The organism is Sphingobacterium siyangense (genome assembly GCF_007830445.1).
In the GTDB taxonomy this organism is placed as follows: Bacteria; Bacteroidota; Bacteroidia; order Sphingobacteriales; family Sphingobacteriaceae; genus Sphingobacterium; species Sphingobacterium siyangense.
Window position 1 is genome coordinate 57,672 of sequence record NZ_VLKR01000014.1, and the last position, 57,671, is coordinate 115,342.

The window sequence follows — 57,671 nt, forward strand, 5'->3', positions numbered from 1 at the left end:
TGATGTGGTAGCAGTAACCATCGTAATGCGGAAAGGCGAAAATCCAAGAGAGGTTTTAACTGCTGTAAAAGCGAAAATAGACGAGCTCAACAACAAAATCCTTCCCAAAGACGTCAAAATGCAAACCTTCTATGACCGTGACAATCTCATGGATTTCACAACCCATACCGTTATGCATAACTTAATTGAGGGTATTGTACTCGTCACCTTAATGGTATTGCTCTTTATGGCAGATTGGCGCACTACGGTCATCGTTTCCATTATCATACCTCTCGCATTACTTTTTGCCTTTCTATGTCTTAAACTAGCGGGCATGAGTGCCAACTTGCTTTCTCTGGGCGCAGTAGACTTTGGTATTATCATCGACGGTGCCGTCGTCATGGTTGAAGGGATATTTGTCATGCTGGATCACCAAGCCCATAAGCTGGGCATGGAGAAATTCAACAAAATGGCCAAAGCCGGCTGGATCAAACAGACAGGAACAGGCTTGGGAAAAGCAATCTTTTTCTCCAAGCTAATTATCATCACCTCCTTGATGCCTATATTCTCCTTCCAAAAAGTAGAAGGAAAAATGTTCTCTCCACTGGCCTTTACCCTGGGTTTTGCTTTACTGGGTGCATTACTGTTTACCTTGACACTCGTTCCGGCTTTATCGCATATTCTGCTCAATAAAAATGTAAAAGAAAGACACAATCCATTTGTTGAATTCTGGAATAGAATTGTCGCCAAGGGTTTTGGATTTACATTCCGAAACAAGCGTCTGAGTATGATCGTTGCAATTACTTTACTAGCTGCAGTCTTGTTTTCTGCAAAATTTTTAGGAACTGAATTTTTACCGACATTAAATGAAGGGTCTCTTTGGGTTACTGCCGAAATGCCTATGAGTACTTCTTTACGTGAATCGGTTAAAACAACCAAACTGTTAAAGAGTACTTTGGAAACCTTTCCTGAGGTCACAGGTGTACTGTCGCAAACAGGACGGAGCAACGATGGTACCGACCCCAATGGCTTTGGCTTTGTTCAGTTTGCTGTGGCCCTAAAACCTAAAGAGGAATGGACCCGTAAAATCACCATGGATCAGCTGATCGAAGAAATGGACCATAAACTCAAACAATTTCAGGGTATTACCTATAACTATTCACAGCCTATCTCGGATAATGTTGCCGAAGCAGTTGCTGGTTTCAAAGCCGAAAACGGCATCAAGATCTTTGGCGATAACCTCGCAACCTTAGACCGCCTGGCGAAAGAAGTTTATGCACAGGTCAAAGGTATTCAAGGCATTAAAGAACCTGGTATTATTCTCAATATTGGTCAGCCCGAAGTGAGTGTGGTATTGGACCGGACCCGTATGGCAGCTTTCAACGTTCTACCGGCAGATGCACAGGCGGTACTCGAAATGGCCTTCGGCGGAAAGACCGCTTCCATTTTGTACGATGGTGAACGCAAATTTAACATTCGCCTACGCTATGCACCCGAATATCGGAAAACAGAAAAAGATATTGCACAGCTGATGGTTCCATGTGGTGATGGTACATTAATTCCTTTGAAAAGTATCGCGACCATTGAAAAAGATAATGGTGCTGCTTTTATCTATCGCGACAACATCAAACGCTATATCGGCATCAAATTTTCCATCCGCGACCGTGACTTAGGAAGCACCATTGCTGAAGCACAACAAAAAGTAAGTAAAATTAAGCTTCCGGAAGGATATTCCATTGGCTGGACTGGACAATTTGAAAATCAGCAGCGTGCTACACACCGTTTAGCACAGGTGGTACCAATCAGTTTGATCGTCATCTTCTTCCTATTGTTTATTCTATTCGGGAATATCAAGGATTCGCTGCTCGTATTGGCCAACGTTCCTTTTGCACTTATCGGTGGAATTATTGCCTTACACGTTACAGGTATGAATTTTGGAATTTCGGCTGGAGTAGGTATGATTGCATTATTCGGGATATGTATCCAGAACGGAGTTATCCTGATCTCGGAATTCCACCAGAACAAGAAGGAAGGTCTACCCAATGATCAATCAATTTATAAAGGTGTAAAATCGCGAACACGACCTGTGGTCATGACAGCTCTAATGGCTTCCATCGGATTATTGCCGGCTGCATTATCGACCGGTATAGGTTCGGAATCACAAAAACCTTTGGCGATCGTCATCATTGGCGGACTAATCTCAGCGACGATATTGACGTTGTTGGTATTTCCAATCATCTACGATATCTTCAACAGAAAAGAAAAGGTACAACAAACAATCGCTGAATAATGTTGTCCATATTTTATATACGATATACTTAGACCATTAAAAGGTCATCGATACTGCCCCACGCTGAGAAGCGGCAGGGCAGTATCATTTTTTTGATGATACTTTTGATGTAACATTTGTATCTATTCCGGCTTAAAAATTTCAAAAACAATAAAAAGCCCTTAAGTTTACAACAAATTACCTTCCATTAAGCGGAAGCTGCTTTTTGGATCACACAAACAAACTAATATTTATGACTATTCTCACCTTTACAATCATCCTTCTCCTGGGTGCTTTTGTAGCAGGACTCTTAGGATCTCTGACAGGCTTAGGCGGAGGGGTCGTTGTCATCCCTTTATTGACTCTGCTGTTTCATGTCGACATCCGTTATGCCATTGGAGCTGCCTTGCTGGCTTCCATAGCGACTTCATCCGGTGCAGCTACAGCCTACGTCAAGGAAGGCATCACCAACATCCGGCTCGGGATGTTTCTTGAAATTGCAACTACCATTGGAGCAGTGATCGGCGCTGTTATTGCCATTTACATGCCTACGAATACCATTGCCATCATCTTTGGTGTTGTACTTATCTTCTCTGCGGCTATGACGGTACGTAAGAAAAACGAACACGCACTTTCCGGCGGTTCGGTCCTGGCAGAAAAATTGAAGCTGAACAGTACCTATCCTGCTGATGGCAAATTAATTCCATACAAACTTACCAACATAGCCGGAGGCTTCTCTTTGATGGGGGTTGCAGGAATACTTTCTGGATTATTGGGCATTGGATCCGGATCCCTTAAAGTACTAGCAATGGACAGCATGATGAAAATTCCATTTAAAGTCAGTACCACAACGAGCAACTTTATGATCGGTGTCACCGCAGCTGCTTCTGCAGTGGTCTATTTACAAAGAGGTTATATGGATCCAGGTATTGCTTTTCCAGTTATCCTAGGCGTATTATGCGGCGCCATTACCGGATCCAAGCTCTTAAAACGCATGAATCCGAAGACTTTACGTATTATTTTCGCCGTCGCCATTACATTGGTGGCCTTGGAAATGATCTTCAACGGATTCCAGCATAAATTCTAAAAACGGTAGTTTACACGATTTAGAATTTTAGGTTTGTAACGTCCTTCCGCTAGACGATGAAGGACATAAATACTCAAAATGAAACAAGTATTTTCGAAACACTATTGGGGAGACAAGGACATCTCACTTTTGGTAGGGCAAATTTTACGTATTGGCGTTATACTCGCCTCCTCTATTCTTATCCTTGGCGGTATCTTCTACCTCATTGTTCATGGACAGGATACCGTACCGAATTACAGAGATTTTGTCGGTGAGGGGAATTCCAACACAACAATTACCGGAATTATTACCGGGGCCTTTAGCCGAAATATTCCACAGGTTATACAGTTAGGTGTACTTCTATTGATTTGCACCCCTATTGTACGCGTGATCGGCTCGTTATTTGGGTTTGTCATCGAGAAGGACAGGCTTTACATTATTATCACATTGATTGTATTAACAGTCATTATAGGCAGTATACTAAGCGGAATCAAGGGATAATAAGGCTTTATCTCTTGATTCGCCGCCAGGCCGATTTTTCCAGTGCGTATTCAAAATTTTTACGTTCAGGTTCGTTCACATAGCTGACCATCTTTTCAGCCACTTTAATTGCGCCCAAGCGCTCAACTGCTGTCTGAGAACGATAATTTTCAGCCCCCACATGCAGGTAAATTCGATCCACAAAATTGAAGGCAAAATCAAACATCATCTCTTTGACCAATGGATTGATGCCTGCACCCCAATATGCACGGGCATAAAACGTATACCCAACAAAAATCGATTTTTCCGCCTCATCAAGGCCATAATACCGCGTACTACCGATGCAGGCACCACTTTCCTTATCCAAGATCAGATAAGCAGACTTACTTGCTAAGGCGCCTTCAAAAAATTGGCGAAAAACGTCTTCCTTCCAACGGTTCCTATTAGGATGCTGTTCCCAGATCAGGGGGTCTCTGGCAACTTGATATAGCGTATCAAAATCCGCTGGTTCTATGATTCGTAATACAACCTTATCGTTTTCAAGAGTATTGGGTGCAACAAACTTCATGAGATATATTTATAGTTTTAGCAATCAAATTATTTTAAATCCTACAGAAGATACCAATTATTGATGAAACTATTTGAATTACGGCAATATCCAGTCAAATATTACACCAAAATGTTGATTTCATCACTGTTTTGATCAAATTGAATAAAAGCAATAGCCAGCAACTGAATTATTTTAACTTAGGATTGATAGGAATCAAACAGCTTGTTAAATTAGCATTGCAAAATTTCGTATTTTACAGCCAAATGGAACAATTCAAGGAATTTGTAAAACAACGCATTGATGTCACTGAGGAAGAACTGAATGACATCGTTTCACGTTATCAGGTAAGGAAAATAAAGAAAAAAGAATACTTTCTCCGGGCCGGAGAGGTGTGCCACCATGAAGCATACGTGATCAGCGGTTTATTTAAATCATTCTATGTCACCGCGGATGGGATCGAACACATTCTACAGTTTGCAATTGAAGATTGGTGGATCGGCGATATTGCCAGCTTTAATTATCAGGAGCCAGCGCTTCAAAATATCCAAGCTTTGGAAAACGCTGTGGTACTTACACTGTCAAAAAAAAATAAAGACAAACTTTACGAAGATCATCCAATCTTTGAGAAACTCTCCAGGATAATGGCCCAACGTGCCCAAATAGCATCGCAGCACCGTATTATCTCGAGCATAGGTTTTACAGCACAAGAGCGGTATCTGGATTTCATCAAAAGGTATCCTAAAATCTATCCGCGGATCTCCAATATGCAATTAGCATCCTATCTTGGCGTCACGCAAGAGTTTTTAAGCCGTCTAAAAAGACAAATATTAAAGCCGAATCGAAATTCTTGACCTACATCAATTTTTTCGTTGTTAGTTTATCCCACCTTTGCAGAAGCTTGTTCAAACAAACATTTTGAACTTTTGAAGGTTAGATAAATAAAAAGAAAACACATGAATAAATTTTTCCAAATTTTGGCTGTAGCAGTATTAATGGTTAATGTTGCTGTAGCACAAGTAAAATGGTCTGCAGACCCTGCGCATACAAATGCAAGATTCGATGTAAAACACCTTGGAATCAGCTTTGTTGATGGTGAATTCACAAAGGTAGAAGGTACAGTTGAAACTGCAACAGGAACAGGCTTTAACAATGCTAAAGTTAATTTTTCTATCGACGTCAACAGCATCGATACACGTATAGCTGCCCGTGACAATCATTTGAAGACCGATGATTTCTTTGCTGCGGAAAAATTCCCTAAAATGACATTAAAGTCTATCAGTTTTAAAAATGCGAAAGTAAAAGGAAAATATATTATGATAGCAGATTTGACTATTCGTGATGTAACGAAAAAAGTAACTTTCGATGTGACTCAAAATGGCGGAATCATTACCGACCCTTGGGGAAAAACACGTGCTGGCTTTACTGCTAAAACAAAAATTAACCGTCAGGATTTCGGCATGAAATACAATGATAAATTACCTTCTGGTGTAGAAGCGGTTGCTTCTGATGTTGACATCATTGTCAATACCGAATTGGTATTGAACTAATTGAAAATAATAAATCACACAAACTTAGTGGCTATCCTATTTGATATAGGATAGCCACTTTTTTATAAGCCTTTTAACATACCGCCATCCAGTGGAATATTGGTCCCAGTCAGATAACCTGCATATTCGGAGCAAAGGAAAGCGACGAGATAACCGTATTCTTCAGGCTTACCCAGGCGCTGTGCAGGAACCTGTTTTAACCGCATTTGCAACGCTTCCTCATAGGAAATTCCCAGACGTTGTGCATCTAGCTTGGTTAGCGACTGGATACGATCCGTATCAAACAGACCTGTTAAGATGCTGTTGACAGTCACACCGTCTTTAGCGACATCCACGGCCAACGATTTACTCCAGCTAATCAATGCTGTACGGATCGTATTGGACAACACTAAATTAGACACCGGTTCTTTCACTGTTGAAGAAGACACATTAATAATACGTCCGTATCGGTTTGCCAACATATACGGCAGCGCACATGAGGTTGTGTAACAGTGATTTTGAAATAAGAGTTCAAAAGCATGTTGGTAATCCGCCAGATTTTTTTGGTCTATGGTTCCTGCTTGTGGGCCATTCGAATTATTGATCAAAATATCAACCTTATTCGACTCAAAATAATGTGTTATTTGCTTTTTGTACGCTTCGTGATCATTGTAATCCACCAGGATATACTGATGCACCTGCCCTTTGGAAGTATCAAGACTTTCACAGGTACGCTGTAGCTTTTCCTCATGTCGGGAAGCTAAAGTTACAGATACGCCACAAGAGGCAAGCACCTGGGCAATACCTGCACCTATACCAGCAGAACTCGCTCCGATCAACGCCTTTTTCCCATTTAGATTGATTTCCATATCTTTTTGTTTTCTATTTTATAGTGTGTATGTATGCATAGCCAGTCATCTTCGCTGAAAATACGTTCTAGATCCGACTAATCGTTGTCCTTTGCCCGGATCATGGCGACAAATAAATATATAGCAAAGACCCATGCGGAGCCAAGGCATATCCAGGCAAAAATGGGAATTCCCCACCACTGCGGTTCTACCCTTGCAACGATAATCATTCCGCCCAGTAAATTGAGTGACATAAACATAATTCCGATGACAATACGATTGACCCCCTTGCGTAAAATGGCATTAAAAGATCGTGCACTGATCAGACGATGGTTGAGTGTAAAATTTCCCGTCCGAAACAAACGTACAAGAGCACGCATATCTTCAGGGAGTTTTTCGACATCGCGGGCAAAAGATTCAACTTTATGTTTTCCTTTTTTGAATATCGCCTCTGGAGAGAGTCGCTCCATCATAATCCTTCGTGCAAAAGGCTTGATACTCTCCATAATATTAAGATCGGGATATATCTGGCGTCCAATACCTTCCATCAACGAAATGCCCCGCATCAACTGATAGATATATTCCGGAAAATACAAGCGGTTGTCGCCAATGATGTTCCACAATTTATTGAATAATAAATCTAAGCTAAGATCCCCGAGAGACACATTGTCAATCATATCGAAAATCTCATATAGGGATCTTTCAAACCGGTTACGGTCCGGAATATGGCTCACCACCGCAACGTCTTCAATCACATCGGCTAAACGGACAGCATCTTCGGAAATAGCCGATTGAATAAACTCCTCAAGCTGCCTACGGTCTATTCCCAATAATTTACCCATATTTCCAAAATCCAAAAAAGCAATCCGTCCATCCGGCATCACCATCATATTGCCGGGATGGGGGTCGCCATGAAAGAAACCATGAATAATCACTTGCTCAAGGTATAAATTGATCCCATTTTTGACCAGCGTTTGGACATCCATTCCCCGACGTTTAATTTCAACGGCATCAGTTACCTTGAAACCATCAAGATATTCCATGCAAAGAACACGGTCCGAGGAGAGTTCAGGATAAACACGGGGCACCTTGATCAGTTTATTTCCTTTAAAGTTCTTCGTGAAGCGTTCGATGTTATGCCGCTCAATCATCAGAGACATCTCTTCCTGCATGGTCGTAGCGAAAGATTCAACAATTAGCAGAAGATTAAGGTTTTCCAGTACATCATTGTACATGGTCAGGATTTTGGCAATATCACGCATGAGTGCTAGATCACAGCGCATAACCTCATCGATACCGGGACGTCGGACTTTTAAAACCACATGGGTTCCATCTTTTAAGGTTGCGCGATATACCTGTGCAATAGAAGCCGCAGCAAAAGGTTCCGCAGCAATCTCCTGGAAATGCTCCTCAATATCCAGCTCCAGTTCTTCCTTCAGATAAGATTTAATATCCACTTCAAAGGGCGGAACATTGTCCTCTAGACGCTTCAGTTCCTCTACAAGCTCTTTGGGCAACAATCCTTCCCGGGTCGAAGCAGATTGTCCAAGCTTGATAAAAGCCGGACCGAGCTCCTCAAGCGCCATGCGAATACGGGCATAAACACTGATCTCATCGACATCTATAGGATGTTCTATGGCTGATCTGGGTCCTTTCCACGGCAATCGAGCGATTGCATCTTTAAAACCATATTTGGCCAATATACTTAAGATCTGAGAACTGCGCTGTAACTTCTTTGTCGGATTATACATAATGGACAATGATTTTCGATAACAATATACGAAATATCCTCGCGCTATAAACACGAACACCTGTAAAACAAAGTAGATATTTCATATGGTCGCTCTATTCCGTTTCCATTTGATCCAATTTCTCCTTGATCTCCGTAATATACCTACTGTAGTAGCAACGAATCATAATTTCTGTCAGGCCAACAACAAGGACGATAGACACAATTGCCGAAAGAATCATCCATACAATAAAGTTCGGTTCCTCTTGGAAAGTTTCCTTGAAATGGTACAACCGATCAAACCACACCGTTGTCTTATTCTGTGCTATCATAATAAGATATAGAAACAAAGCTTGTGGAATCATCACATAGGCCGCAATACGATAAGTCTCTACGGCATACTTCAAATCGTAATACAACTTGAGCAAGTGTTCTTTAGAAGCCAACAACTCGATCTTTTTCGTGCTCTTTACCAAATAAAAGAACCTCCGGTAATATAAAAGACTTGATAATGATATCTGTACGATAAAAAAGTAATAGGCAAATGCCGCATAACCTTCAATCTTATACATTGGCAAGATAGGCACCAAAAACAAAAAGCCCATACAAACGACCCAGGAGATAAACTCGCGTTTGATATTCTTGCGCAACTTGCCCATGATATTGCCAACTTCCTTATAGTATTTGAGATTTGGATTCTGTAAATCCTCATCTGTAGGCTGTTCCTGCCAAGATTTCTTTAACTCATCAAAATTCATACTTGTATTTTTTAATGATTTGTTGAATTCGCTCCTTCGTGCGGTTTAATTTTACGCGGGCGTTGACTTCCGATATACCCAGATTCTCTGCAATCTCGCGATGACTTTGACCTTCCAAAAACAAAAATATCAGGGCTTTTTCAATTGCATTGAGCTCTTGAACGGCCTGGTAAAAGACTTTCAGTTGCTCATCTTTATCGGTATCGTAAGCTTCTTCTGCAAAATCATGTCGCTCCTCTAACGCATCATAAATCTGATGCTTCTTTTCTTTTTTTAAGAATACCATTGCGGTATTGAGGGCAACACGGTACATCCACGTTGAAAATTTACTCTGTTGCTTAAATGTCGCATAGGATTTCCACAGCTGATACACGATTTCCTGATACAGATCTTGCCGCCCCTCATGATCATCCATATACATACGGCTCACCTTAACGAGAATACCTTTATTATCGTCAATCAGTCGAAGAAATTCTATTTCCGATGGGTTCACCTAGCGATTTTTCTTTAAATATATTTAGGTAATAAGTATAGCAAACAAACAAAGTGTTACAGCTTTATTTAAAATTATGTAAATTGTTATTAAAATAGAGACTAATCGCTGAAGATTATGGAGAATATATTTTATCAAGGTCAAATTATATGGGCGCAGATCGACGCAAATAGACATATGCGGCATTCTGCTTACGCAGACATATGCGCTCAGGCCCGTAGTAATATGTTGAACAAAATGGGCTTTTCATTGGATAAATTTGCCGAATTTCATATCGGTCCGATTTTATTCAGGGAAGAACTTATCTATTTTAAAGAAGTACATTTGGATGAATATGTACAGGTAAAAGTAGAACTGACGAAATACAACAAAACAAATAGTCGTTTTTCATTTATACATCAGGTTTTTCGTAATGACGGAGTTTTGTGCTGTACCGTTAACGTCGATGGAGCCTGGCTGGACCTTCAAAAGCGGAAATTAACCAAATTACCAGAAGAGATGGAGCCTTATCTCGCCAAAATTCCCCGATCTGAAAACTATACGGAAACGGAATAGTCTTTTCATCATGTCAAGATCATCCTTATAAAAGAAAAATCCCTCGGAACACAAACGGAACTCCGAGGGATTAAAACATAAACTAAACCTAAAAACTATTGTCTTTTATTCATCTTTTGGTCATTCCCAAAATGAACTATTTCCTGTGTATTGCTGAATTATTTAACTTCAATCAAACGTTTTGCAATGATTGCATCTTCTTTCTTGCCAACAGTCAAAATTAATATCCCACCTTCATAGGCAGCATCGATATTGCTGTAATCTACGGTCTCTGGCAATGTAAATGATCTTGAGAACGAAGAGTAATTGAATTCTTTTTTGCTGTATAATTTTTCTTCACTAACACTTTCCTCTTTTTTCTCAGCTGAAATCGTAATTAGATTTTTATCTACATTGATCTTAAAATCAGATTTATCCAATCCGGGCGCTGCCATTTCAACTTTAAATGATTTTTCGGATTCCGATATATTGACTGCCGGCACACGGGATACCAAACGATCTGAGATGAAGTTATCATTGAATAAATTGTCAAATACAGTGTTTACAAATGGATTTACTGCATCAGTGTTTAAACTTTTTGTAGGGAATTTAATTAATGCCATTTTTTGTCCTCCTAATTTTTTGTTTTATTGTTAAGCTTTTTTGTTCTAACTATTTGAAGAAAATTATTCAATTTGCGTACCAGCAGCTTTTAAAAGACAAAATGTCATTTTAAAATGAAAATAAATGCCATTTTGACTTATTCACAAATTATTGTTAGCGACTTAGCGATCAATCTGTCATCGACACCCCGCCCTATCCTAAATTATCCCCATATACAAACTAACGTATAGGAGACAAAACAGTTTATCAGAAGGTGTTATTTTTTTATTAAGCATCTGAAGCGGAGCGTTCAACTAACAGACTCACGTAGAAGAGAAAAACAGTTTATCAGAGGGTGTTATTTTTTTATTAAGTATCTCAAGCGGAGCGTTCAAAAAAATCATTAAGGTTGATTTTGTTCCAATGTAGCAATCAATAAGAATTTGACGGCATCGTAAATATAGTCCTTAGCCTCTGCATAGGAGATCCCATAGCGTCGAGGTACGACATCAGCATAATGCGAAAATGGTGTAAATAATTTATCATAATAAGCATCCAACTGCACCATTGTTGGCAACTCAAAAGCCAAACGAAGCTGAAACCGACGGATAATTGCTGTATCCAATATTTCGGGATGGTTGGTTGCTGCAATCAATACCGCTTCAGCAGGAAAATAATCGATCAGCTGTATAATGGTATTCACGAGACGACGCATTTCCCCCACATCCTTTTCTTCACTAATTCGTGCCTTTCCTATCTGATCGAATTCATCTAAAAACAGAACTGCTTTTTCACGCCCAGCTTTATCAAAGACCTGTTTAATGTGCTGCGAGGTTTCACCAATACGAGAAGAAATGAGGTTGCTCAGATTCAACACATAAATTGGTTTTTCGAGCGCTGTGGCCAAGGCTTTCGCCGTTGTTGTTTTTCCGCAACCAGAATAACCGTGCAGTAAAATCTTATTGCTAACCGGCAGACCATATTGTGAAAGCTCTTTAATATAACGATGCTCTTTAATCAGCTGATGGAGCTTCTGACGGCTCTCCTCTTCCAAGAAGACATCTTCTAAAGCTATCCTTTCCTTATCGGCAATTACAAGATCGTAAATATTCATAATGTTAATTTAAGACTATCAGATAACAGTTGGCAAAACTAAATCTTTCAGCCAGCATATCGCTGATCCAGTTTCAATTTAATCCTTGAAATATTTAAGGCCAACTTGGGAGCAGGAAAGATCTCCACCAAAGGGAGGGTTCGATTTACGTATCACCACTTCGATCGTCACAGCATCGGCCACCCGCAGCCTAATCTGATCTAGTATTTCTGAAGCTGCAGATTCGAGCAATTTTCGTTTAGGCTGCATAACGCTAGCGGTAATCTGATAGAGTTCTTCGTAATTGAGCGTATTTTTTAAGTTCTCTGTCTCCGTATTCAAAAAGGGAAAACATACATCAATAGAAACAAAAAACTCATTGCCAAGCACCTGTTCTTCTTCATAGTAACCTATTGGTGCATAGAATCGGGCTTCTTTCAGCGATACTGTTTGTAAAATGGTTGCCATGTACAAACCTAAGGAAATTGTTCCATACAAATGGGATTATTTGTATATTTAGCCATACCAAAAACCCAACAGATGAACTTTTTTTTATCATCAGCACTAGCAACAACGCTCTTATTTGGTGCCACAGCACTGCAGGCCCAAACCAATATGAAAGCCAGTGACACGGAATATTATAGTCCTGTCCCTCCTACATTAACGATCGATCATGGTATTCCAAGCGATGCAATTGTCCTTTTTGACGGGAAGGATCTCAGTAAGTGGAAAAGTGAAAAAGGAAAAGCCAATTGGACTGTAGCCAACAACGTGCTCGAAGTAAAACCGGGAGCTGGAGCCATTGAGACTAACGAACATTTTACCGATTTTCAACTGCATGTTGAATGGAAAAGCCCCGAAGTAATCAAAGGTGAAGGCCAAGGACGCGGCAATAGTGGAATTTTCCTACAGGGCCATTATGAAATTCAGGTATTGGACAACAATAACAACCCAACCTATGTCAATGGTGGAGCGGGTAGTCTGTATAAACAACGTCCACCATTGGCGCAAGTAATTGCACCGGACAAATGGCATGTATATGATATTATTTATAAGGCTCCTCAATTCAGTAAAGATGGAATATTGACCGCTAAAGGAACAGTAACAGTCTTACATAATGGAGTCGTTGTACAAAACAATACCCAAATCGACGGTACCACAGAATATATAGGACTACCTAAGCAGATAAGCCATGGCCCAGGCCCGATTATACTGCAGGATCACGGTGATTTGGTCCAGTTCAGAAACATCTGGTTACGTAAGCTATAGGTTTGCAGCAAACAATTTTAGTTAGAAAAGCAACAATTCTGTACTAGGTTTTATAGGGCTATTTCCCTAATTTAGCCCTATAAAATTTAAAAACAAACGGAATGTAATGAGCTCCTTGCGCCATTAATTTCTTACCGCAATAGACTTAGAAGCCTTATGTGAGTGGATTAATGACACGCAAATAACCACTGGAATGGGCTCACTTATGCCGTTGAGTATAAACATTCACACAATATTACAGTTTAATGAAAAGAATTGCGCTATTCTTCTTGTTGGCAAGCTCCATCAGCAGCTATGCACAACGTAACCTCAATTTAGAAGAAACAGTATTTGGCCCCCGAACTTATGCCCCAACATCGATAGCCGGAGCATCGTGGATCCCAAAATCAAACAACCTCTCCTATCTCGATAAATCGTACCAGAACCTATTATCCAAAAGCGCTTCCAATAACTGGAGCGAAACAAATCTCGTATCTAAAACAGATCTCGAAAAAGCACTAAAAACAGCTATCCCGAACGAAACATTTAGTTTGCGCGTATTTCCTTACGACTACAAATGGCGCGACGGAAATGCACTATTACTGCAAGTTGAAGGAAAAGATAAAACCTATACGGTAGCTTACAACATTAAATCAAAAAATATTGAAAGTTTTATCGGTAATGACAACAAGGGAGCTAATCGCGAAGTCAGTTCGGATTTTTCAAAAATCGCCTATTTAGTAGACAACAACATCGCAATTGTTGACAAAAACGGCAAAATTACCGCTGTAACCAACGATACAGACAAAGGGATTGTCAATGGAAGCGATTATACCCACCGTCAAGAATTTGGCATCAAGAAAGGAATGTGGTGGAACAATCAAAATGACAAACTGCTGTACTACCACAAAGACGAAACGATGGTTGCCAATTATCCATTACCGCAATGGAGTCCCAAAATTGCGGATATCAAATGGATCAAATACCCCATGACAGGCCAAAAATCAGAAGAAGTTTCTTTGATCGTTTACAATACCACCACAGGGCAAAAGGTAACCCTTCAAACCGGCGAGCATTCAGAGCAATATTTAACCATGGTTACATGGGATCCTTCTGGTAAATACATCTACGTCGGAGTACTTAACCGTGGGCAAAATGATCTTAAAGTCAACAAATATAATGCAGAAAATGGCTCCTTGGTCAAAACCCTGTTTGAAGAAACTGCGACAACCTGGGTTGAGCCAGAAAACCCATTGACATTTTTACCAAACAAACCGGATCAATTCCTTTATCAATCCGATAAAGATGGCTATAATCAACTTTACCTCTATAACACGGAAGGTAATTTCATCAAAAAATTAGGCTATAAAGATATTGTCATGGAAGCATTCCTTGACTTTTCGGCTGATGGCAACAAAGTAAGTTACACGGGAGTCACCAACAACGGTTTAGATCGCCAATTATTTGAAGTCGACCTAAAATCAGGGAAAACGGTTCAACTAACGAATGAATCGGGCATGCACCATGCTGCGCTAAGCAGCGATGGCAAGTACATCTACGATCAGTATAGTAATTTAAAAACACCAAATAAAATTCAGATCAAAGACGTTAAATCTGCTAAAGAAACAACCTTAGTCAATGCAGAGAACCCTTTTGCCGGAAAAATAAATGATCCTAAAATCGAATTTGTACAGTTGACATCCGCAGATGGAAAATACCCATTGACAGGACGTATCATTTATCCCAACGATTTTGATCCTGCAAAAAAATACCCCGTCATGTACTATTTATACGGCGGATCACATTCGCAGCTTGTTTCTAACAAATGGCTAGGAGGGGCCGGTTATTTTGATATGTATATGGCCCAACAAGGATATATCGTGTTCACCATGGACAATCGCGGCACAAATTACAGAGGCCGGGATTTCTATACGGCCACGCACCGCAACCTCGGTCAAAACGAAATGGCCGACCAGATGAAAGGAATTGAGTTCCTTAAATCAAAATCTTTTGTTGACCAACAACGCATGGGTATTTTCGGGTGGAGCTTCGGTGGTTTTATGACGACTTCCTTCATGCTACATCATAACGATATTTTCAAGGCTGCTGTAGCCGGAGGCCCTGTAATCGACTGGAAATTTTATGAGGTTATGTATGGCGAACGCTACATGGACACTCCACAAGAAAATCCCGAAGGTTATAAATTGACATCTCTGCTCACTAAAGCCGATCAACTGAAAGGAAGACTATTGATTATTCATGGCGCACAAGACCCTGTCGTTGTACAGCAAAACAGCATGGAGTTTTTAGAAGCCTGTATTAAAGCCGGAAAGCAAGTAGATTATTTTCTATACCCGACTCATGAACACAATGTAATGGGGAAAGACCGTATTCATATGTACGAAAAAATTGCTGACTACTTCAATCAACACCTCAAAAACCCATCCTAAAACTTAGGGAAGCAAAAAAACTAAAAAGGCATCTTTCAATATGAAAGGTGCCTTTTTGGTTTTATAATGTACAATATGTATCTTTAATGACAACACTTTAACCGATTATCCGCAGGCTTTGAAAAAGAACATTCCTTTTACACTCATTATACTGCGCCTTGTCTTAGGCCTGCTGCTGTTGCTCTTTTACTGGCTCAAAGTGGATCATTTTAAATGGTATGCAATTTCATTTCTTATAATCGGATTATTAAGTGACATATTTGACGGCATTATTGCCCGTAAGCTAGCTGTTTCTACCACGCTGTTACGCCGATGGGACTCCAGTGTTGATCTCCTGTTTTTTGCCTGTATTTCACTGGTAAGTTACCTGAGCTGTCCCCAATTTTTTCAGGATAATGCTACATTGATTTTGATCTTGGTAGGATCAGAGATATTAACCTACATCATTAGTTTTGCAAAATTTAAAAAGGAAATTGCAACACACTCCATTGGAGCGAAGATCTGGACGCTGTTTTTATTCGCCCTTTTAGTCGAATTACTGCTACATTGCCAATCAACAATCTTATTTCAGTTAACGGTCTGGCTAGGCCTTCTTACGCGCCTGGAAATTATTGCTATTATCCTCACGCTCAAAAACTGGTCTAACGACATCCCAAGTATCTATCACGCTATCCAGCTACGCAAAGGAAAGGCGATCCTTAAAAACAAGTTGTTCAATAGTTAATGCGGCTCCTCATCCAAACCTTCAGATAAACTATATAATGTCCAATGTTTTGTTTTTATTGACTGAGATTCTGTCCGAAGCAATTGGATAAAATCCTGCACACCGAGTTCTTCATTCCCATTACCATGAATCAGAACAATACTTCCATTCTTGGCTTGCTGCCCTTTAGCCAACCATGCATCCGAGCCAACTGCAATAAGACCATAAGACAACAGCCGTTCAATAATATTTCGATCTGAAACTAGGCCCGGACAACGAAAAAAAACGGAAGGCATAAGCCCATTTTTTAGCATCAATTTTTCATTCTCCAATACCTCATAATTTAGATTCGTATTTTTAGACAGCAGAAAATTGGACGTTAAAGGGTTATTATTAAAAACATGGTCGTACGTATGATTGATCCAGGTAATCTTTACACCTTTTGTATCCAATGACTTTAGCCATTCCAGATCTGCAGCATGATTTAGCATCCATTTGCCCGAAACAGAAACGGCCAGTGGCAGGGTGCTATCAATTCCCTTAAACGTAACGAGAAGATCCTCAAAAATAGCTTTGTCCAAAGGTTTGTGTGAAGGACATAGATCGATCGTCAAATTAATACCCGCCTCTTTGGGAAGTCTAAAATTCAGTCCCGCATCCTGTAAGTTATTTTCAGTTTTTCTGACCAAGGAAAAACAACTTTCATATACCGAACCACTTAGACTTTTCGTAACCTGAGCCGCATCTTTGTACAGAACGCTTACCGATCGATCTCCTACTACACGCGTTTGCAATGTAGTAGGATCTACCGTTAAATAATATTTTACAGCATTTTTCGTGAAACTACGGATCCCCACCAAGGAATTATTATTTTCACGAAGGATTAACCACTCTGTTCTGTAGTTTTCCAAATTAGCATATGAAGCCTGTCCATAAGAGAATAGGACGCATACCAAAAATAGACAAACAAAAATGAGCTGTTTCATCATCAATTACCACTTGTTCTTTTTGACTGTAGATTTGTTGGCCATACCATCTGCTTGCCATCTTTATCGATTGGCAATATGATCTTTTCCCGGGAGACCAAAGTTGGTTCTTCACAGGCTAGGTAAGTTAAAATCGCAACGATAATGGCGTTTTGTTTCACCTCATCAAACACAATCTTATCGTAGGTATCGCGATTGGTATGCCAGGTCACTTTACCATAATCCCAGGAAGTGGAAGAGAGCCCAAAGGCTGGAATTCCTTTTTGGACGAAAGAAGAGTGATCACTCCCTCCCGTCCCCGGCATGCCCGGAAAACTGGTTTGGATTTCATTACGGAACTCTTCAGGCAAATATTGCAGCCAGCGGCTAATGTATTCGTAGGACTTTTCAAAACCACTCCCCCCGATACGGACAATTCGCCCCGTCCCGTTATCCTGATTCCATACCACCTGTATATTTTTAGCGATCTCGGGATGGTCCTCGACAAATGCGGAAGAACCGTTCAGCCCCTGTTCCTCACTTCCCCAGTTACCGACCAAAATCGTTCTTTTATTTTCCGGATAAACCTTTCTTAAAATACGGACTGCCTCCATCATTGTAATCACCCCGGTAGCATTGTCTGTCGCACCCGAAGCGCCGTCCCAAGAATCCAGATGTGCAGAAAGCACAACATATTCGTCCGGTTTTTCTTTTCCTTTGATCTCCGCAATACTATTATAGGTTTTTGATATCCCAAGCTCCTTTGAATTTCCCTGTAGTGATACCCGAGGTTTGACCCCATGTTCTGCCATGCGGTATAACAGACCATAATCTTCCAATCCGACATTAAATACCGGAATCTGTTTAGACTTCGCATCAAAAATCCGTGTGATGCCTGGCAGCTCCGTCCAGTAGGAATCAATAACACCAACGGCTCCCGCATTCTCCAGGGCCAATGGCAATGTCCGACGGGTGCTTCCCGTGTAGGACATGCTGCCTTCCCATTTTTTCAACTGATCATTCTTTAAGGTTTGATATTTTTCATAACCTTTCGGGGAAGCAGACTCCTTCCAGTTGGCATCAGATCTCCCCGACAGTGGATTCATCCCAATCAATACAATCTTGCCTTTAACTGTTTTAAGCCAGGACTGAAAATCAGATTTGGAGCTAAACAAAGGCATAGCGACCACTTCTGCCTCGATCCCTTTCTCCTTCGTCATAGGACTAAAAGCCAACTGTGTACCTTCTAAAGACTTTATTCTCGGATAAGTCATCGTCACTTGAGAAGTTCCCCGTTCCCAGGAACGCCATTCACCATAAGGCTCATTACGAGCCTGTGCTCCAAGCGCATTATAATTTTTGACAACCCAATCGTGCGCCTGTTGCATTTGTGGACTCCCGACAAGACGGGGGCCAATCATATCGACAAGCTCAAACGCATACTTCTCCAATTGTGAATTTGCATTTGCCTCCTGCACAATTGACGAAACCATCGCGTCTTTATTTTGCGCAAAAATAGTTGGAGCGCTCAATAATAGAAGTGCCAGCCCCAAAGATTTCATTCCATGGTATTTCATTGAATCTATCTTCATCTTTATATCATTATTTATAATTAATTGTTAACCAGCGAACACGATCATCTGGAATATATTGAATTGTACATTCACGTTCCTATTTTGTTCACCTATAGCTAATTCAGAAACTCAAAGTTTCCTGTGATTGGTTTTTCCGAAAATTACTAAAGAATATTTAAAAAAACACATTCATTTTTAATCAATTAAATAATATGCCCTTATTTAATTAAAAAGAGAACATAAAAAAGCCTGAAAAGAGTCTTTCCAGGCTTTACTAAATATAGATATGAGGGTTGATTAGTTACACTGCTTCCACTTTGGATTTTTCATAGCTCTCTTGGTGGACTGAGGCTACAGCTCTTCCAGATGGATCATTCAGATGCTGGAAAGAAGCATCCCAAGCCAAGGCCTCTGGTGTACTGCATGCGACAGATTTTACCGAAGGAACAGTTTGTGCCGCTGCTGTTGAAGGAAAATGGGACTCGAAAATTGTCCGATATAAAAACTCTTCCTTATTTTTCGGTGTGTTTATCGGGAAGCGCGTTGAAGCCTCTGCAAATTCCTGATCAGAAACTTTATTTTCAGCCTGCTCTTTCAAGGTATCGATCCAGCTATAGCCTACACCATCAGAAAATTGCTCTTTCTGGCGCCATGCGATGCTCTCCGGCAAGTAGTCTTCAAATGCCTTACGTACAACCCATTTCTCCATTCTTCCTTCGCGAATCATTTTATCGGAAGGATTGATGCGCATGGCAATATCCATAAATTCTTTATCCAAGAAAGGCACACGTCCTTCTACTCCCCAGGCCGCAAGTGATTTATTTGCCCGCAGACAATCGTATAGATAGAGCTTTTTCAGCTTGCGTACAGTTTCTTCATGAAATTCCTGCGCATTAGGTGCTTTATGAAAATAAAGATACCCACCGAAAAGTTCGTCTGAACCTTCACCTGACAATACCATTTTGATGCCCATTGATTTGATTACACGAGCTAATAAATACATAGGTGTAGAAGCACGTACCGTTGTAACGTCATAAGTTTCCAGGTGATAGATCACATCACGAATAGCATCCAATCCTTCTTGGATCGTAAAGTTGATCTCGTGGTGTATCGTTCCGATATGATCTGCAGCTTTTTGTGCTGCAATTAGATCCGGTGCACCCTTCAGTCCCACCGCAAATGAATGTAATTGAGGATACCAAGCATCTTCTTTATCGTCACTTTCAATGCGTTTGGAGGCAAACTTCTTCGTTACCGCCGCAATAACGGATGAATCCAATCCTCCGGACAGCAGTACACCGTAAGGTACATCTGACATCAATTGACGATGAACCGCATCTTCCAAAGCTTTGCGTAAAACGGCGATATCGGTCTCGTTGTCTTTTACGACAGCGTAACTTTCCCAATCACGTTGGTACCAGCGTTGCGGAGTTTTCCCAGCTTTGCTATACAAGTAATGTCCCGGAGGAAATTGTTCAATCGTCGTACAGAAACCTTCCAGTGATTTTAATTCAGATGCAACAAACAACTGTCCCTGTTCATCTTCACCGTAATATAAAGGGATAATACCCATATGGTCACGTGCAACAAAAAAGGAATCATCACGCGAATCATAGAGTGCAAATCCAAAAATACCATTTAATTCATCCACAAATGAGGGACCTTTTGCTAAATATAAAGCCAAAACAACTTCAGAGTCACTTTGTGTAGAAAACGCATAATCAGGAAGGCTATTTCTTAATTCATGGTGGTTATAGATCTCGCCATTAACTGCTAGTACAACTTTACCATCCGGACTGTACAAAGGTTGACTTCCCGATTTGGGATCAACGATAGCTAATCTCTCGTGTGCCAACAAAGCTTTCTCACCAGTAAATATACCCGACCAATCGGGACCACGGTGACGAATACGTTTTGACATTTCTAATACTTGAGATCTCAATGAGCTTGCAGGTTGCTTTAATTCAAAAGCGCCAATAATTCCACACATATTATGAAAATTTTAAATATTTCGTTTTTACATTATGTTATTGACACAAAGTAAAACAATTAAAAACTAAATTCATAATGTTTTTTAATTTTTATTGTGTTTTTATTAAAAATAACTTCATAAACAAACAAAATTATCAACGAAATACTTATTTGTTTACAATAATCACACAATAGATTAACAATTGATCTGCGGATTTATCGTTAAATTGACGTCATAATCAAATAACCAGGACATGGATCTAATTAGAACCTTCTATAGTGAGCTTGCGCTCACACCACAGGAATTAACGGCCATCACGGAGAAACACGAAGCCATAACCGTCAAAAAGGGCGATTTTATATTGACCAAAGGGCAGGTTTCAAATGCTTACTACTTGATTGAGTACGGACTTACACGCTCCTTTTTACATGATTATGAAGGCAATGAAGTTACCATCGGCTTCTGTAGTGACAATGATGTTGTCATTGAAGTGGCTTCTTTTTTTCAACGCAATCCAACGGTGGAAAATATTCAGGCACTCATGGAAACCCGTCTCTGGAAAATAAAATTTGAAGATTTTCAGGAACTCTTTCATCAGATTCCTGAATTTAGGGAATGGGGCCGTTCCTGGATGGCTAAAGAACTTGTTCACATCAAAAATAGAGCTATTGCCATGATTACAGAACCTGCTACTGCCCGCTATCTACGCCTGATTAAGGAAAAACCAATATTGATACAGCAAGCCCCCTTAAAGCATATCGCATCTTATCTAGGTATCACCGACACTTCCCTAAGCCGTATTCGAAAGGAAATTGTCCATGGAAATTAGTCCTTTTTAATGAATAAAGAACTACTTTTTTAAATCTTGCCTTAAGGCAAGATTTTTAAGAAAACTTCAGTTTAATTTTACGAATGTACTCCCAAGCTATTTATTGTAGTCCCCTGGGAAGAATAATTGAGAAAAAGAACGAAAAGAAGTAATCATTATATTCAAAAATTAGAAATCATGGCAAAATTACACGCTTATCTAAATTTCAACGGAAACTGTGAAGAAGCATTCGATTTTTATGAAAAAGTCTTCAACACAAAGAACCCAGGCTACATGCGTTACGGAGATATCCCCGCTGATCCACAAATGCCACCTGTTCCAGACGAAGCAAAAAACAAAATCTGTCATACAGCAATTTCGATCAATGGAGACAGCATGCTGATGGGTGCTGATGTCATTCCTGCTTTTGGTCAACAATACATTCAAGGAAACAACAGCTATGTCATGCTGATGTGTGAAAGCACCACAGAGGCAAAAACATTGTATGATGCATTAAGCACCAATGCAAAGGTGGTTGAAATGCCGCTCGGCGAAACATTCTTTGCCGAACTATACAGCGCTTTTCAAGATCAATTTGGCATTTGCTGGATGGTTTATTTTGGCGGAAATAAAGAACAAGATTGCGAAAGTAAGCCTTAAGCCAGCGAAACAGTCCATAATATATTTGGCAAAAAAGGCGGTAACAACAGTTTACCGCCCTTTCTATTTTCGATGACTTCTGCCTATTTACGCGATCTCAATTGAACCTGTCGCTACAGGAAGTCGTCTATTTCATCTCGGGCTTTCACCCTTCAGATGGACTATTATTTCTTTACCAATACCTCTTGCTCAAACAGGATCCCATCCCAGCCATTTGTCCTAAATTGACGGATGTTCTGATGTCCCTCTCCCTCAGGATTATCGAGTACATTCTGATAATGCTCGGCAAAAAGGCGCAAAGTATCCTCCTGCGAAAGACCATTCAACTTTGCAAAATAGAAAACTTTTGCACTGCCTTGATTTTCTTCTTTCGAATTTTTCAACGTCCCATTCTGAAATGCACTGGGACTATAGCTGTAATGATCGGCAATATGAGTCAATACTTCCTGAAACTGTAATTCGCTTCCTTTTGATTTAATCAATAATTCTGCTGTATTCATCTTGATGTTATACCTTTTAAAATCTATTCTAATTTAATTTCTCAACCATAAACCTGAACGAACAGGCATTAAGCGCTCTTAAATAACTCCATGCAGCGAGCCTCCCTTTGCAGCAAGCTGATCCACACGTCTTTCCACCGCTTCATCTTTAATCAAAGCCGGGGCATGGTGGGGTTTTGTCCGCGCATCAATAATCAGAGGACCTTCACAACCCCAATGTTTAAATGCTGTAAAACTATTTATTCCATAAATATCATACGCAGGATTACTCCGGGTAAACGTTGTCCAAACAAAGTTATTGACAGTAGCAGCGGTAAAGTTAGCATCATCGCATAAAACGATCAATGGAAAACCTTCCCAGGAGCTTGCAGCGGCAGCACGACACCATTCCGCCATAATTTTCGATTCATGCTCGTATGTGGAGAATGCCTGTCCATCTATCGCAATAACACCAGGTATGACAAATTTTGCCTGATTAAAAGGTCGTGGCAGCTCAAAATTGGCTGGCAATTCACGGCCCAATGTTCTTTTCTTTGTACCAGCGGCAGCAAAAACCACCTTTGAACCGGCATTTAATCCATCGCCGGAATAATCTAAGGTATCAATAGTCGTATTGGTCTGAAAATGAACATCTCGAGTAAGGTCTATGCGTTCAAGGATATGCCCCAAAAAAGCCGGAATATCATAAATATCCAATTGCGGATTATCTTCATGTGCTGAAATAAACAAATATTTAGCAAGGCTGAGCTGATTTTTACCCAGTATCTGATTGGCTATTGTTAAAATTTCCTGCGGTCGATCGACACGCTGATAAGGCGTATACCGTTCAGACCCTATTGCAAAAAGCAAGGGATGTACACCAGCCGCATCAACAGCATTAACGGCATGGAGACCCGAAATCTCCTTTGGAATAGCCGCACCCGTAATTTCATGGATTAAAGCACCAAAGCTAGTATCTTCCTGCGGGGGTCGCCCCACAACCGTAAAAGACCAAATTGGATTTTTCTTGTGGTACACATTATGCACCTTCATCAAAGGAAACGGATGAGTTAAGCTATAATAGCCGATATGGTCCCCAAAAGGACCTTCCGGTTTATTTTCGTTGGGATAAACGGTACCTGTAATAACAAAGTCCGCATCCGCAGAGATACAAAAGCCTTCATCATCATAAAAATAGCGAAATCTTCTATTTCCCAATGCTCCGGCAAAGATCATCTCGGAGAGTCCTTCCGGTAGTGGCATTACTGCAGACAAGGGGTGGGCTGGAGGTCCGCCGACAAAAACACTCACCTTTAAAGGTTTACCGAGCGCGTTTGCCTTAGTTTGATGAACCCCGATACCACGATGTAATTGATAATGTAAACCAATCTCCTGATCGGGCAGATAATCATTCCCAGAAAGCTGAATCCGGTACATCCCCAAATTAGCCTGCATAATACCAGGTTTGGCAACATCTTCCGTATATACCTGCGGCATCGTCACAAAAGCGCCACCGTCCATTGGCCAGTTGACAATCTGCGGAAGTTTACTAATTGATGTTTTTCCGTGAAGTATGGGAGCCCCCGACTTTTTTTTCCAGGGCAAAGCTCCTAGGGCGGTCATCGATGAACCAATATATTGAAAGGGATTTTTCAGCACTGCGGCAGGATTCATCTTAACGTCCACCAATTTTTTCAGGTGATCCAACGAATCCCGAAACATAAACTTCGAACGATCCAGCGTTCCAAATAAATTAGATACAGCGGGAAACTCCGAACCTTTGATATTTTCAAAATACAATGCCGGTCCTTCAACATCAAATACCCGCATATGAATTGCAGCCATCTCCAGATACGGATCGACCTCTTCTTTGATCCGGATTAAATGGCCATGTTTTTCAAGATCCGCAACACATGCTTCTAAACTATTGTATCCCATATATTAAATCTGCTTCAACACGTTAATTCACAAATTTAACAGAATAATTTATTAAACAGGATATAAAGAAAAAACCTTTACCAATCTACTATCACACTCCCCTACAATCGTATACAACCAACATAAGATGGCCAAAACACCCTAAAAGCAACGTTCAAACAAAACAAGCACATCGCGCAAGGGCTTCAGTAGCCCACTAGGTATCCATGCAGACATAGGATTTCAAAGGAGTAAATTCAAATGCCTGCACCCGTTGCCAAGTTGAATTATCTACATTTTTCTCATAATAAAGTACTCTTCTAAATTCGTCGATATCTTCTTTATTGATATCATTCAACCTTGTCAGCAAGAGTTTAGCAAAAAATTTATTGACGCTAATTTCTCTCTTTTGACTCTCGGAAGTGCACTTAAGGAAATGGTAAAATAAGCCTCTAAATGTCATTTCTTCATTGCCGCCAAGGTAAATAATCTCTGATATAAAATTATTTTCCCAAGGCATTTCCCGCAGCCAGCGGTATACATCGAGCAAAGGCAGCGGTCGAAACTTCAGCGAAGCGACCCAGTTCCAATAAAATATGGTCTGCCGTTTGGCAAGTTTCGCAAATATCCGATTTAAAACACTCTCTTTCCCGATCACGCTACTTTTAATCACAATGGTATATTGGACACGTAAGTTCTCCAGTAGATCACGTACAGGCTCCAAGAAATGTTCATCCATTAGCCTTGCGACATAAATGACACGATTATTTCCGCCACGTTTACAAATTTCCACGAAATTGCGCAGACCAAGCAATTCAAGCTGAAGCTGTATATCGTTATCGAGTGAAGGAACTTGTGTAAAATAAATCCCAAAATTGAGATCAGCAATTTGAAAACGCTCGAAAGCTTCTCCTTTCCGTAGCAGGTCCAATTCAAAAAGCTTTGCCGTTACCTTTTCTTTTACTATTTTATTAAAAAGGGATAAGTTGCGCACTAATCCCGTCACATCAAAATCGCTGGATTGCAAATAACAGGATGCCCGTCGTCCCAAATAGGTATTTAGCCCGCTGATTAAAACCTTTTTCATTCGTATTCTCTATTTTTATGGCTATGAAACCATCGCGATTTAATGATTCGTTCTCACGATCGTGAGCCATTAAATAAGATCGTTTCTTCCTAGTCGCTGTATTTATGTATTACCCTTTCAATCGCTTAAACGAACAAAATCCCTAGGATAGTTTCATTGGTGATGCAGCTATCTTTTCCATGTTTTTCTTACGCTTTTAATCTGTTACTCTGATCGTCTCAAGAGCAACTGCAATAACCTACAAATATCATAATTCCCTGATTTTAGAACAGAGAAACATCAAATAAGTTTAACACTATTTTTATTTTTTCCTAACCAAAATATAGTAAACCATCCAAACAAGTACCGTCATTGTCCTTTTTTTGTCAATTCGCGCATAAATACTTTCAGGAACACAATATCCTTATATATTTGTAAATCTTCTGAAAATAGGCTGCACTAAAAAGTATTTATCTTCACCTCTATGGACAAAAGGGCTACAATGATCTGGTTTAGAAATGATTTAAGACTTCATGACAATGAAGTATTTTATCAAGCTTCTGAAAAAAGTTCATTTATCATCCCGGTATACTGTTTTGATCCCCGATATTTCGACCGCAATCAATTTGGCACCTTAAATACCGGTGTTTTACGGGCGGCCTTTGTCATCGAAGCCGTGACCGCTTTAAAAGAAAAATTAAAGAGCCATGGTAGCGACTTATTAACTTATATTGGCAAGCCTGAAGATATTATCCCAAGAATAGCACAAAAATACCAAGTCAACGAAGTTTATCACCACCGCGAAGTGGCACTTCGGGAGACTTCTATATCGGAAAAAGTAGAAAGTGAGCTTTGGAGCAGTAAAATAAATTTGCGTCATTTCATTGGCCATACCCTGTACCACAAAGAAGACCTCCCTTTCCCTATTAAAGATATACCCAATGGTTTTTCTATTTTCAAGAAAAAAGTTGAGCGGGAAAGTCTAGTTCGGCAACCAATCCCATTTCCGACCAATTTCCTTACCCCTCCCCATCTCGAGGACACCAAAATCCCTTCATTAAAAGATTTAGGCTATTCAGAGGAGGAGATCAAATCTGTTGATGACATCTATATTCTCGGTGGCGAAGACACAGCGCTTAGTATTATGCATGCGGTATTGTCAACCTATCCGGAAACGGACCAGGACCCCTTGATTCTAGGGCCTTTTATAGCTTCAGGTGCCTTGTCACCTATTTTACTCTATAACAATATCAAAAAACTTGGTGAAGGTAAAAAGGACAAACGATTTGAAAAAATTGTCGACATTCTTCTTTGGCGCGATTATTTTAGGTTTATGCTTAAAAAATATCCGAATATATTTTTTAAGCCACAGGGCACTAAAAACAGCTCCCATCAGGATCATCCGACCTTAGAAGGAAATGAGGAATTATTTGAAAAATGGAAATCGGGCCATACAGAACATGATTTTATAAACAGTGTGATGGTCCAATTACAGAAGACCGGCTATATCCCCTATCAAGCACGCCTAATCGCGGCCAGCTATTTAGTTCATGAGTATCAGGTAAACTGGCTTCGTGGCGCCTCCTGGTATGAGGAACATCTATTAGACTATTCTCCGGCAACGGTTTATGGACAGTGGTCTCATATTGCCGGGGTTGGGACAAGTGAAAAAGACAATAAAGCACTGGATTGGCAAAAATTGATCAAAACTCATTTCCCAAATGGACTTCCAAAACTGGAGGAAATACTGGTTAAATAAATCTTCGGCAGAAATAAATAATTCCAATAGAAAATAAATTTGTAGTACGCTAGAAGCCCTTTTTAAATCATGCTAAAAATGTTAAGAATTGGATAGATTTATTGATTAAATAATTCAATTTCAGTATTAGAAACTCTTTTTTTATTCATAACTTTGACAAATTTCATAGTTTTAATTGTAAATGGACAATCTGACATATTTGAGTAATGCTGATTCGGCTTATGTCGATGGCTTATATCAATCGTACAAGCAAGATCCCCAATCGGTAGATTTCGGATGGCAAAAATTCTTTGAAGGTTTTGATTTCGGTCAAAATGCTGGTGGAACAACAAGTTCAGTAGGCGAAGCTACTCCTGAGCACGTATTGAAAGAAATCAATGTGCTGAACATGATCAATGGCTACCGTGACCGTGGCCACCTATTCACACACACTAACCCTGTTCGTGAGAGACGTAAATACTATCCTGGCAAGGAATTAGAAACGTTTGGTCTTGCTGAAGCAGACATGAACACCGTTTTTAATGCAGGTGTTGAAGTCGGTTTAGGTCCAGCAACATTAAAAGACATCCGTCAATTGGTGGAGGATACTTACTGCCGTTCTATTGGTGCAGAATTCAAATATATCCGTAACCCAGAAAAAATTAAATGGTTACAGGACCGTATGGAAGCGGACCGTAACATGCCAAAATTCTCTTTGGACACAAAAAAGAGAATTTTAAACAAATTAAACCACGCCGTTGTATTCGAAAACTTTTTAGGCACTAAGTTTTTAGGTCAAAAACGTTTCTCATTGGAAGGCGCAGAAAGTTTAATCCCAGCATTAGATTCAGTCATTGAAAAAGGTGCAGAAATCGGTATCCAGGAATTTGTTATCGGTATGGCTCACCGTGGCCGTCTGAATGTATTGACTAATATCATGGGTAAATCTTACAAATCAGTATTCTCTGAATTTGAAGGTAAGACTTACGCTGATGATCCTGAAGTAAACTTTGGTGGTGACGTAAAATACCATTTGGGCTTTTCATCTGAGGTCAAAACAAACGATGGCAAATCTGTCCACTTAAGTTTGGCTCCGAACCCTTCGCATTTGGAAACTGTAGATCCAATCGTTGAAGGTATGGTCCGTTCTAAGATTGATTTCAAATACGAAGGCGACTCTTCTAAAATTGCACCGATCATCATTCACGGTGACGCAGCAATTGCTGGACAAGGTGTAGTCTACGAAGTAACCCAAATGTCCAAACTCGATGGTTACAAAACTGGCGGTACGGTACATATTGTCATCAACAACCAGATTGGATTTACAACGAACTACAAGGATGCGCGTTCTGGAACATACTGTACAGACGTTGCAAAAATCACTTCTTCACCCGTGTTCCATGTGAACGGTGATGATGCTGAAGCGGTAGTTTATGCAATTAATTTAGCGGTTGAATACCGTCAAAAATATAAAACAGACGTATTTATCGATCTGTTATGTTATAGAAGATTTGGACACAATGAGGCTGATGAACCAAAATTCACGCAACCATTGTTGTATAAAATCATCGAAAAACATCCGAACCCGAAAGAAGTTTACGCTAAAAAATTAATTACTGAAGGAAGTATTGACGAGGCGTATTCTAAAAATATCGAGAAAGAATTTAAAGCTGAATTGCAAACTAAATTTGAGGAATCTAAAACAGTTGAGGTATTGACTGAAGAGATCCCGATGTTTAAAGGTGCATGGGAAGGATTGCGTCCTGCTAAAAAAGGTGAAGTATTAACAACTTCGGATAAAACGAAAGTTGCAAAAGATCTATTCTTAAAATTAGCGAAAGAAATCACAACCTTACCTTCGGACAAAAAATTCTTCCGTAAGATTACACGTTTGTTTGAAGATCGTGCCAAAATGATCACTGCTGATTCATACGATTGGGCAATGGGCGAATTGATGGCCTACGCGACATTATTGGATCAAGGTAACCGTGTACGTATCTCGGGTCAGGATGTACAACGTGGAACATTCTCACACCGTCATGCGGTATTGACGCTTGAAGATTCGGAAGAGAAATATGTTCCTTTAGCCAATATTAAAGGTGGCGATAAATTCTCTATCTACAATTCGTTACTTTCAGAATATGCTGTTTTGGGTTTTGAATATGGTTATGCATCTTCTAATCCAAATTCGTTGACAATCTGGGAAGCTCAATTCGGAGATTTCTATAACGGTGCTCAAATTATCGTTGATCAATATTTATCGAGTGCAGAGACAAAATGGAAACGTTCTAACGGTTTAGTTATGATGCTTCCTCATGGTATGGAAGGTCAAGGTCCTGAGCACTCTTCAGCACGTATCGAAAGATTCTTAGAGTTATGTGCAGATGAGAATATGATCTTAGCAAACTGTACTACTCCGGCTAACTATTTCCACTTGTTGCGTCGTCAACTTGTACGTGAGTTCCGTAAACCATTGGTTGTATTTACGCCAAAATCATTGTTGCGCCACCCTAAAGTGGTATCACCGTTGAAAGATTTTACAGAAGCTGCTTTCCAAGAGGTAATTGATGATGCAAATGTTGCGGCAAAAGACGTTAAACGCGTGTTATTCTGTTCGGGTAAAGTTTACTACGACTTATTAGAAAAACAAGAAACGGACAAACGCAAAGATATCGCTATCGTCAGATTGGAACAATTATTCCCAATTCCTACAGAGCAATTGAAAGCAATCCGTAAAAAATACAACAAGGCAAAAGAATTTGTTTGGGTTCAGGAAGAAAATGAGAACATGGGAGCATGGTCTTACTACTGCCGTAAACTAATGGGTACTGAGATTGCATTTACAGGTTTTGTTGCCCGTAAAGAAAGTGGAAGTACAGCTACGGGTTACATGAAACAACACGTTGCGCAACAAGCAGAAATCTTAAATAAATCATTCGAATAAAAACAATTTAAAATCAATTGCGTCTTATCTATAGGACGCAATTGTCAATAAAGAACATTATATATGAGCTTAGAAATTAAAGTACCAACCGTAGGTGAATCAATCACGGAGGTAACCTTATCACAATGGTTGAAACAAGATGGCGATTATGTGGAGATGGATGAAAACATCGCCGAACTGGAATCAGACAAAGCAACGTTTGAATTACCAGCTGAAAAAGCGGGTATCTTAAGAATCATTGCACAAGAAGGTGATACTTTAGAAATCGGTGCTGTTGTTTGTACAATTGAAGAAGGCGCTGCTCCTGCCGGTGGTTCAGCTCCAGCTGCTGCTCCTGCTGCAGAAGCGTCAAATGCAGCTCCAGTTGCGGCTGCCGCTGCAAAAGATGAAGATCCAGATAGCTATGCTGCTGGTACAGCTTCTCCTGCTGCTGCAAAAATCTTAAGAGAAAAAGGAATTGATCCTTCTACAATAAAAGGAACAGGTAAAGAAGGACGCATCACAAAAGAAGATGCCGAAAAAGCTCAACCTGTTGCTAAAGCAGCTGCACCAGCAGCAAAACCTGCCGCTGCTCCTGCTGCGACAGTTGCTCCGGTAGCGGGCTCTAGAAACGAACGTCGTGAGAAATTATCTTCATTACGTAAAACAATCGCAAAACGCTTAGTTGCCGTTAAAAACGAAACGGCGATGTTGACAACATTCAATGAAGTCAATATGCAGCCGATCATGGATCTTCGTGCTAAATATAAAGATACCTTTAAAGAGAAATTTGGAATCGGTCTTGGCTTCATGTCATTCTTTACAAAAGCAGTAACAACTGCATTAGCTGAATGGCCTGCCGTGAATGCACGTATCGAAGATAACGAGATTGTATATTCTGATTTCGCAGATATTTCAATCGCGGTTTCTGCCCCTAAAGGTTTAGTTGTTCCGATTATCCGTAACGCTGATGCAATGTCATTGGAACAAATCGAAAAAGCAATCGCTGCACTTGCCGTTAAAGCGCGTGACAACAAATTAACGATTGACGAGATGACTGGTGGTACATTTACAATTACCAACGGTGGTGTATTCGGATCAATGATGTCTACACCAATCATCAATGCTCCACAATCCGCAATCTTGGGTATGCACAACATCATCCAACGTCCTATTGCTGAAAATGGCCAAGTGGTGATCCGTCCAATGATGTATATTGCACTTTCTTATGATCACCGCATCATCGATGGTCGTGAATCAGTAAGCTTCTTGGTTCGTGTAAAACAATTATTGGAAGATCCAGCTCGTTTATTGTTGGGTGTTTAAACCGCAATAAAATTGGAAATATAAAAAGACCTATGCTTTGCGGCATAGGTCTTTTTTTTATGAAAGAGTGTCCTATTATTGGCCAGAAAGAACCTTCAGTTCGCTTCCATTGCTGTGGGTGCCTGCGAAATCATGAAGGTTTTTATTGACATCGGAATAGAAACAATATACTTGACAAATATGAATCGGAGGTAGACGAATATGAATCGCCTTTTTAATTTCTCCCTTTTAATTTTTACTTTCATCTTGTTAAATATCAAGCATATCCTAATATACAGCCGCCCCTGTCATTTAAAGGCCGAATGCGAATATGAAACTTGATATTAAGCAGACAATATCAAGCAAATGAAGTATAAAATTCTACTAACAACCGTATATCTATTACTCGCTGTAATGACATTGTTTGCCAACATGGCAAATCCAATGAGCCCCCATAGTATAACAGGACAGCTTGTTCCTGCCGCAAAGCTGAAAGTCACCAATGAGCGTATTGACATTCATCTTTTGGCAGACACTGCTGATTATAATTCGGACTATCGCAGTCACTTCAGCATTGTCTATAACATCCATGCAGAAGAGGCTATCGAATTGCCACTGGTATTTCTCGCTTTAAATATGGACGGATTAGATCGCATCCTTGTCAATCAGAAAGAAATTGAAGGAAAAAAAATGGATCAGCCCGGTTCAAAATTTCCCTTTTTACGTTTAAAGGATGGCTATTATGAAATCAGCTACGACAGCGATGAATGGAAAAGTATTTCGCTGAATGATGCATTTCATTTTACCGCTAAGCTTCACAAAGGTGATAACAGCATTCAGGTTCAATACAGCGCTTATATGGGCTATGACCGACGGGATATTCGGACCAGATACCAAATTGACTACCTCCTATTCCCTTCTAGGTACTGGTCGTCTTTTGGCCCGATTGAACTGTATCTGCACCTCGACGGGAAGATGGATGTACTTACACAGGATCTGGGAACAGCCAAATTACAAACAGATTCCATTGTTCACTGGAGAATTGATCAGGTAGAAAAGAAAGAGAGTTTTCATATTGAAGTTGGCTTAAAAACCTCCATGTTAGCACAAGCAATTCTTTGGGTACATCCCGAGCTGCTCGCCCTGATCGGGTCAATATGCCTGCTATGCCTGCATATCCGCTGTATTTATCTAAAATACAAAACTGGCCGATACCGCTATGCACTCCTACTTGGAAATCTAATCATTCCAAGCTCTTTCTACTTCTTCATCTGGTTTTGGTCCAGTCTGGCCAACTATCTTGTCAATGGAGTCTTTGACGAAAAGTCCCGCGGTTTTATCCTGTTGGTCATCTTTACCTTACCCCTGATCTACCTCGTCTATGATTTGGTTTTGTTTATTATCGATAGAAGCATTCGCGCTAAATTGAACAGGTAGAAAACCGGCTGCTATTTTTTATAGGTCAGCTTGTTTTCAATCATACGGTTGTTATATTGCTGGATAAAAGCTTTCATCTTGGTCTCCATCGTATCCAATACCGCTGGATGTTGTTTTAACAGATCCTGTTTCATCAAGCGGTCCTTCTTAAGATCATAAAATGAAGTCACTTTCAGTCCATCATAAGACATCATATAATCTTTATAGTAGAGATTATAGCTCCCTGAGTTATTATTAAGCACAAAATTATCCTTACCCGGTTTGAAGGCATCTGAACCAAATGCGAAATAAGGCTCATCATAGTGCAGATAATTCAAAATAGTAGGCATAATATCTATTTGCTGTACCAGTTTATCCGCTTTGCCAACTAGATTATCACCGGGTGCATAAAATATTATAGGGATTTGGAAGCCCCCTGCTGCCGTTTGATATTCCGGCAGGTAGCTTACAGTAGCGTGGTCTGCACAGATAACAAATACGGTATTCTTGTACCAGGGCATTTTCGATGCTGTTGCAAAAAATTCACGCAGCGCATTATCGGTATATCCAATGGGTTCCTGTACCGGCAAAGGTCCTTTAGGAAATTTCCCCTGATACTTTTCAGGTACCTTAAATGGGTGATGCGAAGATAAAGAGAAGAAACTAGCGAAAAATGGCTGATGAAACGTGTTGACCTTATTCGCTACAAATTGCAAAAACGGTTCATCCCAGATTCCCCATATACCATCAAAGTCAGCGTCATTGTTATATTCGTTTTTACCAAAATAATGCTGGATACCCGCCAGTTTCATATAAGCGGAGAAGCCCATGCTGCCATTGGGTGCTCCGTGGAAAAAAGCCGTCTCATATCCCTTTTCCCCTAAAAGCTTCGCTAAGCTTGTGGTTTCATTTCCAGAATATATCGAAAGCACAAAAGGCTCACCAATGGAAGGAATGCCGGTAATGACTGATGGTAAAGCATCAATTGATTTACGGCCATTGGCATAAGTATCTGTAAATGTGTAAGCATTGCGGATTAATGAATCCAAAAAAGGCGTATAACCTTTGTATTTTCCACCTTGGATATCTTTATTCAACTCACCAAAATGTTCTTTTGCAAAACTCTCTAAAATCAGAACGACGACATTTTTCTTCGCAAAGGGCTGGTCTGATTGCGGTACATGAATAGGATTGTATAACTGTTCAAGCTCTTGTTCGGAATAATAATGGACAGGTTTAAGATTAACAGCCTTCAATGTTTTCAATATACTAAATGGCGTATTCAGCACAATATTCATTTCTTCCGGTGTCTCCACATAATCACCCGCATTGCTCAATGTAATGGGACGGGTACTATGGGCCCAACCGCCACGCACACCACCTATGAAAAGAAAAGCAGTCAGTAAAAATAAAGGCAATTGGATCAAAAATGACTTCCAGCTATATTTCGTAGTCCTTTCAATCTGAATAAGCTTATACGATTTAATCAAACCATACACAACCAGTACCAACACTATAATGAGATACCAATAATCCAAACAGAAATCAAAAGCCAGCTTCATCAGGTTGGATTCATTGGAAAATTGGTCAATTACCGTTCCTGTCGTCCTTTTTAGGGTAAATGGATAGTAGGCAAAATCAATCAGATTTAACGCTATACCAATTGAATTGGTCACGACAAAGATCCATTTTGCAACTTTTTGATAGATTTTATTCGATTTAAACGGACCTGGAACAGTCAGCATCACAATATAAAGAATATTAAAATACAGTAGGGCTACAATGTCGAATCGTATACCACCCGCAAACATCACCAAGAGCTTACCTGCATCGACATGAGGAAATAAGGAAGCATTGACGCCATAAAACCCCAATCGCAATAACGCATAGATGACTAAAAGAAAGATAAAACGAATTGCGACAGCAAAATAAGGTGCAAATACTCCTCTTAATTTCATAGCTCTAATATTTTAAAAATTCACGATATACGTCTTGATAATACGCTTTGCCAATATTCAATAAGCTGTCTGTTTTGCCAGCAGGATATTCCTTGTTGGATCTGTAATTGATAATTCTGCCTACATTATCGAAAGAAACCGCCTGTTGTGGGGTAATCACACCAAAGGCATCCTTCGAATTGTAAAATGCAATTTGAGGCGTCGTCGGATTAAAAAGATCCCGGCTCCAATGATAACGATCTGTTGGGAGCTTCAATTGTGTCAATAAAGTCGCCGCCAAATCCGTTTGATTGCCGATTCTATTAAATATTTTCCCACGATATTCAGGTTTTATAACATCACCGAAAAAGATCAGCGGAATATGAAAGCGATTGGGGTGAAATAGTTCCCACCTTTCTGAAGGAAGGCGATGTCCATGATCAGCCACAATTACGAAAAGGGTATTTTTATACCAAGCTTCCTTTTTAGCTTTATTGATAAAATCAAAAACAGCTGAATCCGTATAATTTGCTGTACTTCGGAATTTATCCGCATTGGTAGCGTTGCCAAATTTATAGCCGTGTTTTAACTCAAATGGTTCGTGATTAATTAAGGTAAAGATCGTCGAAAAGAAAGGTTGTTTTTCTTTTCTAAAATCCTTGATCATCTGATTAAAGACCACATGGTCATATACACCCCATGAGGCACGTTCGGCATCCAATCCAAAATTGGCGTTATCCACCACCCTAGACATCCCATGCGTCAGCATATACGATTTAAAATTGTAAAACTCGCTCTGACCACCATGATAAAATGATGTTTCATAGCCGGCATGATCGAACTCCTGTCCAATGGCAGGCATATTTTCATGTTTGTCGATATACTTGATAATACTCTCGGGTCCTTGTGCCGGAAAACCGCTCAAAACCGCTACCATGCCCTTATCGGATCGATCAGCAGCAGAATAAATATGGTCAAACAAAATACCGCCTTTAATCAACTCTTCCATGTGTGGCGTAATTCCCTTTTCCCCGCCAAGAGACTGAATGAGATCGCCGACAAAACTTTCCAACATAATAATAACGACATTCGGACGAGTCGTTGACAATACCTCAACGGCAGAATCAGGTTGGCTTTGAAAGGCGGGTCGTAGCTTGTCCTGAATATCCTTCTGATCCGCGTAATAATTATAGGGGTTTTTCAGTTTGGTACTTTCGGCAAAGAAATCCCGTAAAAAAGACCATTGGGTATTAACCGCTGCATGATTATAAAACGTTTCCTCGGAATAATAGGCTTTACTAGGGTTTAGTGTCGCTCTCCCATAACCACCGCGGATAAACGTGAAAAGTACAAAGACTCCGATTGCCAGTTTGAAAAAATTACCTACAGGAGATTTGATATTGAAAAAAGAGACTTTTTTAAACATCCAACGGTACAGAAAATAACCACAGAATATACCGATCAACATCCCAACGATGGGGAGAAACACCGGCGTGGACTCAGCCGAAGCTACGGCTCCCGAAGGTGAGGCAAAAAATGCATCGATGGCACGTTTAGAAATTTTGTCACCCCATTCCCGGTAGATGTTAACATTGATAAAGCTTGTCACAAAGAACAATACCAGGACAATAATGGTATAGATATCCAGGATCAGCCGTTTGGGTTTCAGTTTTGGGAAAAAACTTAACATGCAATACACAAGAAACGGCAGCGCACATATATAGGAAACAGCAGAAAAATCCAGGTTCAAACCGTGGTAATAAATTCTGAAAATCTCCGTAAAATTCGAAAAACCTATTTTCTCAAAAAAAGCAGTAACAAAAATCAATCTATCTATAAAACAGATAATTAACCAGAACAGAAAATACTGTGTTAAAGCTCTAAGCTCATTAGCAAATCGTTGCATCCCTTCGTGTAAAAATAAAACAGGCAAATTTACATTAATTTACATGAAATACGGGCTAATTACTTAGTAATATGAAGAAAAGATTAAAAAAGTATAAATCCTGCATTATGCTTTACCCCACTGCAATAACCACCTCTTCTGCTTAGGAGAATCTTCAATAAACTTATTGCTTAGCCTTTATTCATAACTTCTTTTTGTTTGAGAACAAGATCAATGGATTACTAAGGAAAATAACATAGAATTCCTTACTTTTGTGTTCCTTAAAAGTTTGAATACAAAAATTTAAAATGAGCATAGCGAAAACTTACAATCCAAAAGAAGCTGAAGAAAAATGGTACAGCTATTGGAAAGCGAATGGATTTTTCCGTTCCACCCCGGACGAACGTGAACCTTACACGATTGTGATGCCTCCTCCGAATGTCACGGGAGTATTGCACATGGGGCATATGCTGAATAATACCATTCAAGACGTTTTGATTCGCCGCGCACGTATGCAGGGAAAAAACGCTTGTTGGGTACCGGGGACCGATCACGCCTCCATTGCCACTGAAGCTAAGGTCGTCGCTATGTTGAAAGAACAGGGAATTGACAAACGATCTTTATCGCGTGAAGATTTCTTAAAACATGCTTGGGAATGGAAGGAAAAATACGGTGGTATTATTCTAAAACAACTCGAAAAACTTGGCGCTTCCTGTGACTGGGATCGTACACGTTTTACCATGGATCCGGAGTTATATCAATCTGTTATCCGCGTATTCGTCGATCTTTATCATAAAGGATTGATTTATCGTGGTTACCGCATGGTCAACTGGGATCCTGAAGCAAAAACAAATATCTCAGACGAAGAGGTTATTTATAAAGAGAAAAACGGCAAATTATACCACCTGAAATATCAGGTTGAGGGAACAGATCAATATATTGTTGTGGCGACTACCCGTCCTGAAACCATCTTTGGTGACACAGCCGTGTGTATCAATCCCAATGATGAGCGCTACACCTGGTTAAAAGGAAAGCAAGTCATTGTGCCGATCGTTGGTAGAAAAGTGAACATCATTGAAGATGAATATGTCGATTTGGAGTTTGGTACAGGATGCCTTAAAGTTACTCCAGCGCACGATGTGAATGACTACGCACTAGGTAAAAAGCACAACCTGGAATTTGTCGACATCTTTACCGACGAAGCAAAACTAAACGACAATGGCCTGCATTACGCCGGTATGGATCGTTTTAAAGTCCGCAAGGAAATCGAGAAAGAGCTGGAGGAAAAAGGATTATTGGAGCAAGTTGAAAACTATACCAATAATGTTGGAACTTCAGAGCGAACAGGTGCTGTTATTGAGCCTAAAATCTCTAATCAGTGGTTCCTTAAAATGGAAGACTTGGCAAAACCTGCATTAGATAACGTCATGGACGATACCATTAAATTTCATCCGACGAAATTCAAAAATATTTACCGCAATTGGATGGAGAATGTTACCGACTGGAATATCTCAAGACAATTGTGGTGGGGGCACCAAATACCGGCTTATTTCTATGGCGATGGAAACGAAGACTTTGTGGTTGCACAAACGGTTGAAGAAGCCCTTGTTTTAGCGCAGGAAAAATCAGGTAATACAACGCTTCAATTGACCGATCTACGTCAAGATGAGGATGTGCTTGATACCTGGTTTTCAGCTTGGCTATGGCCAATTTCGGTTTTCAATGGCATCAACGAACCGGAAAATGCAGAAATCAACTACTATTACCCTACGCAAGATTTAGTCACTGCCCCAGACATCATTTTCTTTTGGGTAGCACGTATGATCGTTTCAGGATATGAATTCCGCGGACAATTGCCTTTTGAAAATGTTTATTTCACGGGTATTGTACGCGACAAACTGGGCCGTAAAATGTCTAAATCACTGGGCAACTCTCCTGATCCGATTGATTTAATGAATGAATATGGTGCAGATGCTACGCGGATGGGAATGTTATTGACTGCTCCAGCAGGTAATGACCTTCCTTTTGATGTAGAACTTTGTGTACAGGGCCGTAATTTTGCCAATAAGATCTGGAATGCATTCCGCTTGGTTAAAGGCTGGGAAATTACAGCTACTCCAGCTTCGGATTCAGATAAGATTTCGGCATCTTGGTTTGAAGCAAGGTTAAATCAAGCCTTGGTCGATATCGAAGAAAACTTCAAACACTATCGTTTATCAGATGCATTGATGACAACCTACAAATTGGTATGGGATGACTTCTGTGCCTGGTACCTTGAATTAGTGAAACCGGCTTATGGCTCCCCTATTTCTAGCGAAACCTTAGCAACAGTAAAATCTTTTTTCCAACGTATACTCACTTTAGTACATCCTTTCATGCCTTTCCTAACAGAAGAATTGTGGCATGACGAACTGTTCGGTGTGAAAGACGAGAAAGATTGCATTATCGTAGCCCCTTATCCTACAGCGAATGATTTTGATGAGCAGCTTATAAAAGATTTCGCTATCGCTCAACAGATTATTTCGGAAGTTCGGAATATTCGCAATTCTAAAGGTATCTCCCCTAAAGTTGCTTTACCATTAGCGATCAATCAACAATCGGACGTCAACCTGGAGCAATATATTGATATCATCACCAAGATTGCAAACTTGGAAGGCGTAACTTTTGTTTCTGAGAAAGTAGCTGGTGCCGCAAGTTTCCTTGCTGGCAAAGACGAATGTTATGTTACGTTGGAAAATAATATTGATGCGGATGCTGAACGTGAGCGTATCGAGAAAGAATTGGAATACCTAAAAGGCTTCCTTGTATCTGTAGACAAAAAGCTTTCCAATGAACGGTTTGTGCAAAATGCTAAACCTGAAATTGTTGAAAACGAAAAAAGTAAAAAGGCTGATGCCGAAGCGAAGATTAAAATTCTTCAAGAAAGCTTAACAGCATTAGGTTAACAGCTACGCTATAAATCTCGAAAAGTCCCGTGCAATGAACGGGACTTTTTTATGTTTAACGAGCGATCAAATTCGGTGATCATTCGGTGCTTGTTCGGTACTTCTTCGGAGCTCGTTCGGTGCTTCTTCGGTGCTTCTTCGGTTGCCAGCGAATAAGCTCCGTTAAATATCCGAAGTATATCCGATAAAAAAACGTATTAAGAGCGAATTTGATTGACAATTGTACCCCACGAAGAGCACGAGCTTTCACGAAAGAGCCCAACAGACGACTCAAGTAAATTTTGATCCGTCATGCACAGGCAATATATAGGACAAGGATATACGATAAAAACTTTTGAAACAAGAAGCAAAGCGCTTTGCCCTATTCCAAAATAACCCTACAGTTTATAATTAACCAAAGATCAACCATGCTGATAACTTTATATAAATTCCTGTAAAAAAATGAATAACTTTATAGGAGCGAACTTAAATTATATCATTATGGGATTCAAAGAGACATTTCAGATTAACGGTGAAAACCTTTTACAAAAGATCAAAGAAATCATTGCTGAGGGCAATGTGAGCAAAATCAGCATTTCGGACAAACATGGCAAAGAAATCATGAGCTTTCCAGTAACTGTTGGTGCCATAGGCTTGATCTTAGCACCTGTTTTTGCTGCAATCGGTGCTGTAGCCGCATTGCTTACAGAATGTACGATCACCGTAGAACGAAATACAAACAAGGAAGAAAAAGACAAAGAAGATAACAGCACTGATCCCCCTACAACGATAACCGTAAAATAATCAATTTAAAATTGACCGTTATGAAGATCTTTAAAAATATACTTTGTATTTTATTTGCCTTGCTATTCATCAATGCAGGGCTGGATAAACTTTTTCATTATATGCCTACGCCACCAATGGATATGGACATGAAAAAAGTATTTGAGGCTTTTGCCACGATCAAATGGCTAATGCCACTGGTTGGAATCATCGAACTCTTGGGCGGTTTATTGTTTATTTTCCCAAAAACGAGAACACTGGGTGCACTGGTCATCTTCCCCATACTCATTGGTATTTTTACCCACAACATGATTTTTTACAGCCAAATGGGACTAATTATTTGGGCTGTACTTTTCATTATTTGGCTATGGGTGGTATTCGAAAACTGGGGCAAGTATAAAAAACTGATGGAATAATTGCTTATATTCTTCTCCAAACGAATATCGAGCAGGATAATGCATCTATTAAATACCTATTACTTTGACAAATTGATAGGTATTTAATGTTTTTATTAACATAAAATTAAAAAACAAAAAACTTTGTACGACTAGAATGGTTTGGTCAATTATTTGATGTGTTTTTAGAACATTCCCACGATAAAATGATTTTATACAAGGGAAATGAAGAGCTGTCTAATATTTGCTAGCAAGTATAGTACATAAATTAAACTTGCATTTACACGCAAATTTACCTTAGTTTGCTGAAATCGTGGCGATATACGTTATATATCTGAAAACTTAGCAAACTTTTTTCCGTTTTAATTTTTATTAATAGATACTTAAATCAAATTATACGTTGAACAGATTTACCCGAATTGCTTTCAAAACAATATTGTGGATTATTGGAGTAATAATTGCGCTGGCTATTTTAATCGTATTTTTAATCAGAATACCCTCCGTTCAGAATTATATTGCTGGAAAAGTAACACACTATGTGGAAGGTAAGATCGGTACCCACGTTAAAATTGGCTACATTAATATTGATTTCCCTAAAAAACTGGTTTTAGAGGACATCTATTTAGCTGACCAAAGCAAGGATACCTTAGTAGCAGGAAAAAGCATAGCTGTCGATATCAACATGCTAAAACTTCTGAAAAATACCGTTGAAATTCAAAGCATTGAAGCAGAAGGAATCACCGCAAAAATCCGCCGTACATTGCCGGACAGTTCATTCAACTTTGATTATATTGTTAAAGCTTTCGCTTCTCAAAAGGAAAGCAAACCGACTGCAGACAGCAGTTCAGCCCTTCTATTTAACCTTGATAAGGTCAAATTTGATAAATTTCATATTGTCTATGCCGATGATGTTATTGGAACGAGTGCTGATGTTTACCTGAACAGCCTAAATACCAACGTCAAGAAGTTCGACCTCACAAAAAACATGGCTTTCAATCTGCCCAAAGTGAAGATAGATGGTCTGAGTGCCACAGTGAAACAATGGCGACCAGTTGTTGATGGCACGGCACCCACGGTCAAAGATTTTGGCATTACAGATAAAACGGCACAAGTAACCACCTTGCTTCCCGATGTCGGTATACAGATTGCTGACCTGACCAATATCTTAGTGCGCTATGAGGATCAATCCAGTCTGCTGAATACAAAATTTTATATCAAAAATCTTCATGCAGACATTAACAAGATCGACCTTAACAAAGAACTTGTCGATATTCAAACGATCAATCTTGACGGTTCAGACAATAATGTGCTCTTTGGAAAGATCCAGAAAAAAGTAAACACAGAAGCGAAAAACACCGCGGATACCACCAAAATAAACTGGGTTGTCTCAGCCAAAGAAATCCAAATCAACAATACAAGCTTAGCGTATAGAGACAACAATCAGGCCCGTATGAAAGGCTTTGATTACTTCAATATTAAGATCCCTGGAATGAAAACCAGTTTAAATGATCTTTACTATAGCGCCGATTCGATCAGCGGATCATTAAAAGAGCTTGTAGCCTCTGATCATTCCGGGTTTGTGATCAAGCAATTGAAAGGGGATTTTAAGTATACAAATACCGGCGCGGAGATCAAAAACCTGTACGCAGAAACACCACGTACCCTACTGCGTGATTACTTAAAAGTAACCTATCCATCTTTGGATATTATTGCCCAAAAGCCAGAGCTGATCTATGTCAATGCAACGATCAAAAAGAGCCACGTAGATATGCGCGACATCTACTATTTTGCTCCTTTTTTGGATACCATGCAGGTGATGAAACCATTGATGGACAAAAAGTTTAATATTGATGGTCGCGTTGTGGGTAAGGTAAATGATTTAAATATTCCGGCAATTGATTTCCAAACCCTGTCCAATACACGTGTCATTGCAAGTCTGCATTTAAAGGGTCTACCCAACGTCGATAAAATGTCAATGGATCTTAATTTAAAGAAATTGACCACAGGACGTTCGGATATCGAAAAGCTGGTTTCAAAAAAAATGCTTCCTAGCGGAATAGAGTTGCCCAATACGATCGGCCTTACCGGAACTTTTAATGGTGGGATGAATGCCTTTAACACCAATCTTTCGCTGGTAACAGAGAAAGGAACAGCCAAGTTCAATGGTAAAGTAGGCATGATAGGTCGCGATACAACCTATGATGCATTTGTGAGTATTCGTGATTTTGACATTGGTAAGATCATGAAAATGGACAGTACATTAGGCATACTTTCATTTGAGGGAAAAATCAAAGGTCATGGAACGGATCCGAAGAAACTTGTCGCCAATTTTGATGGCAAAGTAAATCGAATGGATGCGATGGGTTATCGTTATCAGAATATCGATATGAATCTCACTGCCGATAAAGGTGATATCAAAGCCTCTGTGGTTAGTCCCGACCCTAATATTCAATTGAAGTTAAATGCAACGGCCAACATGAAGTCCAAATATCCGCAGGTGGATTTTGAGCTTATGGTAGATACCATTAATCTTAAAAACTTAAAATTAATGGACGACGATCTCAAATACCACGGTAAACTTGTGGGCAATTTCAGTTCAGCCGATCCGAATTTTTTAAATGGGGAGGCACATATCACCAATTCATCCATTCTTTACAACGACGCATATTATACTTTAGACAGCATTTCACTTGTTGCAAAAGCCGATACCAGCCGCAATTTGCTGCTACTCAAATCAGACTTTTTGAATGCCCATTTGGTCGGAAAATACAAAATTTTAGAGTTGCAGAATGCCATTCAAGACATTTTACAGGTATACTACCAGCCGGGAAAAGGTGTTAAAGTTCCCAAATATGAGCCTCAGAATATTGAGTTTTCCGCCCAATTGACCAGGACTAAATTTGTAAAGGATTTTCTTCCAGAACTAACGGAAATGTCTGATATTACGTTGGATGGTATGTTCAATAGTCAGTCAAAAACTATTCTTGCGAAATTGGATGCCCCTAAAATCACCTATAGTGGCACCGAAATCAATAACATCACCTTGGATATTAATACCTTGGACAGTACACTTTACTACTCGGCCTTGATCAATAAAATCAAGGTGAGCAATATCGAACTGGTGAATACAGTCTTCAGTGGTAAAGTCATTCAAAACAATTTGGATTTTGGCCTTTGGATTAAAGACAAGAAAGAGAAAGAGCAGTATCATTTGGGCGCCAATATGCGCGTTGATAATGGAGCGTTTGTTTTTAGCCTACTTCAGGATGGCCTTATGCTGAACTACGACAAGTGGACGATAAATCCAAACAACGTGCTCAAATTTGGAAGCACGGGTATTCAGGCCAATGACTTTATCTTAAGTAATAAAGGACAAGAGCTGAGTATATCATCGCAGGATAGTGTGCTCAATTCGCCACTCAACATTGCCTTTAAAAATTTCCGCATTGAGACATTAAGTAAAATGCTTGAAAGTGAAACAGTCGATCTTGGCGGCGGGATTAATGGTCAGGCAACCATATCACGTTTGGAAAGTAGCCCTGTCTTTGTATCCGATCTGGTGATCGACAAATTCTATATTGGACAAGATACTGTCGGGAATGTCAACATAAAAGTTAACAATGAAAAGGAAAACACCTATAATGCGAATATCAGTATCAGTGAAAATGGCAACAATGTCGTATTAAGTGGTGATTTTATCAATCCTCCAAAGGGAGAAGCAACCCTGGATTTCACCTTGGATATTGCGCCACTCTCCATGCAGACAGTTCAGGCATTCAGTTTGGGTTATCTAAAAGACTCGAAAGGAAATCTTGAAGGCCAGTTAAAAATAACGGGATCACCATCCAAACCACTCATTAACGGCGATGTGAAGTTTAAAGATGCACAATTCAATATTGCTATGTTGAATGCACTTTTCAAAGCTAAAGATGAAACCATTCATCTGGATGAAAGGGGTATTACTTTCCCTAAATTTGCATTAGAAGACAAGAAAGGAAATATTGCCAAGGTAACAGGATCCATAGAAACCAAAACGTATACTGATTTTGATTTTAATCTCAATATCAATACGGACAATTTTGAGGTGCTCAATTCAACACAAAGCGACAACGATATGTTCTATGGTAAAATGTATCTTACCTCGAACCTTCGCATTCGGGGAAATCTTGATAAGCCTATCGTTGATGGTACAATCAAGGTATTAGATGATACCGATTTCACCTTTGTTATGCCAAACGAAGATCCCGGGATGGCCGATCGTAAAGGTGTTGTCGAATTTGTTGATAAGAGTGATACCACAAGAGCCAACGTATTTGCAAAATTAGATTCGATGACCGTAACCCGTCTGACGGGAATCGACGTAGATCTGAATCTTCAAACGGATAAAGATGCCAAATTTAAGATCCTCTTGGATGCCGGTTCACAGGATGCACTGAATATCCAAGGAGAAGCGGAACTGAACGCAGGCATTGATGCGAGCAGCAAAATTACCTTGTCAGGTACATTTACCGTAGACAAAGGGAGCTATTCATTCAGTTTTGGTCCCGTAAAAAAAGATTTTACATTCCGAAAAGGAAGTACGATCACCTGGAACGGAGATCCCTTGGATGCGCAGCTTAATATCACAGCGGCATACACAACCAAAGCTCCAACGCTGGAGCTTGTAGCGACGCAACTGGGATCAGAAAACGCTAATTTATACAAGCAACGTATTCCTTTCAATGTCTTGTTGAAGATTACAGACAAATTGTTCCAACCGCAACTGAATTTTGATATCGACTTGGACGAAAACAACTCCGTTGTTTCCCAAGATGTGATCAGCAAAGTAAATAACGCATTGACCACCTTGCGTGAAAATCCATCTGAACTTAACAAACAGGTCTTTTCACTCATCGTTTTAGGACGCTTTATGTCGACCAATCCATTTGAAAGTTTATCCGGTGGGGGCGGCACAGAAGCCATTGTCAGAAATAGCATCAGTTCATTCCTGAGCGGTCAATTGAACCGCCTTGCCTCCGAGCTTATCACCGGAGTAGAACTGGATTTCAACTTAACTTCGGAGGAAGATTATGCTACTGGAGCGGGCCAAACCCGAACAGATCTGAATATCGGTGTATCTAAAATGCTTTTAAATGATCGTCTAAAAATTACCGTTGGTTCTAATTTTGAGGTTGAAGGAAATACACGTCCGGGAGAAACCGCCAACAATATTGCTGGGGATATCCAATTGGATTATCAACTTTCGCAAGATGGCCGTTATTTTGCACGGGTATATCGTAAAAATCAATATCAGGTTACGCTCCAAGGCCAATATGTAGAAACAGGTATCGGATTTATCATCAATATGGATTACAACAGGTTCCGGGAAATCTGGATGAGTTCGAAAAAACTCAAAGCGTACTATGACACGAATAGCAAAGGTTTCAGAAAACGTTTTGATGTGGAACGTATGGAAACCGATTCAGTGTATCGTGATAGCGTACGCACAGTCATCAGAGATAGTTTGATGACCCATAGCCCTGAGTACAGAAAACGTATGGAGGAAAGAGAACAAGAGAAACGTAAACAACAGTTGGACTCCAGTAAAAACACGCCGAAAAGCGATAGTCCAAAATCAACTATAGATACCATCAGAACGACAGCTATAAAAAATGAAGATGAGGAAAGGAGTTATCATGCAAGCTAAACTAAAGTATATTGTTGGAATAGTTTCATGCGCTGCATTTCTAGCATCCTGTTCTTCAACCAAGAATCTGAAAGAAGGAGAAAGCTTATATGTTAAAGGCAACGTGATAATCGATTCGGACACCATCTCCAAGGAAAACAAGGAAAAGATTGCGACGCATTTAGAAGCGGCATTGATGCCCAAACCCAATAAACGTCTAGCTGGCGTACCATTCAAGTTGTACTTCAACAATATGGCCGGCGATTCTGTAGGGAATAATATCATTAAAAAATTTTTCAAGAAAATTGGTGAGAAACCGGTATTGTTGAGCGATGTCAATCGCGAGTACAATGAAAATCTACTGCGTAATCGTCTGGAGAATTTTGGTTTCTTTAATGCTGAAGTAAAATCCGACACTTTAGTTGAAAACAAAAAAGCAACGGTTAATTATACGGCCAAGCCAAATTTTATCTACCGAATAAGATCTGTTCAATTTGATATTGACAGCACCACACAGCTGGGTAAAGATATTCGTTCGAGCTCCGATCAAAGTCTCTTACAGGTGGGCAAAAATTATAGCCTTGATGTTATCCTAAATGAGCGTGACCGCATCGACAATGACCTCAAAAATAAAGGGTATTATTATTTCAGCCCTGATTACATCCTGGTTCAGGTAGACAGTTCACACCGGAACAACAAGGTCGACATGTATGTTACTGTAAAGAAGGAAACACCGGCACAGGCGAGGGTACCGTCAAAAATCAATAAAATCTACGTTTACCCGAACTACACGGAAACAAGCACCGGTTATCAGCGATCCACCCGTAACGCGGAACTATATGATAGCAGCTACTATTTTATAGACCGCCAGCATCTTTATAGAAAGCCTGTTATCGCGAATCATATCTTCTTCCACCCCGGCGACGTCTACAACCGTAATGCCCACAACCAAACCATCAGCCATCTGGTGAATCTCAATAGCTGGAAATTTGTCAAAAATAACTTTGTTGACAGCAAAGAAGTTCCCAATGCACTAGACGTCTACTACTACTTAACTCCATTGCCAAAAAAATCACTCCGTGTGGAACTTTTGGGAAAAATGGCTTCGGTATACAATGGTACAGAAGTTAATGTCAACTGGACTTTACGCAACGCATTTAAAGGCGCAGAGCAGTTAAGTTTTAATGTATTCGGTGGTTATGAAACCCAGACCGGTGGATCAGCTGACCTCAATTCGAGTTATTACCGTTACGGGATGGAGGCTACACTGACTTTCCCGCGGATATTGTCCCCTTTTGGAAGGATTTCTCCTACGCGACGTTTTATTCCGAAGACTTATGTCAAAGGCCGCTATGAATTTTTAAATCGCCGCAAAGCATATACCTTAAATTCCATCGCATTGGATTACGGTTATATCTGGCAGGAGTCTGAAGAGAAGCAGCACGATCTTGCGTTAATGGAGATTACCTATGTTCAGCCTAAAGGTATTTCTGAAAACTACCAAAAACAAATGGATACTATTCCGGCGTTAAGGCACGCAATAGATCCACAATTTACGATTGGCCCAAATTATAACTTCACGTTTCAAAATACGATGAAGCAGCATTTGAAAAATACATTTTATTTCAAAGGCAACCTGGACCTCTCGGGGAATATACTCGGTTTGATAAAAGGAGCTGATTTCAATAAAGGGAAAACGTTCAAATTGTTCGATGCTTATTTCTCCCAATATATCAAGATCAGTGGCGATGGCAGACACTATCTCAAATTGTCGGAGAATTCGCAGCTTGCTTCTCGGGTCAGTTTAGGATTAAGCTATTCCTATGGTAACTCTCGGTCACTTCCCTATTTAAAACAATATTATGTGGGTGGACCTAACAGTATCCGTGCATTTGGTGCTCGTGCAATTGGACCAGGAACAGTTGCCCCTGAAAAATTAAGCAACGGCCTCTTCTATGCCGACCAGACCGGTGATATCAAATTGGAACTTAACACAGAATACAGAGCTAAATTAGCAGGCTTTGTTCATTGGGCAGCATTCATTGATGCCGGGAACGTGTGGTTGCAACGGGATGATGTCAACAAGCCGGGTGGTAAGTTCAGCAAGAACTTTTTAAATGAATTAGCCGTCGGCGGTGGAGCTGGATTACGCTTCGACTTTACGTTTTTGATCATTCGTACAGATATGTCCATACCTTTCCGCATTCCCTATCTTCCAAAAGGAGAACGTTGGGTATTTAAGGATATCGACTTTGGAAGTTCAAAATGGAGAAAGGATAATTTGATGTTCAACCTAGCCATCGGCTATCCGTTCTAGGATTTCAAATTTGATTTTACACGATAGAAATAACAGGCTTGAACGAATTTCAGGCCTGTTATTTTTTTTTGCTATTTTATAAAAGTCATCGATTTTGGAGGGGTCTATTTCTTATGTCAAAAAACAAGTTATTCCCGCTAAATACATTGATTTACTGACAATAATTGATTAAATTCAAGAATTATTTAATAATCCACATAAATGCTCATGAAATATCCATATAAAAAAAGTACAAGCATTCGTGAAGATGGACCGGGTATGCGATGTGGCATAAAAACCGCCGAAGGCAGCTATATAATTAAAAGGCAGATGTATATACTTAAGCGGACAATTAGCTCATGAATAAACAAATAATTTACATATGAAAGTAACTATTGTTGGTGCTGGAGCTGTAGGCGCAACTACAGCGGACAATTTAATCCGTCGAAATGTCGCAGAGGAGATTGTATTATTGGATATTAAAGAAGGTTTTGCAGAAGGCAAAGCGCAAGATATGGCACAAACTGCCGCATTATTGGGTTTTGAATCAAAAATCAAGGGGGTAACCAATGATTATCTGTCAACTGCAGGTTCAACTGTTGCCGTTATTACGTCGGGGATTCCACGTAAACCTGGAATGACACGCGAAGAATTGATTGGGACAAATGCCAATATTGTCAAGTCGGTTGTCGAAAACTTAGTAAAACATTCTCCGGATATTATCATTGTTATCGTATCTAATCCCATGGATACCATGACCTATCTAGCACTTAAATCAAGTGGATTGCCTAAGAATAGAATTATTGGAATGGGCGGTACATTGGATTCAGCACGATTCAAATATCAACTGAGTGAAAAACTGAATGCTTCTGCGGCCGATCTCAATGCCATTGTTATTGGCGGTCATGGAGATACAACAATGATACCACTCATCAAGCACTCCACGTGGAACAGTATTCCAGTCACTGATTTCCTTACCCCGGAAGAGCAAGGCGAAATTGTACACAAAACTATGGTTGGTGGAGCAACATTAACCAGCCTAATCGGCACCTCAGCCTGGTATGCTCCGGGAGCCGCAACAGCTGCAGTCGTCGAAAGTATCGTACGTGATCAAGGAAAATTATTTACAGCATCCGTTTATTTGGAAGGTGAATTTGGTCAAGAAGATATCAATCTGGGCGTACCGGTTATCATCAATAAAAAAGGATGGGATCGCATCGTCCCCATTCAACTCGATGACGAGGACAAAGAAAAATTCAATAAAAGTGCAGAAGCAGTACGTACAATGAATAATGTACTGAAAGAAATAAAAGCGCTGTAGCTCATAAACAATAAAAAGATAAGCTGTAGCTTATAAACTATCAAGAGATAAAAAGCTGTTATTCTATCAATAACAGCTTTTTTTATGAACGTTCAACACGCACTGCGGGTTTTAAAATTTCTTTTTTAAGGGAATTTTTGGGTATGTTTGGCTATATGACAACAGTACCATTTCAATTATTGGATTTACAAGGCCAGGGCACACACATTTTAGTCGATGTAGAAATATATAATCGTTCGTTCAAGATGGTAGTTGATACTGGCGCATCTAAAACTGTATTTGATAAAACGCAATTGGGGCATCTTTTGGATGACCAATTGCAGCTTGAACCTTCAGAAACATTATCAACAGGACTTGGCACCAATTCAATGGAGAGTTTCAATATAAAAATTCCGAGTCTGACATTAGGTGAATGGCAGATAAAAAACTTAAATACTGCGGTATTGGATTTAAGCTCGATCAATTATGCCTATCAGCAGATGGATCTCGAACCAGTGATCGGCGTATTGGGTGGAGATATTTTTGCAGACTATGGCGCTGTCATTGATTATGCAAAGCGCACCTTAAAATTAAGAACCCGGAAATTAAAACTTAAATAGACGTTTGTGGATATGGAGCCGGAGATAGCTATAGTACACAATTGCAATCAATATCCCCAGTCCCCCCATGACGTATAATGTCGTTCGAAGCCCACAGTAACTGGCTAAGGAACCTATCATCAATGTACCAATGGGAAATATCCCCTGAAAAGCCATGACGTAATACGAGATTGCCCGAGCACGATAGATCGGTATGGCATGCGTCTGAATATATGTATTGATACTTGAGTTTTGCATCATCATGGCAAAGGATACCAACATCACATAGACGAGTGCCATCTGCAGCATACTCGAATGCGCCAAAAACAATAATGCAACTCCCATAAGCGCAGCAGCCCCCATCACCTGATAGCGCAAATTGGTACCCGATTTTAAACGGGCCATATTAAAAGCACCAATCATGGCACCCAGGCCGGCCGCACTTTCAAACCAGGAGAACGTACGTTCATCACCATGAAACATTTCTTTTGCTATGGCAGGCAGCAACGAGGTATACGGAATAACGATCAAGCTGGAGAATGTCATGATAATAATCAGCGAGGAGATGTGCGGTGAACGTTTGAGGTAACGAAAGCCTTCGACCAAGCCTTCCCAATTGCTTCCCTTGCTCAGTTGAACATGTGTTTCATCGACCTTCATCATCAATAATGTAATAATAACCGGAACAAAACTGATAAAATTCAGGGCAAAACAAACGAGTTCACCGTATGTACTCAGTAAAATACCGCCTATAGCAGGGCCCAACATTCGTGCGCCATTGAAAATTGTTGAATTCAGCGCTATGGCATTCGGCAGATCTTTACGGTCCCCAACCAAATACATCATGAGCGACTGACGCCCCAAAACATCGAAGGAATTAATAACTCCTTGTATAAGACCTAAGATGGAAAGCCATAAGACACTCTCCCATTTCAGATAAACGACCAAGGTCAAGATCCCAGCCTGTATCATCAAACCAATTTGGGTTATCAGAACCAATTTATACTTTTTATGCTTATCGACAAAACTGCCGATAAATGGAGACAGGACCAAAGAAGGCAATAGGGAGATAAACTGCACAAAACCAAGCCAAAACACAGATCCGGTCAATTCATAGACTAACCAACTGATGGCTATCCGCTGCATCCAAGTTCCCATAAGGGAAATTGCTTGACCTATAACATGTAACCGGAAATTTCTATAATGGAGCGAACGAAAAACCTGCATATGTAAAGATAATACTATATTAAAAGTATAACAAAAAATTAGGAGAAGAGATTCCTTTTTGCTAAAATAAAGATACAATAGGTGAAAATCAATGCTTCAATACTGGAATATAATCAATAACTTTGCATCATTATTTCGAACTTTAGAATAATCAAATAATTATCATTCAATAACATATACAATGAAATTTTTTATTGACACAGCGAACCTAGAGCAAATCAAAGAAGCCCAAGACTTAGGCGTATTAGACGGGGTAACAACCAATCCAAGTTTAATGGCTAAAGAAGGTATTAGCGGTGATGAAAACGTAATCAACCATTATAAAGCGATCTGTGCAATCGTTGATGGCGATGTCAGTGCTGAAGTTATTTCTACAAATTATGAAGAAATGATCAAAGAAGGAGAAGCGTTAGCAGCTCTTGACAGCAAGATAGTTGTTAAAGTCCCTATGATCAAAGATGGCGTAAAAGCAATTAAATATTTCAGCAAAAAAGGTATTAAAACAAATTGTACATTGGTATTTACAGCTGGTCAGGCACTATTGGCTGCTAAAGCTGGGGCAACCTATGTATCTCCTTTTATCGGTCGTTTGGATGATATCTCTACAGATGGATTAGCGTTGATCGAAGATATTCGTTTAATCTATGATAACTACAACTATCCTACACAAATTTTAGCTGCTTCTGTACGTCACAGTGCACACATTTTAGGATGTGCTAAAATCGGTGCTGATGTTATGACAGGTCCTTTATCAGCGATCCTAGCGTTATTGAAACACCCATTGACAGACAGCGGTCTAGCGACATTCTTAGCTGATCACGCTAAAGCTGCAGGCAAATAAGATTCCTATATTTCGATATAGTAACGAAAACCGATAAGTAAGATGACACGAATCTTAAACTTATCGGTTTTCTTATTTTTAATAGATTCCGTATTTTTGTACTGTCAAAAGCATCTTTGAGAAAGGAAATGGCCCATTTCTGTTCGTTAATGGTCTATGCAAAGGGAAAAAATACGATGAATAAATTCGTCGGATAGTTTTTAAACTTGCAAATAAAAGTAAATTTCTCTTAGTTTGTATTTGATCTAAGGCTTAACGAAGAAATCCATGGAAGATTCCAACACTGTATATCCAGAAATTCTCAAACGAAATAGTTTAAAAGTTACCCAACCCCGGTTGAAGGTACTTGAAATTATTTCGAGGAAAGAGTCTGCAATTTCGCAGCCGGAACTGGAAAAATTACTGGGCAAGGATATTGACCGTGTCACATTATACCGGGTATTGGCCAGCTTTGAAGAGAAAGGGATTATCCATAAAATCTTTGATCTACACGGTACAGCTACTTACGCAATGTGTTCGACAAACTGTTCAGAACATGATCATCATGACCAACACGTACATTTTATTTGCCGGGTATGCAATTCTGTGTACTGTCTGGAAGATATGATCTTACCAAAAGTATCGATCCCAGAAGGCTTCAGTCTCGAAGCGATAGCCGTAAATGCACTTGGTGTGTGCAATCATTGCAAAAAGTAAATCAGGCTGTACGAATCCAAAACTATTTTTCGGCTGAACTGTCTATACATTGGCTATCGGAAGATGCTCCGTTTAGCTCGTTATTGTCGTTTCAAATGCTGTTTTTTTCGTACATTGTAGTGGCATCGATCTTGATGTACGGCTCGCTCATGATCTATTGTATCGGCTGAATTTACAAATTCGCTATCACAGCCATTTCGCTGCAATAGGAAGACTGCCGCAAATCGATGCAAATGAATAATTAACAAATAATAATTGGATGAAAACAAGAAAAGAAAATCCATATAAAGAGGTCTTAACACAACTGATTATCGATATCTTCGAAAAATCGGGTAATAAGCCGCTCAACTATAAACAAGTTTCGTCAAAATTGAATCTTACCGATAATGACTCAAAAGTTGCTATAGCCGATATTTTACATGATAATGTAAGAAATGGGCTTTTTATTGAGGTCGAGCGCGGCAAATTTAATCTGAAACAACTTAAAGTTTATGTCACAGGAAAAGTAGATATGACTGCAGACGGTTCTGCCTATGTAATTCCTGATGACGAATTTGAAAATGACATCTATATCGCTCCACGGAAACTTAGACAGGCACTCCATGGCGATATTGTGAAGGTCCATACCTTCGAAAAAAGAAAAGGTGGCCGTAAGAAAGAGGGTGAAGTCGTTGAAATCCTGCAAAGGGCCAAGACTGATTTCACGGGAACGATCAGCATCTCCAACAATTTTGCTTTTTTTATTGCGGATGACCGCAAGATGTTACACGACATTTTTATCCCTTTGGACAATCTGAATGGAGCCAAGGATAAGGAAAAAGTGGTCGTTTCGATTATCGACTGGCCAAGCGGGAGCAAAAATCCTGTCGGAACGGTAAAACATGTTTTGGGTACCAAGGGGGAAAATAACACCGAGATGAACGCTATTTTGGCCGACTATGGTTTCCCATTGGAGTTCCCTAAAAAAGTTGAAGCTGAAGCCAATCAGATTTCGGAAAAAATAAGCGCGGAAGAAATTGCAAAGCGGCGTGATTTTAGAAACGTTACGACCTTTACCATTGACCCAGCGGATGCAAAAGATTTCGATGACGCCATCTCCTTTCAAAAATTAGAGAATGGCAATTATGAAATCGGTGTTCATATTGCGGATGTTTCGCATTTTGTCATACCCGACACAGAATTGGACAAAGAAGCATTCAACCGCGGCACATCCGTCTATCTGGTTGACCGCGTTATTCCGATGCTTCCGGAGCGTCTTTCCAATGGTGTCTGTTCGCTACGTCCGCATGAAGATAAACTTTGTTTTTCGGCTGTTTTTGAATTGGACGAAAAAGCCAATGTGCATGATCAATGGTTCGGCCGTACGATTATCCATTCGGACCGACGTTTCAGTTATGAAGAAGCACAGGAGGTGATCGAAACGAAATCGGGTGATTTCAGTGAAGAGATCCTGAAATTAAATGAACTGGCTTATATTCTGCGGGAGCGTAAGTTCAAAAATGGTGCAATAGCCTTTGAAAGTGAAGAGGTAAAATTCACCTTGGATGAAAATGGCAAACCTACAGGGGTATATACCAAAGTCCGTAAAGATGCGCACAAGCTGATTGAAGATTTTATGTTATTGGCGAATCGTAAGGTTGCCGAGTTTATTGGCAAACAAGGCCGTGGAAAAAACAAGCTTACTTTTGTATACCGGTTCCACGATGTACCTAATCCGGAGACGCTGACAACTTTCTCTCAATTTGCAGCGCGGTTTGGTCATAAATTGACCATCAAAACGGATAAGGAAACAGCGAAATCTTTAAATGCGCTGATGACGAAGATAGAAGGTAGCAAAGAGCAAAATATGCTGACTTCACTTGCGGTACGTTCGATGGCCAAAGCGATCTATACGACAAAGAAGACAAGTCACTATGGACTCGCATTTGATTATTACACCCATTTCACCTCTCCTATCCGTCGTTATCCCGATGTGATGGTACACCGTCTTTTACAATTCTATCTGGAGGGCGGTACCAAGATCAATGCGGAGCATTACGAGAAAATGGCCGAACATTCTTCACAAATGGAGAAAAAAGCGGCTGAAGCCGAACGTGCATCGATTAAGTACAAACAGGCAGAATACTTGCAGGATCAAATTGGTACCGAATATACGGGTATTGTCTCGGGTGTTACTGAATGGGGTATGTATGTGGAGATTGAAGAGAACAAATGCGAGGGTATGGTCAGGCTGCGGGATATCACCGATGACTTTTACGTACTTGACGAGAAGAACTATGCGATTATTGGCCAAAGGAAGAAAAAGAAATTCCAGTTGGGTGATGAGGTTCAAATCCGCGTGAAGAAAGTGGATCTTGATAAACGGCAGATTGATTTTACGTTGTTGAGTTAAGAATAAAAAAAGAGCGTTATTATTCAAAATTAACGCTCTTTTTCTTAAAAAATTGATTGTAAAAAACCTGAGTTTGTATTAAAAAAATAAAACAACTTAGTTTCTACAGACACATCTCGAAAATACTAACATACTAATATGTTAATGAGACTGATATAGGAGTTACTCCAGATTTAATTTCCTGAGATTTCTCAACAATTACTTTCCCTCCCTGCTCAACCTTGTATGTAAGTGTAAATGGTTGCTTAATTGTAAATGCAGAAATATTTACACTAGCAGTCAAATAATTAGCCGGTGATTCCAAAACAGCAGTTTTACCTCCTTGAAAATACTCTTTTTCAACTGAATATAACACTTGACCTGTTGTCCCTGCAGCTCCATTAACAGTCCACGTTTGTGGCTTAGCATCGCCTCCCGCAGACCCACAAGATACAGACACATCTCCACCGTCAACAGTGAAAGATGAAGAAGTTGTAACTGTAACCTTAAGAGCCCCTTTGTTCTCTGATGGTACAGTATTATCGTCGTCCTTTGAGCATCCAACAAAAGCGAAGGTTACCAAGGCCAGTACCACTGCATACATTAATTTCATTTTGATTTTCATAACTTGAATACATTAATTTGTTTCTACTAAATATTTACACGTGTTTATCAAACACTTTGCCAAACAGAACGCAAAAACATGCAGGAGGTGCAATATACCTGAAAACCAGTAGAAGAATATTTTCGAAAGAATACCATTATTTAAAGGGTACTGCACAGCGAAAGAACAACTTAGAGTGCTTACAAGAAGAAACCTATATTACATAGCTTTTTGCCGTTTTGCTACCCTATAATCGTCCATATTCGTGTACAACAAACCATCAGGAGTTGAATAGTTATTGTCGAAAAGGATATAGAATCTACCCATCGTTGCCTAAACGAGGATATTCAGCTTGCTTGCAGATAGTTTCCTGAATCAAAGCTACAAATGACTAAAAATACTAAACGGTTCGCTTAACACACTGCAATAGGAAAAAAGGGATAGTCAGGATCAGAGAATACGAAAGAAGCCAATTGATAATAAAGAAACGAGTAGCACCAATTCAAAAAATAATCTAAATTTTATACACTAACTATTTCATATTCAAAAGGGAATCAGTATCTTTGCGAACTTAAAATATTTAAGGTAAAAAAATTTATAAACAAAAACAGGTAAATGCCTACTATTCAACAATTAGTTAGAAAAGGTAGAGTAGCTCTGGTTGATAAGAGTAAGTCACCAGCGTTGGACTCATGTCCACAGCGAAGAGGTGTATGTACACGTGTATATACTACTACCCCTAAAAAACCAAACTCAGCAATGCGTAAAGTAGCTCGTGTACGTTTAACAAACGGTAAAGAGGTCAACGCTTACATCCCTGGAGAAGGTCACAACTTACAAGAGCACTCGATCGTATTGATCCGTGGTGGTCGTGTTAAGGATTTACCAGGTGTACGTTACCACATCATCCGCGGTGCATTAGATACTTCAGGTGTAGCAGGTCGTAACCAACGTCGTTCTAAATATGGAACTAAGCGTCCTAAACCAGGACAAGCA

General features: G+C 39.9%; 44 protein-coding genes (2 of these 44 cut by a window edge). 26 read left to right on the forward strand and 18 right to left on the reverse strand.

Translation table 11 applies throughout. The annotated features are described in order from the left end of the window. The 3 genes from IQ31_RS13755 to IQ31_RS13765 all read left to right on the forward strand — a co-directional run. On the forward strand, positions 1-2,269 hold the 3' portion of the coding sequence (locus tag IQ31_RS13755; RefSeq protein WP_145328316.1) for an efflux RND transporter permease subunit. It extends 839 nt beyond the left edge of the window; the window shows 2,269 of its 3,108 coding nt (coding positions 840-3,108); its start codon lies beyond the left edge, outside the window; it ends in the stop codon at positions 2,267-2,269. A 232-nt stretch (positions 2,270-2,501) separates the two neighbouring features. Then, on the forward strand, positions 2,502-3,335 hold the full coding sequence (locus IQ31_RS13760) for a sulfite exporter TauE/SafE family protein (RefSeq protein ID WP_088162862.1): 834 nt from the start codon (positions 2,502-2,504) through the stop codon (positions 3,333-3,335). Positions 3,336-3,413: 78 nt separating this feature from the next. Next, on the forward strand, positions 3,414-3,815 hold the full coding sequence (locus IQ31_RS13765; protein ID WP_088162863.1) for a DUF1634 domain-containing protein: 402 nt from the start codon (positions 3,414-3,416) through the stop codon (positions 3,813-3,815). Positions 3,816-3,822: 7 nt separating this feature from the next. Here the strand turns inward: IQ31_RS13765 and IQ31_RS13770 are convergent, their stop codons facing one another. Continuing rightward, positions 3,823-4,362, reverse strand: a complete 540-nt coding sequence (locus IQ31_RS13770) for a GNAT family N-acetyltransferase (protein ID WP_145328317.1) — start codon at positions 4,360-4,362, stop codon at positions 3,823-3,825. A 245-nt stretch (positions 4,363-4,607) separates the two neighbouring features. On the opposite strand from IQ31_RS13770, the gene IQ31_RS13775 reads away from it, so the two are divergent. Next, the gene (locus IQ31_RS13775; RefSeq protein WP_145328318.1) at positions 4,608-5,195 is read left to right on the forward strand and encodes a Crp/Fnr family transcriptional regulator; all 588 of its coding nucleotides are present in this window, start codon (positions 4,608-4,610) and stop codon (positions 5,193-5,195) included. 102 nt (positions 5,196-5,297) lie between these two features. Continuing rightward, on the forward strand, positions 5,298-5,891 hold the full coding sequence (locus IQ31_RS13780) for a YceI family protein (RefSeq protein ID WP_088162866.1): 594 nt from the start codon (positions 5,298-5,300) through the stop codon (positions 5,889-5,891). Positions 5,892-5,953: 62 nt separating this feature from the next. Here the strand turns inward: IQ31_RS13780 and IQ31_RS13785 are convergent, their stop codons facing one another. The 4 genes from IQ31_RS13785 to IQ31_RS13800 all read right to left on the reverse strand — a co-directional run bounded on the left by IQ31_RS13785 (position 5,954) and on the right by IQ31_RS13800 (position 9,698). Beyond that, on the reverse strand, positions 5,954-6,739 hold the full coding sequence (locus IQ31_RS13785) for an SDR family oxidoreductase (RefSeq protein ID WP_145328319.1): 786 nt from the start codon (positions 6,737-6,739) through the stop codon (positions 5,954-5,956). Between the two features lie 77 nt (positions 6,740-6,816). Then, positions 6,817-8,469: an ABC1 kinase family protein gene (locus IQ31_RS13790; RefSeq protein ID WP_145328320.1), complete on the reverse strand. Its 1,653-nt coding sequence runs from the start codon at positions 8,467-8,469 to the stop codon at positions 6,817-6,819. Between the two features lie 94 nt (positions 8,470-8,563). After that, entirely contained in the window at positions 8,564-9,205 is a 642-nt protein-coding gene (locus IQ31_RS13795) for a hypothetical protein (protein WP_088162869.1), read from the reverse strand. Then, positions 9,195-9,698 (reverse strand): RNA polymerase sigma factor, encoded by a 504-nt coding sequence (locus tag IQ31_RS13800; RefSeq protein ID WP_145328321.1) that lies wholly within the window; start codon positions 9,696-9,698, stop codon positions 9,195-9,197. Before IQ31_RS13800 ends, IQ31_RS13795 begins: the two co-directional genes overlap by 11 nt. 117 nt (positions 9,699-9,815) lie before the next feature. On the opposite strand from IQ31_RS13800, the gene IQ31_RS13805 reads away from it, so the two are divergent. Further along, the gene (locus tag IQ31_RS13805) at positions 9,816-10,253 is read left to right on the forward strand and encodes an acyl-CoA thioesterase (protein WP_145328322.1); all 438 of its coding nucleotides are present in this window, start codon (positions 9,816-9,818) and stop codon (positions 10,251-10,253) included. A gap of 158 nt (positions 10,254-10,411) precedes the next feature. Here the strand turns inward: IQ31_RS13805 and IQ31_RS13810 are convergent, their stop codons facing one another. The 3 genes from IQ31_RS13810 to IQ31_RS13820 form a co-directional block, all read right to left on the reverse strand. After that, positions 10,412-10,855 carry an Hsp20/alpha crystallin family protein gene (locus IQ31_RS13810; RefSeq protein WP_088162871.1) on the reverse strand — a complete coding sequence of 148 codons (444 nt, stop codon included), beginning with the start codon at positions 10,853-10,855 and terminating at the stop codon, positions 10,412-10,414. Between the two features lie 383 nt (positions 10,856-11,238). Then, on the reverse strand, positions 11,239-11,949 hold the full coding sequence (locus IQ31_RS13815) for an AAA family ATPase (RefSeq protein ID WP_088162872.1): 711 nt from the start codon (positions 11,947-11,949) through the stop codon (positions 11,239-11,241). A gap of 78 nt (positions 11,950-12,027) precedes the next feature. Further along, positions 12,028-12,396, reverse strand: a complete 369-nt coding sequence (locus IQ31_RS13820) for a dihydroneopterin aldolase (protein ID WP_145328323.1) — start codon at positions 12,394-12,396, stop codon at positions 12,028-12,030. Between the two features lie 72 nt (positions 12,397-12,468). Between IQ31_RS13820 and IQ31_RS13825 the strand changes: the two genes are divergently transcribed. The 3 genes from IQ31_RS13825 to IQ31_RS13835 all read left to right on the forward strand — a co-directional run bounded on the left by IQ31_RS13825 (position 12,469) and on the right by IQ31_RS13835 (position 16,350). Further along, the gene (locus IQ31_RS13825) at positions 12,469-13,197 is read left to right on the forward strand and encodes a 3-keto-disaccharide hydrolase (protein WP_088163757.1); all 729 of its coding nucleotides are present in this window, start codon (positions 12,469-12,471) and stop codon (positions 13,195-13,197) included. 245 nt (positions 13,198-13,442) lie between these two features. Further along, the gene (locus IQ31_RS13830) at positions 13,443-15,626 is read left to right on the forward strand and encodes a S9 family peptidase (protein ID WP_145328324.1); all 2,184 of its coding nucleotides are present in this window, start codon (positions 13,443-13,445) and stop codon (positions 15,624-15,626) included. 118 nt (positions 15,627-15,744) lie between these two features. Beyond that, complete coding sequence (locus IQ31_RS13835; protein WP_208734256.1) at positions 15,745-16,350, forward strand: CDP-alcohol phosphatidyltransferase family protein; 606 nt, start codon at positions 15,745-15,747, stop codon at positions 16,348-16,350. On the opposite strand, the gene IQ31_RS13840 is transcribed toward IQ31_RS13835, so the two are convergent. The 3 genes from IQ31_RS13840 to asnB all read right to left on the reverse strand — a co-directional run bounded on the left by IQ31_RS13840 (position 16,347) and on the right by asnB (position 20,858). After that, positions 16,347-17,318 (reverse strand): polysaccharide deacetylase family protein, encoded by a 972-nt coding sequence (locus IQ31_RS13840; RefSeq protein WP_244294491.1) that lies wholly within the window; start codon positions 17,316-17,318, stop codon positions 16,347-16,349. The two genes, IQ31_RS13835 and IQ31_RS13840, sit on opposite strands and share 4 nt — an antisense overlap. Then, positions 17,318-18,886: a M20/M25/M40 family metallo-hydrolase gene (locus IQ31_RS13845; RefSeq protein WP_145328326.1), complete on the reverse strand. Its 1,569-nt coding sequence runs from the start codon at positions 18,884-18,886 to the stop codon at positions 17,318-17,320. Before IQ31_RS13845 ends, IQ31_RS13840 begins: the two co-directional genes overlap by 1 nt. Positions 18,887-19,169: 283 nt before the next feature. Next, entirely contained in the window at positions 19,170-20,858 is a 1,689-nt protein-coding gene (gene asnB / locus IQ31_RS13850; protein WP_075994095.1) for an asparagine synthase B, read from the reverse strand. Positions 20,859-21,093: 235 nt separating this feature from the next. Here asnB and IQ31_RS13855 point away from each other — a divergent pair, with 235 nt between their 5' ends. Beyond that, positions 21,094-21,669, forward strand: a complete 576-nt coding sequence (locus IQ31_RS13855) for a Crp/Fnr family transcriptional regulator (RefSeq protein ID WP_145328327.1) — start codon at positions 21,094-21,096, stop codon at positions 21,667-21,669. 177 nt (positions 21,670-21,846) lie between these two features. Further along, positions 21,847-22,308, forward strand: a complete 462-nt coding sequence (locus tag IQ31_RS13860) for a VOC family protein (protein WP_145328328.1) — start codon at positions 21,847-21,849, stop codon at positions 22,306-22,308. 164 nt (positions 22,309-22,472) lie between these two features. Here IQ31_RS13860 and IQ31_RS13865 read toward each other — a convergent pair whose 3' ends face one another. From IQ31_RS13865 to IQ31_RS13875, 3 genes are all read right to left on the reverse strand, one after another. Then, the gene (locus tag IQ31_RS13865; protein ID WP_145328329.1) at positions 22,473-22,808 is read right to left on the reverse strand and encodes a HopJ type III effector protein; all 336 of its coding nucleotides are present in this window, start codon (positions 22,806-22,808) and stop codon (positions 22,473-22,475) included. A gap of 78 nt (positions 22,809-22,886) precedes the next feature. Beyond that, positions 22,887-24,725 carry a UbiD family decarboxylase gene (locus IQ31_RS13870; protein ID WP_145328330.1) on the reverse strand — a complete coding sequence of 613 codons (1,839 nt, stop codon included), beginning with the start codon at positions 24,723-24,725 and terminating at the stop codon, positions 22,887-22,889. 196 nt (positions 24,726-24,921) lie between these two features. After that, positions 24,922-25,791 (reverse strand): Rossmann-fold NAD(P)-binding domain-containing protein, encoded by an 870-nt coding sequence (locus tag IQ31_RS13875; protein ID WP_145328331.1) that lies wholly within the window; start codon positions 25,789-25,791, stop codon positions 24,922-24,924. 481 nt (positions 25,792-26,272) lie between these two features. Between IQ31_RS13875 and IQ31_RS13880 the strand changes: the two genes are divergently transcribed. The 4 genes from IQ31_RS13880 to IQ31_RS13895 all read left to right on the forward strand — a co-directional run bounded on the left by IQ31_RS13880 (position 26,273) and on the right by IQ31_RS13895 (position 33,173). Continuing rightward, positions 26,273-27,529: a deoxyribodipyrimidine photo-lyase gene (locus IQ31_RS13880; RefSeq protein WP_232475611.1), complete on the forward strand. Its 1,257-nt coding sequence runs from the start codon at positions 26,273-26,275 to the stop codon at positions 27,527-27,529. 181 nt (positions 27,530-27,710) lie between these two features. Further along, a complete protein-coding gene (locus IQ31_RS13885) occupies positions 27,711-30,452 on the forward strand; it encodes a 2-oxoglutarate dehydrogenase E1 component (protein ID WP_070562932.1) in 2,742 nt (913 codons plus the stop codon). A gap of 63 nt (positions 30,453-30,515) precedes the next feature. Then, entirely contained in the window at positions 30,516-31,757 is a 1,242-nt protein-coding gene (odhB, locus tag IQ31_RS13890; protein WP_070562935.1) for a 2-oxoglutarate dehydrogenase complex dihydrolipoyllysine-residue succinyltransferase, read from the forward strand. Between the two features lie 345 nt (positions 31,758-32,102). Further along, positions 32,103-33,173: a hypothetical protein gene (locus IQ31_RS13895; RefSeq protein ID WP_145328332.1), complete on the forward strand. Its 1,071-nt coding sequence runs from the start codon at positions 32,103-32,105 to the stop codon at positions 33,171-33,173. An 11-nt stretch (positions 33,174-33,184) separates the two neighbouring features. On the opposite strand, the gene IQ31_RS13900 is transcribed toward IQ31_RS13895, so the two are convergent. Then, positions 33,185-35,110 (reverse strand): LTA synthase family protein, encoded by a 1,926-nt coding sequence (locus IQ31_RS13900; RefSeq protein WP_145328333.1) that lies wholly within the window; start codon positions 35,108-35,110, stop codon positions 33,185-33,187. Positions 35,111-35,114: 4 nt separating this feature from the next. Further along, positions 35,115-36,779 (reverse strand): LTA synthase family protein, encoded by a 1,665-nt coding sequence (locus IQ31_RS13905; protein WP_232475612.1) that lies wholly within the window; start codon positions 36,777-36,779, stop codon positions 35,115-35,117. 503 nt (positions 36,780-37,282) lie between these two features. Here IQ31_RS13905 and IQ31_RS13910 point away from each other — a divergent pair. The 7 genes from IQ31_RS13910 to IQ31_RS13940 all read left to right on the forward strand — a co-directional run bounded on the left by IQ31_RS13910 (position 37,283) and on the right by IQ31_RS13940 (position 50,957). Then, positions 37,283-39,919 (forward strand): valine--tRNA ligase, encoded by a 2,637-nt coding sequence (locus IQ31_RS13910; RefSeq protein ID WP_145328334.1) that lies wholly within the window; start codon positions 37,283-37,285, stop codon positions 39,917-39,919. Between the two features lie 441 nt (positions 39,920-40,360). Continuing rightward, positions 40,361-40,702, forward strand: a complete 342-nt coding sequence (locus tag IQ31_RS13915; RefSeq protein WP_232475613.1) for a DUF4342 domain-containing protein — start codon at positions 40,361-40,363, stop codon at positions 40,700-40,702. A 20-nt stretch (positions 40,703-40,722) separates the two neighbouring features. Next, positions 40,723-41,097 carry a DoxX family protein gene (locus IQ31_RS13920; RefSeq protein WP_075994106.1) on the forward strand — a complete coding sequence of 125 codons (375 nt, stop codon included), beginning with the start codon at positions 40,723-40,725 and terminating at the stop codon, positions 41,095-41,097. Between the two features lie 379 nt (positions 41,098-41,476). After that, positions 41,477-46,762, forward strand: a complete 5,286-nt coding sequence (locus IQ31_RS13925) for a translocation/assembly module TamB domain-containing protein (RefSeq protein ID WP_145328335.1) — start codon at positions 41,477-41,479, stop codon at positions 46,760-46,762. Further along, positions 46,734-49,058, forward strand: coding sequence for a translocation and assembly module lipoprotein TamL (tamL, locus tag IQ31_RS13930; RefSeq protein WP_244294493.1), 2,325 nt, complete (start codon positions 46,734-46,736; stop codon positions 49,056-49,058). The genes IQ31_RS13925 and tamL overlap by 29 nt, the downstream gene beginning before the upstream one ends. Before the next feature lie 361 nt (positions 49,059-49,419). Further along, positions 49,420-50,358, forward strand: coding sequence for a malate dehydrogenase (locus IQ31_RS13935; RefSeq protein ID WP_088162889.1), 939 nt, complete (start codon positions 49,420-49,422; stop codon positions 50,356-50,358). A 155-nt stretch (positions 50,359-50,513) separates the two neighbouring features. Further along, entirely contained in the window at positions 50,514-50,957 is a 444-nt protein-coding gene (locus IQ31_RS13940; protein WP_088163761.1) for a retropepsin-like aspartic protease, read from the forward strand. Here the strand turns inward: IQ31_RS13940 and IQ31_RS13945 are convergent. Then, positions 50,943-52,163 (reverse strand): MFS transporter, encoded by a 1,221-nt coding sequence (locus IQ31_RS13945; protein WP_088162890.1) that lies wholly within the window; start codon positions 52,161-52,163, stop codon positions 50,943-50,945. The two genes, IQ31_RS13940 and IQ31_RS13945, sit on opposite strands and share 15 nt — an antisense overlap. 181 nt (positions 52,164-52,344) lie before the next feature. Here IQ31_RS13945 and fsa point away from each other — a divergent pair, with 181 nt between their 5' ends. The 3 genes from fsa (at position 52,345) to rnr (ending at position 56,092) form a co-directional block, all read left to right on the forward strand. Continuing rightward, positions 52,345-53,004 carry a fructose-6-phosphate aldolase gene (gene fsa, locus IQ31_RS13950; RefSeq protein ID WP_075994110.1) on the forward strand — a complete coding sequence of 220 codons (660 nt, stop codon included), beginning with the start codon at positions 52,345-52,347 and terminating at the stop codon, positions 53,002-53,004. A gap of 267 nt (positions 53,005-53,271) precedes the next feature. After that, positions 53,272-53,700 (forward strand): Fur family transcriptional regulator, encoded by a 429-nt coding sequence (locus IQ31_RS13955; RefSeq protein WP_075994111.1) that lies wholly within the window; start codon positions 53,272-53,274, stop codon positions 53,698-53,700. Between the two features lie 259 nt (positions 53,701-53,959). After that, complete coding sequence (gene rnr / locus IQ31_RS13960; protein WP_088162891.1) at positions 53,960-56,092, forward strand: ribonuclease R; 2,133 nt, start codon at positions 53,960-53,962, stop codon at positions 56,090-56,092. A gap of 133 nt (positions 56,093-56,225) precedes the next feature. On the opposite strand, the gene IQ31_RS13965 is transcribed toward rnr, so the two are convergent. Then, on the reverse strand, positions 56,226-56,696 hold the full coding sequence (locus IQ31_RS13965; protein ID WP_088162892.1) for a hypothetical protein: 471 nt from the start codon (positions 56,694-56,696) through the stop codon (positions 56,226-56,228). Between the two features lie 594 nt (positions 56,697-57,290). Between IQ31_RS13965 and rpsL the strand changes: the two genes are divergently transcribed. After that, on the forward strand, positions 57,291-57,671 hold the 5' portion of the coding sequence (gene rpsL, locus IQ31_RS13970) for a 30S ribosomal protein S12 (protein WP_002993550.1). Its footprint extends 33 nt past the window's final position; the window shows 381 of its 414 coding nt (coding positions 1-381); the start codon lies at positions 57,291-57,293; its stop codon lies beyond the right edge, outside the window.

Bases quoted from the DNA above. Each gene is read 5' to 3' on its own strand.
- IQ31_RS13940 (WP_088163761.1), top strand. From the start codon at position 50,514: ATGACAACAGTACCATTTCAATTATTGGATTTACAAGGCCAGGGCACA.
- IQ31_RS13790 (WP_145328320.1), bottom strand. From the start codon at position 8,469: ATGTATAATCCGACAAAGAAGTTACAGCGCAGTTCTCAGATCTTAAGT.
- IQ31_RS13915 (WP_232475613.1), top strand. From the start codon at position 40,361: ATGAATAACTTTATAGGAGCGAACTTAAATTATATCATTATGGGATTC.
- IQ31_RS13830 (WP_145328324.1), top strand. From the start codon at position 13,443: ATGAAAAGAATTGCGCTATTCTTCTTGTTGGCAAGCTCCATCAGCAGC.
- tamL (WP_244294493.1), top strand. From the start codon at position 46,734: ATGAGGAAAGGAGTTATCATGCAAGCTAAACTAAAGTATATTGTTGGA.
- IQ31_RS13910 (WP_145328334.1), top strand. From the start codon at position 37,283: ATGAGCATAGCGAAAACTTACAATCCAAAAGAAGCTGAAGAAAAATGG.
- odhB (WP_070562935.1), top strand. From the start codon at position 30,516: ATGAGCTTAGAAATTAAAGTACCAACCGTAGGTGAATCAATCACGGAG.
- IQ31_RS13805 (WP_145328322.1), top strand. From the start codon at position 9,816: ATGGAGAATATATTTTATCAAGGTCAAATTATATGGGCGCAGATCGAC.
- IQ31_RS13920 (WP_075994106.1), top strand. From the start codon at position 40,723: ATGAAGATCTTTAAAAATATACTTTGTATTTTATTTGCCTTGCTATTC.
- IQ31_RS13885 (WP_070562932.1), top strand. From the start codon at position 27,711: ATGGACAATCTGACATATTTGAGTAATGCTGATTCGGCTTATGTCGAT.
- IQ31_RS13815 (WP_088162872.1), bottom strand. From the start codon at position 11,949: ATGAATATTTACGATCTTGTAATTGCCGATAAGGAAAGGATAGCTTTA.
- IQ31_RS13935 (WP_088162889.1), top strand. From the start codon at position 49,420: ATGAAAGTAACTATTGTTGGTGCTGGAGCTGTAGGCGCAACTACAGCG.
- IQ31_RS13775 (WP_145328318.1), top strand. From the start codon at position 4,608: ATGGAACAATTCAAGGAATTTGTAAAACAACGCATTGATGTCACTGAG.
- IQ31_RS13870 (WP_145328330.1), bottom strand. From the start codon at position 24,725: ATGGGATACAATAGTTTAGAAGCATGTGTTGCGGATCTTGAAAAACAT.
- IQ31_RS13780 (WP_088162866.1), top strand. From the start codon at position 5,298: ATGAATAAATTTTTCCAAATTTTGGCTGTAGCAGTATTAATGGTTAAT.
- IQ31_RS13945 (WP_088162890.1), bottom strand. From the start codon at position 52,163: ATGCAGGTTTTTCGTTCGCTCCATTATAGAAATTTCCGGTTACATGTT.
- IQ31_RS13840 (WP_244294491.1), bottom strand. From the start codon at position 17,318: ATGATGAAACAGCTCATTTTTGTTTGTCTATTTTTGGTATGCGTCCTA.
- fsa (WP_075994110.1), top strand. From the start codon at position 52,345: ATGAAATTTTTTATTGACACAGCGAACCTAGAGCAAATCAAAGAAGCC.
- IQ31_RS13810 (WP_088162871.1), bottom strand. From the start codon at position 10,855: ATGGCATTAATTAAATTCCCTACAAAAAGTTTAAACACTGATGCAGTA.
- IQ31_RS13765 (WP_088162863.1), top strand. From the start codon at position 3,414: ATGAAACAAGTATTTTCGAAACACTATTGGGGAGACAAGGACATCTCA.
- IQ31_RS13905 (WP_232475612.1), bottom strand. From the start codon at position 36,779: ATGTTAAGTTTTTTCCCAAAACTGAAACCCAAACGGCTGATCCTGGAT.
- asnB (WP_075994095.1), bottom strand. From the start codon at position 20,858: ATGTGTGGAATTATTGGCGCTTTTGAATTAAAGCAACCTGCAAGCTCA.
- IQ31_RS13900 (WP_145328333.1), bottom strand. From the start codon at position 35,110: ATGAAATTAAGAGGAGTATTTGCACCTTATTTTGCTGTCGCAATTCGT.
- IQ31_RS13845 (WP_145328326.1), bottom strand. From the start codon at position 18,886: ATGAAGATAGATTCAATGAAATACCATGGAATGAAATCTTTGGGGCTG.
- IQ31_RS13895 (WP_145328332.1), top strand. From the start codon at position 32,103: ATGAAGTATAAAATTCTACTAACAACCGTATATCTATTACTCGCTGTA.
- IQ31_RS13785 (WP_145328319.1), bottom strand. From the start codon at position 6,739: ATGGAAATCAATCTAAATGGGAAAAAGGCGTTGATCGGAGCGAGTTCT.
- IQ31_RS13795 (WP_088162869.1), bottom strand. From the start codon at position 9,205: ATGAATTTTGATGAGTTAAAGAAATCTTGGCAGGAACAGCCTACAGAT.
- IQ31_RS13855 (WP_145328327.1), top strand. From the start codon at position 21,094: ATGGATCTAATTAGAACCTTCTATAGTGAGCTTGCGCTCACACCACAG.
- IQ31_RS13865 (WP_145328329.1), bottom strand. From the start codon at position 22,808: ATGAATACAGCAGAATTATTGATTAAATCAAAAGGAAGCGAATTACAG.
- IQ31_RS13875 (WP_145328331.1), bottom strand. From the start codon at position 25,791: ATGAAAAAGGTTTTAATCAGCGGGCTAAATACCTATTTGGGACGACGG.
- IQ31_RS13760 (WP_088162862.1), top strand. From the start codon at position 2,502: ATGACTATTCTCACCTTTACAATCATCCTTCTCCTGGGTGCTTTTGTA.
- IQ31_RS13770 (WP_145328317.1), bottom strand. From the start codon at position 4,362: ATGAAGTTTGTTGCACCCAATACTCTTGAAAACGATAAGGTTGTATTA.
- IQ31_RS13965 (WP_088162892.1), bottom strand. From the start codon at position 56,696: ATGAAAATCAAAATGAAATTAATGTATGCAGTGGTACTGGCCTTGGTA.
- IQ31_RS13955 (WP_075994111.1), top strand. From the start codon at position 53,272: ATGGAAGATTCCAACACTGTATATCCAGAAATTCTCAAACGAAATAGT.
- rnr (WP_088162891.1), top strand. From the start codon at position 53,960: ATGAAAACAAGAAAAGAAAATCCATATAAAGAGGTCTTAACACAACTG.
- IQ31_RS13820 (WP_145328323.1), bottom strand. From the start codon at position 12,396: ATGGCAACCATTTTACAAACAGTATCGCTGAAAGAAGCCCGATTCTAT.
- IQ31_RS13860 (WP_145328328.1), top strand. From the start codon at position 21,847: ATGGCAAAATTACACGCTTATCTAAATTTCAACGGAAACTGTGAAGAA.
- IQ31_RS13825 (WP_088163757.1), top strand. From the start codon at position 12,469: ATGAACTTTTTTTTATCATCAGCACTAGCAACAACGCTCTTATTTGGT.
- IQ31_RS13880 (WP_232475611.1), top strand. From the start codon at position 26,273: ATGATCTGGTTTAGAAATGATTTAAGACTTCATGACAATGAAGTATTT.